The following is a 46,449-nucleotide window of genomic DNA, read 5'->3' as shown; positions in this document are numbered from 1 at the left end:
TTCCGAACCCGGAAGCTAAGCCTTACAGCGCCGATGGTACTGCAGGGGGGACCCTGTGGGAGAGTAGGACGCCGCCGAACAATCATTGATGGAGCCCGGTCTCTCGTCTTCGGACGAGGGACCGGGCTTTTTTTGTTGTTTGCAGCTCCGCGACGTCTGCGAGTCACCTGGCGTTCATGCCGTACCGGCAGCATCCCGAAGCATGCTGATCGAATCGGTGGTGCAGGGGCCCGAAGTGGGCACGTTCGAGACCGAGTTCGCCCGGTTGGTGGGCGGACGGCACTGCGTCGCGGTCAACTCGGGCGCTTCCGCGCTGCAACTGTCCCTGCTCGGCCTGGGGATCGGCTCGGGTGACGAGGTCGTCGTCCCCGCGTTCTCCTACCCGACGGCGGCCAATGCCGTTCGGTCGGTCGGAGCGACCCCGGTCTTCGCCGATATCGAGCGGGACAGCTTCTGCCTGGACGCGGACGCGGTCTCCGCCGCGGTCACTTCGCGGACCGCCGCCGTCATTCCTGTGCACCTCTTCGGACACCCGGCCGCCATGGACCGGCTCTGCGCTGTGGCGCAGCGGCACGGTCTGGCCGTCGTGGAGGACGCCACCGAGGCACCCATGGCCACCGTACGGGGCAGGGCGGTGGGGACGTTCGGGGCCGCCGCCGTCTTCAGCTTCGGTGAGGGAGGGGTGGTGGCGACGGGTGACGACAACCTCGCCCGTGCCCTGCGGATACTGCGTGGCCAGGAGACCGATGTTCGCCTCACCGATGTCGCCGCGGAGGCCGGGCGCGAGGAGTTGCGCCGGCTTCCGGAGTCCACCGAGCGCCGTCGGGCCAACGCGAGCGTTCTGGACAAGAAGCTCAAGGGCGTCGCCGTCCCCTCCGTCGCGGTGGGGGCGCAGCACGTCTACCACCAGTACACGGTGCGGGTGCCGGGCAACGGCCGTCCGGACCGTGACGCTTTCGCGAAGGCACTCGCCGCCCGCGGGGTGCGCAGCACGGTGCACTTCCCGACGCCGGTGAACCGTCTGCGGGCCTACCGCATAGAAGCCGATCTGCCGGAGACCGAGCGCGCCGCCGAGCAGGTCCTGTCGCTGCCGGTGCACCCGGGGCTGAGCCGCCGGGAGTTGGGGCGTGTCATCTCCGCCTGCAACAAGCTCGGCGGCCTCCTCTAGTCTCCGAGTCCTCTGTCCGGCTGGGGGGCAACGGCCGCGGGCCACCGACCGCCCGCACACCGACCGCGCAGCACCGACCGCAGAGCACCGACCGCCCGGACACCGACCGCGCAGCGCCGACCGGCGAGTTCCGGCGACGGCTCACCGGCCGCCACCTGCCCCGCTCAGCTTTCCGTCTTCTCCGGAATGCGCAAGGTGAGAATCGCCATGTCGTCGGACGGCGCGTCCGCGGCGAACCGCTCCACCGCCCTTTGCACCCTGGCGGCCACGGCCCCCGCGGTCAGCCCCGTGCACTGGGCGAGCACATCCGCGAGGCCGTCGTCGCCGAGCATGCGGTAGCCCTCGCGCCGCTCCGTCACACCGTCGGTGACGCACAGCAGGACATCGCCGGGGGAGAGTTCCACGGTCTGCTCGACCAGTTCGAGCTCCTCCATCACGCCGAGCAGCGGCTGCGGTTCCGCGGCCGAGGCCACCGTGCCGTCCGGCCGCAGACGAAGAGGCAGCGGGTGGCCCGCGCAGACGACCTTGAGGATGACGCTGCCGTCGGGCTGCGGCCACATCTCCCCGTAGAGCAGGGTCAGGAAGCGGCTGCGGGAGCCCTCGTCGAGGATGGCCGCGTTGAGCCGCTCCAGTACGGCGGGTGCGCTGAAGCCCTCGCGGGCGAGCAGCCGAAGGGCGTGGCGCGCCAGGCCGGTGACGGCCGCGGCCTCCGGACCCGTACCGCAGACGTCGCCGATGGCGAAGCCCCAGCAGCCGTCACGGATGGGGAACAGGTCGTAGAAGTCGCCGCCGACCTCGTTGCCCTCGCCGGCGGCGCGGTAGATGACCTCGACCTCGACTCCGGGGATCTGCGGCAGCTCCGGCGGCAGCAGGCTGCGCTGGAGGGACTGGCTGATCGCCGTGCGCTCGGAGTACAGGCGGGCGTTGTCCAGCGCCAGGGCGGCTCGGCGGGAGAGGTCCTCGGCGAGTTCCAGGATCTCCTGGCGGAAGCGCTCCTCGGCGGGCTTGCCGAGCGTGAGCATGCCGATCACGCGGTTGCGGGCCACCAGCGGCAGGACCACGGTCTCGCCTCCGACGGCCGCCGCGGTGGCATGGGCGGTGCCGGGCCCGGTGGCCGGGCGTCCGGGCTCACCGAGGCCAAGGGAGCGCAGGGAGACGCGCAGGGCGGCCGCGTGGGCGGCGTCCGCCGGGGCGGTCCACTGGCGTGCGCCGGGGGTGGGTTCGGGCGTGGGCGGCTCGACGCGCTCCAGCAGGGCCTTGAGGCCGTCGATGCGGTCCTCGTCCTCGTGGAGGACGAAGGCCAGTTCGGGCTCGGACTGCTCGGCGATCGTGTAGACGGCGCACCAGCTCGCCAGGGTGGGCACGGTCATCTGTGCCATCAGGGCCAGGGTCTGGTCGCGCTCCAAGGTGCCCGCGAGCAGGTCGGAGGCCTCGACGAGGAAGGACAGCGAGCCGCGGCGCAGCCGCTCCAGCTCGGTCAGGCGGGCGCTCTCGACGGCCAGGGCGATCCGGTCGGCGGCGAATTGGAGCCGCAGGGCTTCTTCGTTGGTGTAGCGGCCCGAGGCCTCCGCGGCCACGCCGAGCGAGCCGGTGAGGCGTCCCTCGACCTTCAGCGGCACGGTGACGACCGAGCGCATGCCCGTGCCGGCGAGGAGGGGGACGGCGCCGGGGGCGACGGTGAGGTCGTCGTGGACGGCGGGCATCCGGGCGCTGCCGTAGCGTCCGGTCCCGGCCTCGACGGGCACCCGGGCGAAACGCTGGCGGGCGGAGGGCAATCCGGTGGAGGCCCGGACCTCCAGTTCCGTCTCGTCGTCGGTCGCGAGCAGGAGGTAGGCGGAGTCGCCGTCGAGCATGTCGCGGGCGCGCTCCACCGTGCGCTGGAGGAGGCCGTCGAGGTCGTCCGGGGCGGGTGAGCCGATGAACACCTCGAACGGGTCGACGCCCTGGCGCCGGCCGTGGCCGTCGCCCGAGGAGGATCCGTCGGCGATCGTGGCGGACGCGGGGCCGCGCGGCGGGCTCTGGAGCACCGCCCGTTCTGCCTCGCGCACCAGCAGGCACACCGACGAGGGCTCTCCGGTGGAGTCGCGCACCCGGAGATGGGTGCCGTAGACGGGCGTGATCTTCCCGTCGGCGCCGCGGACGCCGTAGGAGCCCTCCCAGCGGGACAGGCGCAGCGCCTCGGCCAGGCCGACGCTCGTGCCCGGGGTCTGCGGCCAGGCGGCGAGGTCGGACAGCGGTTTGCCGATGACCTGCTCGGCGGCGTGACCGAAAAGACTCCGGGCGTCCTCGTTCCATGCCCCGATGGCGCCGTGGCGGTCGACCTGCACGACCGCGACCCGGACGTGTTCCTCGGCCATGGGCAGTGCGGCGGGGGCCAGGACGGGACCGGCGAACCGGGTGCCCGCGGGGCGCTCGGGCAGGTCGAGGTGGAACCACACCTGCTTGTGCGTGGGCGTGTACTCAACTCCCCAGCGGGTGGCCAGCGCTGAGCACAGGAGAAGTCCGCGCCCGCCCTCGTGGTCGGGGCTGGGCCCGCGGTGCAGCGACTCCTGCATCGGCACTTCGCGCTCGGGGTAGCGGTCGGCGACCTCGACGCGCACGGCGGTGTCGAAGCGGAGGCAGAGGACGTCGGCGGAGGTGCCCGCGTGCACGACGGCGTTGGTGACGAGTTCGCTGGTGAGCACCACGGCGTCGTCCACGACGTCGGAGAAGCCCCAGCCGTGGAGAGTGTCGCGGACGAAGGCGCGGGCGGTGGCGACGGAGCGCCCTAGCGGGTCGAAGGTGGCGGCTGCCCGCGCGGTGATCACTGGTCTCCTTCGCTGTACCTCGAGCTCGGCCTCGGTCCCTGCCCGGGCCGGCGCCGTGCCCCTGCCGGGAGGGTCGTCGCGATCTGTCCGCGGAGCGTTGTCCGCGGCCGTTGCGGCGGCGTCGCCGCCGATTCCGGCAGCAATGTCCGCGGCCGTCCCTGCGACGGCCCGTTGTCCGCCCGTGCGCGGCCCGCTCAAGGCTGCACCCCTCCCCTGGCCTAGGTGTGCCCGCTGCCCGCACTGGGCAGTCCTGTGCCAGGTTACTTACCCTTACTGCCTCTGCGTGCGCCGGTTGCGGGTGATTTCCTTTCGGGACTTGTCAAGACCATAGGTGATGCTGCGGAACCGTTATGGCGTGGGCGCCTCAGGATGAAACACTGGTCGTGGCCCGAAGCACATGTGGAATCTGTTCGATCCTGTGGGAGGGACACGGTGGAGTCTGGCGCATCGGCGCGGAGCGGCACGGTAGCCGCCACCGCGCGCCGTTCTTCTCAGGGGAGTGCAACGGCGACGCGCAAGGGTGGTTCCCGCACCCGCTCGCGCGGCACGACGCAAGTGGACACCGCCGCCCTCGACAGACTGCTGTCGGCGCTCGTGACCATGCGGGACGGCAATTTCCGCAAGCGGCTCACGGTGACCGGCGACGGTGTGATGGCCGAGATCGCCGCGGTGTTCAACGAGGTCGCGGACCGCAACCAGCACCTGACGGGCGAGCTCGCCCGCGTGCGGCGGGTGGTCGGGCGTGAGGGCAAGCTCACGGAGCGTCTCGAAGTCGGCGCCTGCGAGGGCTCCTGGGCCACGGCGATCGACCATTCCAACGCGCTGGTGGAGGATCTGGTCCGCCCGGTCGCCGAGGTCGGCCGGGTGCTCAGCGCGGTGGCCGAGGGCGATCTCGAGCAGCGGATGGATCTGCGGGCGCAGGGGACGGACGGTCCCGAGCACGCGCTTCGCGGGGAGTTCCTGAAGATCGGGCGCACGGTCAACGGGCTGGTGGACCAGTTGTCCACGTTCACCGACGAGGTCACCCGGGTGGCCAGCGAGGTCGGCACCGAGGGCAAGCTCGGCGGCCAGGCCAAGGTGCGCGGTATGTCCGGAAGCTGGAAGGACCTCACCGACTCCGTCAATACGATGGCGGCGCAGCTGACGGCGCAGGTCCGGGACATCGCGCTGGTCACCACGGCGGTCGCCAAGGGCGATCTGTCCCGCAAGGTCACCGTCCGCGTGGACGGTGAGATGCTGGCGCTGAAGAACACCGTGAACACGATGGTGGACCAGCTGTCGTCGTTCGCGTCCGAGGTCACCCGGGTCGCCCGTGAGGTGGGCACCGAGGGTGAACTCGGCGGCCAGGCCGTGGTGCCGGGCGTGGGCGGCACATGGAAGGACCTCACCGACTCGGTCAACCTCATGGCGGGCAATCTGACCGCGCAGGTGCGTGACATCGCCCAGGTGACGACGGCGGTCGCCAACGGCGATCTGTCGCAGAAGATCACGGTGAGCGCGCGCGGCGAGGTCGCGCAGCTCGCCGACACGGTCAACGCGATGACGGAGACGCTGCGGACGTTCGCCGACGAGGTGACGCGGGTCGCCAGCGAGGTCGGCGCGGAGGGCCAGTTGGGCGGCCAGGCGAAGGTGCCGGGCGCCGCCGGCATCTGGAAGGACCTGACGGACTCGGTCAATACGGCCTTCCGGAATCTGACCGCGCAGGTGCGCGACATCGCCCAGGTGACGACGGCCGTGGCCAACGGCGATCTGTCGCAGAAGGTGACGGTGGACGTCTCCGGCGAGATGGCGGAGCTGAAGAACACCGTGAACACCATGGTGGACCAGCTCTCCTCCTTCGGCGCCGAAGTCACGCGCGTGGCCCGGGAGATCGGCGTCGAGGGCGAGCTCGGCGGCCAGGCGGCGGTGCCGGGGGCCGCGGGGACGTGGAAGGACTTGACGGACTCGGTCAACACGGCCTTCCGGAACCTCACGGGGCAGGTCCGCAATATCGCCCAGGTGACGACGGCGGTCGCCAACGGGGATCTGTCGCAGAAGGTGACGGTGGACGTCTCCGGCGAGATGCTGGAGCTGAAGAACACCGTGAACACCATGGTGGACCAGCTCTCGGCGTTCGCGGCCGAGGTCACCCGCATGGCGAGGGACGTGGGCACCGAGGGACGGCTCGGCGGCCAGGCGGCCGTGCCCGGTGTCTCCGGTGTGTGGAAGGACCTGACGGACTCCGTCAACTTCATGGGCGGCAACCTGACCGACCAGGTCCGAAATATCGCCCAGGTGACGACGGCGGTCGCCAACGGGGACCTGTCCCAGAAGATCACGGTCGACGCCCGGGGCGAGATCCTGGAGCTGAAGAACACCGTCAACACGATGGTCGACCAGCTCTCCGCCTTCGCCGACCAGGTGACCCGGGTGGCCCGAGAGGTGGGCACGGAGGGGCGGCTCGGCGGTCAGGCCAAGGTCCAGGGCGTGGCGGGCGTGTGGCGCGACCTGACCGACTCGGTGAACGGCATGGCGGGCAACCTGACGGCGCAGGTGCGCAATATCGCCCAGGTCGCCACCGCCGTGGCCCGCGGCGATCTGTCGCAGAAGATCGACGTGGACGCCCGGGGCGAGATCCTGGAGCTGAAGAACACGCTCAATACGATGGTCGACCAGCTCTCCGCCTTCGCAGATCAGGTGACCCGGGTCGCCCGCGAGGTGGGCACCGACGGCATCCTCGGCGGCCAGGCGGACGTCAAGGGCGTCTCGGGCACGTGGAAGGACCTCACGCAGTCCGTCAACGAGATGGCGAACAACCTGACCTCGCAGGTGCGCAGCATCGCCGAGGTCACCACGGCGGTCGCCCGCGGCGACATGTCGAAGAAGATCACCGTGGACGCCAAGGGCGAGATCCTCGCGCTGGTGACGACCGTGAACACGATGGTCGACCAGCTCTCCGCGTTCGGTGACGAGGTGACCCGGGTGGCCCGCGAGGTGGGCACCGAGGGCCAGCTCGGCGGTCAGGCCAGGGTGCGTGACGCCTCCGGCATCTGGAAGGACCTCACCGACAACGTCAACCTGATGGCCAACAACCTGACCAGCCAGGTGCGCAATATCTCCCAGGTCGCCACGGCGGTCGCCAACGGCGATCTGACGAAGAAGGTCACCGTCGAGGCGCGCGGTGAGGTCGCGCAGCTCGCCGACACCGTCAATACGATGGTGACGACCCTGTCGTCGTTCGCCGACGAGGTGACCCGGGTGGCGCGCGAGGTGGGCACCGAGGGCATCCTGGGCGGCCAGGCGCGGGTGCCGGGTGTCGCCGGCACGTGGAAGGACCTCACCGAGTCGGTGAACTCGATGGCGTCCAACCTGACCGGGCAGGTCCGCAATATCGCGATGGTCACCACGGCGGTCGCCAAGGGCGATCTGACCAAGAAGATCGACGTGGACGCGCGCGGCGAGATCCTGGAGCTGAAGACCACCATCAACACGATGGTCGACCAGTTGTCCGCGTTCGCCGACGAACTCACGCGGGTGGCGCGCGAGGTGGGCACCGAGGGCATCCTCGGCGGCCAGGCGCGCGTGCCCGGCGTGGTGGGCACCTGGCAGGACCTGACCGACTCCGTGAACGAGCTCGCGGGCAGCCTCACCCGGCAGGTGCGCGCCATCGCCCAGGTCGCCACGGCGGTGACCCGGGGCGACCTCTCCTTGCAGATCAGCGTCGACGCCGCGGGCGAGATGGACGAGCTCAAGGAGAACATCAACCAGATGATCGCCAACCTGCGGGAGACCACGCGGGCGAACCAGGAACAGAACTGGCTCAAGACCGAACTCGCCCGCATCTCCAGCCTGATGCAGGGCCGCCGGGAGCTCAAGGACGTGGCCTCCCTCATCATGAGCGAGCTCACACCGGTGGTCTCCGCCCAGCACGGAGCCTTCTTCCTCGCCGAGCCCGTCGGCGACGCGGACAGCGACGACGCGGTGGAGCTGCGGCTGATCGGCGGCTACGGGTACTCCACCCGCTCGATGCCGACGGGCTACCGGCTCGGCGAGTCGCTGATCGGGCAGGTCGCCCAGGAGAAGCGCACGATCCTCATCCAGTCGGCCCCGCCGGACTATCTGATGATCTCGTCCGGTCTCGGCCAGGCGCCGCCTGTCAATGTGGTGATCCTGCCGGTGCTGTTCGAGGGCCGGTTGCTCGGCGTGATCGAGCTGGCCTCGTTCCAGCCGTTCACCCTGGTGCACCGGGACTTCCTGGACCAGATCGCGGAGATGATCGCGGTCACCGTCAACACCATCGGGGTGAACACCAAGACCGAGGCGCTCCTGCGGCAGTCGCAGGAGCTCACGACACAGCTGAAGGAACGTTCTGACGAGCTGGAAAGCCGCCAGTCCGCCCTGCAGCACTCGAACGCGGAGCTGGAGGAGAAGGCAGAGCTGCTGGCCCGCCAGAACCGCGACATCGAGATCAAGAACAACGAGATCGAGGACGCCCGGCAGGTGCTGGAGGAGCGTGCCGAGCAGCTGGCGCTGTCGATGCGCTACAAGTCGGAGTTCCTGGCGAACATGTCGCACGAGCTGCGCACGCCGCTGAACTCCCTGCTGATCCTCGCCAAGCTCCTCGCCGACAACGCCGAGGGGAATCTGTCCCCGAAGCAGGTCGAGTTCGCCGAGACCATCCACGGGGCCGGCTCCGACCTGCTCCAGCTCATCAACGACATCCTGGACCTGTCGAAGGTCGAGGCCGGGAAGATGGACGTCAGCCCGACCAGGATCGCGCTGGTGCAGCTGGTGGACTACGTCGAGGCGACCTTCCGCCCGCTGACGGCGGAGAAGGGCCTGGACTTCGCCGTGCGGGTCTCGCCGGAGCTGCCGGTGACCCTGCACACCGATGAGCAGCGGCTGTTGCAGGTCCTGCGCAATCTGCTGTCCAACGCGGTGAAGTTCACCGACAACGGCGCGGTGGAGCTGGTGATCCGCCCGGCCGGATCGGATGTGCCCGTGAGCATCCGCGAGCAGATGCTGGAGGTCGGGTCGCTCCAGGACCCCGACCAGGACATGATCGCGTTCTCGGTCACGGACACCGGTATCGGCATTGCCGCCAGCAAGATGAGGGTGATCTTCGAGGCGTTCAAGCAGGCCGACGGCACCACCAGCCGCAAGTACGGCGGCACGGGTCTGGGCCTGTCGATCAGCCGGGAGATCGCCCGCCTGCTCGGCGGTGAGATCCACGCCGACAGCCAGCCGGGACGCGGCAGCACCTTCACCCTGTATCTGCCGCTGGCGAGCGAGGAGTGGCCCTCGTACCCGTCCAACGGGCTGTCCGACGCGGACGTGCACCAGCTGGAGCCGGAACGGGACGGCGGACGCCTGGAGATCGAGGCGTCCGCGACGACCCGCAGCCGCGCCGGATCGGGCCTGGCCCGTATCCGCCGCAACCGCGCCCGCCACGAGCAGTCGGGGCCCTCGGGCGCCGTGCCGGCGCAGCCCACGCAGCAGCCCCCCCGCGAGTCGTGGGTCAACCACCGCGAGGACGAATCCGATCAGGGGAGTTTCAGCGGGGGCTTCCACGGTGAGAAGGTCCTCGTCGTCGACGACGACATCCGCAATGTCTTCGCGCTGACCAGCGTGCTCGAACAGCACGGGCTGACCGTGCTGTACGCCGAGAACGGCAGGGAGGGAATCGAGGTCCTGGAGCAGCACGACGACGTCGCGCTGGTCCTGATGGACATCATGATGCCCGAGATGGACGGTTACTCCACGACGACGGCGATCCGCAGGATGCCGCAGTTCGCCGGTCTGCCGATCATCGCGCTGACCGCCAAGGCGATGAAGGGGGACCGGGAGAAGAGCATCGAGGCGGGAGCGTCGGACCACGTCACGAAGCCGGTGGACACCGACCACCTGCTGACCGTCATGGATCAGTGGCTGAACGCCCGTTGACCGGCAGTGGTCGCGCGGGTGGTGCCGGGCAGGTGCCCGGTGGGAAGTCATTGCCAACCTGCCCCCTGTGGGAACTATCCTCACGTGCGTTGCGTTTTCGGTACGTGCACAGTGACATGGCGGTGACAGGGTGTGGCGAACAACGGGGTGCGGCTACCATGACCGGCACAAGGACGGGCGGCGCACAGGAGTCGTCCCTGGGGGCGGCGGACGGTGCTTCCCCGAGCTCTTCGAGCAGGGGAGTCCCCATTTCGGGACGAGGAGGACGGGCCATGGTTCAGAAGGCCAAGATCCTCCTGGTCGATGACCGGCCGGAGAATCTGCTGGCGCTGGAGGCCATCCTCTCCGCGCTCGATCAGACGCTGGTGCGGGCATCGTCCGGGGAGGAGGCGCTCAAGGCGCTGCTCACGGACGACTTCGCGGTGATCCTGCTCGATGTCCAGATGCCGGGCATGGACGGATTCGAGACGGCCGCCCACATCAAGCGTCGTGAGCGCACCCGCGACATCCCGATCATCTTCCTCACCGCCATCAACCACGGCCCGCACCACACCTTCCGGGGCTACGCCGCCGGTGCCGTCGACTACATCTCCAAGCCGTTCGACCCGTGGGTGCTTCGGGCCAAGGTGTCCGTGTTCGTCGAGCTCTATATGAAGAACTGCCAGCTTCGTGAGCAGGCGTCTTTGCTGAGGCTTCAGCTCGAGGGCGGACACGCGGAGGGGAACGGGCAGGGAGCCAAGGACTCGGCGGGTCTGCTCGCCGAACTGTCCGCGCGTCTGGCCGCCGTCGAGGAGCAGGCCGAGGCGCTGTCGAAGCAACTGGACGAATCCTCCGACACGGCCGCCGTGGCGACGGCCGCTCACCTGGAGCGCAAGCTCACCGGACTGCGGCGGGCGCTGGACGCGCTGGAGCCGGGGACGGGATCCGCGCCGGTTCCTCCGCAGGGCTGAACGGGTTGACAGAACGTCACCGTTGGCACGCCTGGGACACGACACGAACGGGCGTATCCACTGGGACAGGTGTTCTTGCAGGTGCGGGACGGTAACCTCGCACCATGGCCACACGTACGTCCGGAAGCGGTTCGTCCGCGCGCGGTGGCGGGGGTGCGGCGGCCAGGAAGAAGGCACCGGCCAAGAAAGCTCCTGCCAAGAAGACCGCGACCAAGGCACCCGCCAGGAAAGCCGCTGCCAAGAAGCCGCCGCCCAAACCGGCGCCGTCACCGACGAATCCCGTCCTGAAGCTGCTCCGCGGCTGCTGGCTGGCGCTGGCGCACACCGTCGGAGCGGTCTTCCGCGGTATCGGAAAGGGTGCGCGCGGACTGGACCCGGCGCACCGCAAGGACGGCCTGGCGCTGTTCCTGCTGGGGTTGTGCCTCGTCATCGGGGCGGGCACGTGGTCCAACCTCGACGGCCCCGTGGGCGACCTGGTGACGGTGGTCGTCACCGGCGCTTTCGGCCGACTGGACCTGATGTTCCCCGTGGTCCTCGGTGTTGTCGCCGTGCGGCTGATGCGCCATCCGGAGCAGCAGGAGGCCAACGGCCGCATCGTCGTCGGCCTCACGGCCCTGGGTGTGGGGGTCCTCGGCCTGGTGCACATCGGGTGCGGCTCGCCCGGCCGTGGAGCGGGCGCCCGGCTGATGCGCGAGGCGGGCGGGCAGGTCGGCTGGGCGGTGTCGAAACCGCTGCTGTTCACGGTCGGCTCGACCCTGGCCGTTCCCCTGCTCCTGCTCGTCACGCTCTTCGGCCTCCTCGTGGTCACCGCCACTCCGGTCAACGCCGTCCCGCAGCGGTTGCGGCTGCTCGGCTCCAGGCTCGGCCTGGTCGACGCCGAGAAGGCCGCCAAGGACCTGCCCGGCTTCGACGACGGTGAGGCGGACGTCGAGGACGACACCGGGCAGGACGAGGCGCCGTCGCCCGCGCGCCGTCGGTCCCGTCGTCGCGGCAGGGCCGCCGAGGTCCCCGCAGCGGCCGTGGATCAGGACCAGGAGGGCGAAGGGGCGTTCGAGGACGCCGAGGAGGAGTCGGAGCCGCTCAAGCGCCGGCGTCCGCGGCGGCGCCAGGGATCGCTGGCCAAGTCGGGGCCGCCCGACGCCGTGGATGTGGCGGCCGCTGCCGCCGCCGCGCTCGACGGGGCGGTGCTGCACGGCGTGCAGCCGTCCCCGGTCGTCGCCGGACTGCGCGGCAGCATAAGGACCGCCGGCTCCGGGGCACCCGGGACGGGCGCGCCCGAGGCGGAGAAGTCCGGCGTGTCGAAGTCCCGCGTGTCGGATTCCGGGGTGTCGGATTCCGGGGTGTCGAAGTCCCTGGAGAAGTCGGACGCGGGCAGGCCCGTCCAGGAGGCGCTGCGCGAGCCGGTGCGCGACGCGCGCCCGGAGCAGGAGCCGATGAGCGCGGGCCCGACCCGTTCCGAGCAGCTCCAGCTCGCCGGGGACATCACCTATGTGCTGCCGCCGCCGAACCTGCTGACGCGCGGCGGACCCGGCAAGGCCCGCAGCAAGGCCAACGACGACGTGGTGCGGGCGCTCACCGTGGTCTTCTCCGAGTTCAAGGTCGACGCCGCCGTGACCGGCTTCACCCGCGGCCCGACGGTGACCCGCTACGTGGTCGAGCTCGGCCCGGCGGTGAAGGTCGAGCGCATCACGGCCCTGGCCAAGAACATCGCCTACGCGGTGGCGAGCGCCGACGTCCGCATCATCAGCCCGATTCCGGGCAAGTCGGCGGTCGGCATCGAGATCCCCAACACCGACCGAGAGATGGTCAACCTCGGCGATGTGCTCCGCTCGCCGGAGGCCGCCGACGACGACCACCCCATGCTCGTGGCGCTCGGCAAGGACGTCGAGGGCGGCTTCGTCGTGGCCAACCTCGCCCGGATGCCGCACGTCCTCGTGGCGGGTGCCACCGGCGCGGGCAAGTCGTCCTGCATCAACTGCCTCATCACCTCCGTCATGGCCCGCGCCACGCCGGAGGAGGTGCGGATGGTCCTCGTCGACCCCAAACGGGTGGAGCTGACCGCCTACGAGGGCATCCCGCACCTGATCACGCCGATCATCACCAGCCCGAAGAAGGCCGCCGAGGCGCTGCAGTGGGTCGTGCGCGAGATGGACCTGCGCTACGACGACCTGGCGGCGTTCGGCTTCCGACACATCGACGACTTCAACCGCGCGGTGCGGGCGGGCAAGGTCAAGCCGCCCGAGGGCAGCGAGCGCGAGCTGTCCCCGTACCCGTATCTGCTGGTGATCGTGGACGAGCTCGCCGACCTGATGATGGTGGCCCCGCGCGACGTCGAGGACGCGATCGTCCGCATCACCCAGCTCGCGCGAGCGGCCGGAATCCACCTGGTGCTGGCCACCCAGCGCCCGAGCGTGGACGTGGTCACCGGCCTGATCAAGGCCAATGTGCCGTCCCGGCTGGCGTTCGCCACCTCCTCGCTCGCCGACAGCCGGGTCATCCTTGACCAGCCGGGAGCGGAGAAGCTCATCGGCAAGGGTGACGGGCTGTTCCTGCCGATGGGGGCGAGCAAGCCCACCCGGATGCAGGGCGCCTTCGTCACCGAGAGCGAGATCGCCGCCGTCGTCAAGCACTGCAAGGAACAGCTCGGCCCCTCCTACCGGGACGACGTGACACCCGGCGGGGGCAAGAAGAAGGAGATCGACGAGGAGGTCGGCGACGACCTCGACCTGCTCTGCCAGGCGGCGGAGCTGGTGGTGTCCACGCAGTTCGGCTCGACTTCGATGCTTCAGCGCAAGCTGCGTGTAGGTTTCGCCAAGGCGGGCAGGCTCATGGACCTGATGGAGTCGCGCGGCGTCGTCGGACCGAGCGAGGGTTCGAAGGCGCGCGATGTTCTCATCAAGCCCGAGGAGCTCGATTCGGTGCTCGCAGTGCTCCGCGGGGAAAATAGCTCATGAGCGGGCAACCGTTTCCTCATTCCGTACGTCAAGTTGAACAGTTGCAACAGCCCGCCTGGGCCTGTCGGGTAGTCGGGCAATCCTGATGGCGGACAAAACCGGCCCCACCGGTTGCCGTCCGCTTTCCGCCCGGCCCTAGACTGAACCTCCAGCAGGTGGCTACACGCTCGAAAGGCGCCCTCGTGTCCATCGGCAATCCTCCTCCCGGTGATGACCGCACTCCCACCGACGAGCGGCCCACGGTCGGCCGTGTCCTCGCCCAAGCCCGTCGGGAAGCCGGCCTGACGATCGACGAGGTCAGCGGCAGCACGCGCGTTCGCGTGCCGATCGTGCACGCCATCGAACAGGACGACTACTCCCGCTGCGGCGGTGACTTCTACGCCCGCGGGCACATCCGGCTCATCGCCAGGGCCGTCGGCAGCGATCCGGACGCCCTGGTCGCCCAGTACGACGCCGAACACGGCTCTCCCGCGCCCACGCCCGCGTCGCAGATGTTCGAGGCGGAGCGGCTGCGCCCCGAGCGGCGCCGCCCCAACTGGACGGCCGCCATGGTGGCCGCCATCGCCGTGGTCATCGCCTTCGTCGGGTTCAATCTGTTCAGCGGGGGCTCCAAGGACTCCGGCGACCAGGCCGGCCAGCCGTCCGCCCCGGCGTCGGCCAAGCCGTCCACGGGCACCCAGTCCCACCAGGGCCAGCCCGGCGGCCAGCCCAAGAAGCCCGATCCCAAGGACAGCGCGATCGCCGCCGTCCCGGCCGACAAGGTGACCGTGAAGATCACCGCCGAGGAGGACAAGAGCTGGATCTCGGCCGTCAACGGCACCGGCCAGACCCTCTTCCAGAGCGTGCTGGAGAAGGGCGCCTCCAAGACGTTCACCGACGACAAGCAGATCAAGCTGGTCGTGGGCAACGCCGGCGCGGTCAAGATGTTCGTCAACGGCAAGGACCTCGGCCCCGCGGGCGACCAGGGCGAGGTGGTCCGGCTCAACTTCACCCCCGGCGATCCGCAGGCGGGCTGACGCGCCGGAGCGGACGGGCAGGAGGAACGGGGCCGGGCGCACGCCGACCGGCCCCGTCGGCGTTCCGGCGGCCGGGGCCCCGCTTCCGATCTTCAGTTCCGATGATCAGTTCCGATCATCGAGTCGTGGACCGAGCGACGGGTGACGGGCCGGGACAAAGTAGTCTGAGGCCATGCCCGAACGCCGCACAGTCGCCCTCGTCACCCTCGGATGCGCCCGGAACGAGGTGGACTCCGAGGAACTCGCCGGGCGTCTGTCGGCCGACGGCTGGGACCTGGTCGAGGACGCCGCGGACGCCGACGTCGCCGTCGTCAACACCTGCGGTTTCGTCGAGGCGGCCAAGAAGGACTCCGTCGACGCCCTCCTCGAGGCCAACGACCTCAAGGAGACCGGGCGCACCCGGGCCGTCGTCGCGGTCGGCTGCATGGCCGAGCGGTACGGCAAGGAGCTGGCCCAGGCCCTGCCCGAGGCGGACGGCGTGCTCGGCTTCGACGACTACGCCGATATCTCCGACCGGCTGCAGACCATCCTGTCCGGCGGCGTCCACGCCCCCCACGTGCCGCGCGACCGGCGCAAGCTCCTGCCCGTCAGCCCCGCGCGGCGCCAGGACACCAAGGGCGTGGCCCTGCCGGGACACGGCGGCGCGCCCGAGACCGGACCCGAGGACCTGCCGCACGGCGTGGCCCCCGCCTCCGGGCCGCGCACGCTGCGGCGGCGGCTGGACAGCGGCCCGTTCGCCTCGGTGAAACTGGCCTCCGGCTGCGACCGGCGGTGCTCCTTCTGCGCCATCCCGTCCTTCCGCGGCTCCTTCATCTCCCGGCGCCCCTCCGATGTGCTCACCGAGACGCGGTGGCTCGCCGAGCAGGGCGTCCGCGAGATCATGCTCGTCAGTGAGAACAACACCTCCTACGGCAAGGACCTCGGCGACATCCGGCTGCTGGAGACGCTCCTGCCGGAGCTGACCGAGGTCGACGGCATCGAGCGGGTGCGGGTCAGCTACCTTCAGCCCGCCGAGATGCGGCCGGGACTGATCGACGTCCTCACCTCGACGCCGAAGGTCGCCCCCTACTTCGACCTGTCCTTCCAGCACTCCTCGCCGACCGTGCTGCGCGCGATGCGCCGCTTCGGCGACACCGACCGCTTCCTCGAACTGCTGGAGCAGGTGCGGGCCAAGGCGCCGGAGGCGGGTGTGCGGTCGAACTTCATCGTCGGCTTCCCCGGTGAGACCGAGGCCGACGTCGACGAGCTGGAGCGGTTCCTGGTGGGCGCGCGCCTGGACGCGATCGGTGTGTTCGGCTACTCCGACGAGGACGGCACCGAGGCAGCCACCTACGAAGGCAAGCTCGACGAGGACGTGGTCGCCGAGCGGCTCGCCCGTATCTCGAGGCTCGCCGAGGAGCTGAGCGCGCAGCGCGCCGAGGAGCGCCTGGGCAGCACGGTCGAGGTGATGGTGGAGTCCGTCGAGGACGACGAGGTGGTCGGCCGAGCGGCGCACCAGGCCCCCGAGACCGACGGGCAGGTCGTGCTGACCGACGCCGACGGCCTCGTTGCGGGGCAGTTCGTGACGGCCAAGGTGGTCGACACCGAGGGTGTGGACCTCGTGGCCGAACGATGTGGGGCGGACGTATGAGCGGACTGCCCGCCCCCGGCACCCCCTCCCGGCGGCCGGCGCCGGCCGGTCCGGCGGGTCCGGTCCCGCCGATCAACACCCGGCGCACACCCGACCACCTCGGCGACCCGCCGGCGCACGCGGCCAGCGTGTGGAACATCGCCAATGTCCTGACGATGGTGCGGCTCGTCCTGGTGCCGGGCTTCGTGCTCCTGCTGGTCCACGACGGCGGGGACGATCCCGCGTGGCGCTCGTTCGCCTGGGCCGCCTTCAGCATCGCGATGATCACCGACCTTTTCGACGGCGAGCTGGCCCGGCGGCACAACACCGTCACCGACTTTGGCAAGATCGCGGACCCCATCGCCGACAAGGCGATCATGGGCTCCGCGCTGATCTGCCTGTCCGCCCTCGGCGACCTGCCGTGGTGGGTCACCGCGGTGATCCTCTTCCGTGAACTCGGGATCACCCTGATGCGCTTCTGGGTGATCAAGCACGGGGTCATCCCGGCCAGCCGCGGCGGCAAGCTCAAGACGCTGACGCAGGGCGTGGCGGTCGGGATGTACGTCCTGGTCCTCACCGGCCCCCTGGCCTCGCTGAGGGCCTGGGTGATGGCCGCCGCCGTGATCCTCACCGTGGTCACCGGGCTCGACTACGTCCGGCAGGCCGTCGTGCTGCGCCGGGAGGGGTTGCGCAAGGAGCGGGAGGCGCGGGGTGCCCCTCCGGAGACCGGTGGGGCGGCCCCGGAGCGGGGGACGGGGACGGGGCGTTGAGTCCGGCGGCCGAGGTGCTGGCCCTGCTCGAGGAGCGGGGGGCGACGCTGGCCGTCGCCGAGTCGCTCACCGGCGGCCTGGTGGCCGCGGAGCTGACGGGTGTACCGGGGGCCTCGCGCAGCTTCCGAGGGTCGGTCACGGCCTACGCGACCGACGTCAAGGCGTCGCTGCTCGGAGTCGAGCCGGGCTTGCTCCGCGGTCGGGGCGCGGTCGACCCGGACGTCGCCGAACAGATGGCCCGCGGAGTGAGGTCTGCGCTGAGCGCGAACTACGGAATCGCCACGACAGGGGTGGCAGGTCCCGATCCTCAGGACGGGAAGCCGGTCGGAACGGTATATGTAGCGGTGGCCGGACCTCGGGGTTCAGCCGTCGTTTCCCCTGTCGTGGCCGGAGACCGGGCCGCGATTCGCAGGGGCACGGTAGAAGCGGCGCTTGCGCTGCTGTGCGAGACATTGCGGGCAGAGCCGAGCATTTCCGCCATTCGTGGGAGCGGGGCGAGGAACAGTGGGGGAACATCGGATGTTTGCAGCCCTGAGTGAACACGACATTGCTCCCCGCACGCTCGAGGGCGAAGGCGGTACGGTGGGGCAAAGACGTTGCGGAACCGCGGTCCGAGGAGGGAGCCACCGATGATCCTGCTTCGTCGCCTGCTGGGTGACGTGCTGCGTCGGCAGCGCCAGCGTCAGGGCCGCACCCTGCGTGAGGTGTCGGCGTCTGCCCGCGTGTCGCTCGGTTACCTCTCCGAGGTCGAGCGCGGCCAGAAGGAGGCGTCGTCCGAGCTCCTTTCGGCGATCTGCGACGCCCTCGATGTGCGTATGTCGGAAGTCATGCGCGAGGTCAGTGACGACCTGTCCCTGGCAGAGCTGGCTCAGACCGAGCCGGTCCGTCCAGTGCTCGAGCCGGTCACATCGGTGCCCGACGACAGGGTGTCCATCGAGACCAGCAACCAGGCAGTGGATGTGGTCGCGGCCTGATCATGGGCCGCACGGCTGGCTCTACAGCGTGACAACAGAGCTTTTCGAGGTCCCGGACGGCTGAGCCGTCCGGGACCTCCGCGTTGTGCGGGACCTGTTCATGGGGCTGGGACGGGCTTCGTGGCCGCACCGCCCGAGGCCGGTGGGGCGGGGCGGGGGCTGGGGGGCCGGGGCTGGTGGGGTCGACCATCTCCCGGCCGGCGGTGGAATGGTCCGAATAGCCCGCCTGATGTGGGGCAGGGGCTGGGTGGACGGCGCACACGCGGCGCCAAGTGTTCGACCGCCAAGGAGGAGACAGTATGACTGTGGTGAAGAGCGCCCTGTCCGAAGACGCGCGCAAGGTCACCGGAGACGCCCTCCAAGGGGCGCTGGTCGATCTTCTGGACCTCTCGCTCGTGGCGAAGCAGGCGCACTGGAACCTCGTGGGGCCGCGATTCCGCTCGATCCACCTCCAGCTCGACGAGGTCGTCGCGACTGCCCGCACCTACTCGGACACCGTCGCCGAGCGTGCGGCCGCCCTCGGTGTGCCCCCGGACGGGCGTGCGGAGACCGTGGCCAAGACCAGTGGGCTGCCGTCGGCGGCGAACGGATGGATCAAGGACAAGGAAGCGATCAAGTACGTGATCGAGGCCTTCGCGGCGATCATCGGGCGGATGCGGGAGCGCATCGAGGCCACGGAGAAGCCCGACCCGGTCACCCAGGACATCTTCATCGGCCTGACGGCCGAGCTCGAGAAGGCGGCCTGGATGTTCCAGGCCGAGAACCACGCCTGAGGTCAGAAGCCCGCACATCCGCCGACCGCCGACCGCCGGCCGCCGGCGCCGAAGCGGCGCCCGCCCGGCCCGACGACGCGGACGCAGCGAACGCAGCGAACGCGGCCGTCCCCGGACCGAGTGGTCCGGGGACGGCCGCGGCCCTGTGGGGAGAGGCCGGTCGCGTTGCACCCGGATTCCTCGCGGGGCGGCGCTCACGGCAGGGATGCGCGGCTCGGCGCAAACCGTGCCAGGCACTGGCCACCGGCGCGGGGCCCTTGCCCCTTGCTTCTTGCCCCTTGCCTCTCCCTTCTCCACCCGCACGGTCCGGTCCCGCGGGGGCCGGTCCGCTGCTCCCACCGGGTGATAGTCGCGGCCGGATCGGGGAGGGAAGGGCTAGTGATCAACGCGCCGGGGAACTCTTCGGCGACCTCGGGGGTGTGCCGCGCCAACCGTCGAAGGAGGCGGCCATGCGAGGACTGCCGTGCTCCCGGGCTCCGCGAAGGCGGGGACTGCCGGGGGCCCGGGAACTGCTCATACGGGTGGCCGTGGCCATACCTGCGGTGGTGTGGTGGGGCGCCCTGCTGAGGCTTCTCATACGCCCCGAGGACAGCGGGCCGCTGGTGTCCGCCGTGGCGACGGCGGGCTGGAGCCTCGGCGTCATACCCGTCCACTGCACACTGAAGCGCAGGCCGCTGAGGCGGCGGGGCGCTCGGGGCGGCAATGGGGCGCAGGCGGGGGCAGCCGTGGCGGAAGCCGGGGGAGACATCGTCGGGGCCGGGAGAGCCGGGAGAGCCGGGGCAGTCGCCTTGGAAGTCGAGGGAGCCGGCAGCGGTCATGGCCGACCGCCCGGCCATCGCCGTTGGTGTCGCTTGTGATCTTTCGCGCCGTAGCGCGCGGACCCGGGCAACCGCACCGGAGCGAGACCGCCGCAACAGCGCAACCACCCGTATCTCGACGTGTAGGGACGCGCCGGGTCCCCGCTGGGCAGCGTGCCCTGGGTTCCGCCCCCCTTTCGTCGGCCGCCGCCCTGGTTCTTCGCGCGGCAGCGCGTGCCGCTACCAGGGCATGGCGACGCCGCCGTTGGGGCGCAGTATCTGGCCGGTGGTGAAGGACGAGGCGTCGCAGGCGAGGTAGAGCACGGCCGAGGCGATGTCGTCGGGCTCACCGACCCGGCCGAGCGGAGCCATCCGCCGCATCACCTCCTCGAAGGAGTTCTCCGGATCGTCGTCGTGGCGGGTCATCGCGGTCCTGACCCATCCCGGGGCCACAGCGTTCACCCGCACCCCGCTGCCGCCGAGCTCGGTGGCGAGCGTCCTCGTCAGCTGGACCACGGCGGCCTTGGCGACGCTGTAGCAGAGCAGCCCCGCGGTGCCGCTGTCGATGGCGCCCGAGGCCATGTTCACGATGCTGCCGAAGCCCTGCCCGGCCATGACGCGGCCGGCCTCCTGGCAGCCGTGGAGGACGCCTTTGAAGTTGACGGCGAGCACCCGGTCGAGGTCGGCGTCGCGGGTGTCCAGGACACGGCTGCGGTGCATGACCCCGGCGATATTGGCGGCGATGTCGAGTCGGCCGTGCACCTCGACGGTCCTGGCGACGGCGTCGGCCACCTGGGCACGATCGGCCACGTCCACCAGGACCGGCTCGGCCGCCCCGCCCCCGGCCGTGATCTCCTCGGCCGTGGCCTTGGCTCCCTCGCCGTCGATGTCGGCGCATGTGACGGCCGCGCCCGCTACCGCCAGGAGCACGGCGGTGGCCCGGCCGATGCCGTCGGCGGCACCGGTGACCAGGGCGGAGCGGCCGGTGAGGTCGAATGCCTGAAGGGGCATGGCCGTGAGGGTAGGCCTGAGCTGACGGACCGTCAATAACGCTTCCGTGGGCGGGGCGGAGCCGTCAGTAGCGGTTGTTCGGGGTGGGTGTCAGGCGGGTCGGCTCGGGCGCCGGGCCGCTCTGGCAGCGGGGGCACCAGAAGGTGATCCGGGCATCGGCGTGCTCACCCTGGTCGGCGCCGAGGATCCGGGTGCCGCAGCGGCGGCAGGGGCGTCCCGCGCGGCCGTAGACCCAGTTGCGGCGGCCCGGCCGGGTGTCGCCGGTGGTCACATGGCCGACACGGGACCGGTTCGCCTCCAGCAGCCGCTGGGCGAGCACGATCACGCGCTCCAGCCCCGGGACCTCGCCGACGGATGTCCACGGGGTGACTCCGCGAAGGAAGCACAGCTCGGACTTGTACACATTGCCGACCCCGGCGAGATTCCGCTGGTCGAGAAGGGCCTCGCCCATCGTGCGGCCCGGGTCGCACAGGAGTCGGCGCAGCGCCTCGGCCGGATCCCAGTCGGGGCCGAGAAGATCGGGGCCCAGATGGCCGACGGTGTCCTCCTCCTCGTCGGTGCGCAGCAAGTCCAGCACCGGGAGCCGGTAGCCCACGGCGGTCCGCTCGTCGTTCCCGAGGACGGCGCGGATCTGCCACTGGGGGCCGCCCTGCCACCGCTGCCCGCCGGAGTAGACATGCCACGAGCCGTCCATCCGCAGATGGGAGTGCAGCGTCAGGCCGCCCTCGACCCGGGCCAGCAGATGCTTCCCGCGCGAGACCACTTCCTCGACGCGCCGACCGGCGAGCTCCACGGTGGCCAGCTTGGGCACACGAAGGTCGGCCGTGGTCAGCGCCCGACCCGCCAAGGCCTCGTGCAGACGCCGTGCGGTCAGCCAGATCGTGTCGCCCTCGGGCATGCCTGTCCCGTCCCCTCACACCCTCAGCCGCAGGCCGCGAGGGGTCGGGTGGAACCCCGCGGCCTCCAGGGCATGGCCGAGCGGCGAGGTGAGCGCCGACTCCCCGTTGGCCCGCTCCACGGTGATCTTCCCCAGGGCGCCCTCGCGGACGGCCAGGGCGAGGGCGTCGACCGCCGCCTGAAGCCGCTCGGGCGTGGTCTCCCAGGCTATGAGCGATTTGCCGCCCCGCTCGACGTAGAGGATCAGCTCGCCGTCGACGAGGACGACCAGCGCGCCCGCCTTGCGGCCCGGCTTGTGCCCCGCGCCGTTCGGCGGCTCCGGCCAGGGCAGGGCAGCGCCATAGGCGTTGGCCGGGTCGGCCGCGGCGATGACCAGGGCGCCCTGCCGGTTCTTCCCCGCCGATGCCTCGGGTGCCCGCTCGCGTGCGGTGCTGACCGCCCTCAGCCGGTCCACCGCCCCGTCCGTCGCGAACTGGGCCGCTCCCAGCCCCTCCACGACATAGCCGCGCCTGGCCCGTCCGGTGTCCTCGAAGGCCGACAGCACCCGGTAGGCGGCGGAGAAGCCGCCCTGGACGCCCTCGGCCGCGACCGCGCCCCTGGTGACCACGCCGTGCCGGTCGAGCAGGGACTGGGCGAGGGCATGCGCCCGATGGGTGGGGTCGGTGATCCGCCCCTCCTGCCCGCCACCGGGCAGCACGGGCCCGGCCAGCAGCGACCAGCGCCCCGCCGTGGTGGGCGGCCCGGTCCGTGAGGCCGTCACCCGCGGCAGGCCGCCGCGGGTGAGCCCGCCGTACCGCCCGCGAGGCACCGAGCGCGGCGCCCGGTGGGCCGTGGAGCCCGCCGTGCGGCCGGAGCCGAGCAGCGAACGCAGCGGGGCCAGGGTGTCGTTCGTCAGGTGTCCCGCCCAGACGAGCTCCCACAGGGCGGCCGCCAGCGTCGGGTCGTCCACGCTCTCGCCGCTCGCCGCGGCCCGGTCCGCCAGCTGCCGGAAGAAGAGGCCGTATCCACCGGACAGGGCCTCCAGCAGGGCCCGGTGGACAGCGGAGAGCTCCAGCGGCTGCGCCTCGGGCAGTAGAAGGGGCGCGGTGTCGGCCGGATACAGCGACACCCAGCCGTCCTTGCCCGGCAGCGCGCCCGCTCCCGCCCAGACCACCTCGCCCGCCGCGGTGAGCTCGTCGAGCATCGAGGGGCGGTAGCCGGACACCCGGGAGGGCAGCACCAGCTTCTCCAGCGCCGAGGCGGGCACGGCCGCCCCCTGGAGCTGCTCGACCGCCCGCATCAATCCGTCGATCCCGCGCAGGCTGTGGGTGCCCATGTGCTGCCACTGCGGCAGGAAGGAGGCCAGCGCCGTGGGCGGCACGGGCTCCACCTCCTGCCGCAGCGCGGCCAGCGAACGCCGCCGCAGTCGGCGCAGCACTTCTGAGTCGCACCACTCATGGCCGACCCCGCCGGGCCGGAACTCGCCCTGCACCACCCGCCCGCCCGCCGCCAGGCGCTGGAGCGCCCCGGTGACCACGGCCGTGCCGAGGCCGAAGCGGGCCGCGGCCTCGGGCGCCGCGAACGGGCCATGGGTGCGGGCGTGGCGTGCCAGCAGATCGCCCAGCGGGTCCTTGACCGGCTCGGTGAACGCCTCGGGAACGCCCACGGGCAGGGCGGTGCCCAGCGCGTCCCGCAGCCGCCCGGCGTCCTCGATCGCGGCCCACCGCTCCTCGCCCGCGATCCGCACCCGGATGGCGCGGCGGGCCCGGCTCAGCTCCTCGGCCCACGCGGGCTCTCCACCGCGCTCCGCCATCTCCAGCGGGGTGAGCGGGCCGAGCATGCGCAGCAGGTCGGCAACACCTTCGACGTCCTTGGCCTTGCGCTCGTCGGTGAGCCGCTGGAGCTCGCGTTCCAGCTCGGTGAGCACATCGGCGTCCAGCAGCTCACGCAGCTCCGCCTGGCCCAGCAGCTCGGCCAGCAGCCTGGAGTCGAGCGAGAGCGCCTGCGCCCGCCGCTCGGCCAGGGGGGAGTCGCCCTCGTAGAGGAACTGCGCGACATATCCGAACAGGAGTGACCTGGCGAACGGCGACGGCTCGGGCGTCGTCACCTCGACCAGCCGGACCTTGCGCGATTCGATGTCGCCCATCAGCTCGGCCAGCCCCGGCACGTCGAAGACGTCCTGAAGGCACTCGCGCACGGCCTCCAGCACGATGGGGAAGGAGCCGAACTCCGAGGCCACCTGGAGCAGTTGCGACGCCCGCTGCCGCTGCTGCCACAGCGGGGTTCGCCTGCCGGGATTCCGGCGCGGCAGCAGCAGCGCCCTGGCCGCGCACTCGCGGAACCGCGCCGCGAACAGGGCCGAGCCGCCGACCTGGTCGGTCACCAGCTGCTCGACCTCGCCGGCCTCGAACGCCACCGCGTCCGCGCCGACCGGGGGAGTGTCCGGATCGATCTCCTCGTGCGCCACCGCCTGCCCGGGCACGGGCGGCGGCGAGTCCAGGAAGTCCAGCCCCATCAGATCCGCGTCCGGAAGGCGCAGCACGATCCCGTCGTCGGCGTGCATGACCTGGGCGTCCATGCCGTAGCGCTCGCTGAGGCGGGCACCGAGGGCCAGCGCCCACGGCGCGTGCACCTGGGCGCCGAACGGGGAGTGGATCACCACCCGCCAGTCGCCCAGCTCGTCCCGGAAGCGCTCGACCACGATCGTACGGTCGTCCGGCACATGCCCGCAGGCCCGGTGCTGCTCGTCGAGATACGCCAGGACGTTGTCCGCCGCCCACTCGTCGAGACCCGCCCGCGACAGCCGCTCACGGGCGGACTCGGGCGCAATCCGCCCGATCTCGCGCAGGAAGGCGCCCACCGCGCGGCCGAGCTCCAGCGGGCGGCCGAGCTGGTCGCCCTTCCAGAACGGCAGCCTTCCGGGGACGCCGGGCGCCGGGCTGACCAGCACGCGGTCCCGGGTGATGTCCTCGATCCGCCACGAGGTCGTGCCGAGGGTGAACACATCGCCGACCCGCGACTCGTAGACCATCTCCTCGTCGAGCTCGCCGACCCGGCCGCCGCCCTTCTTCGGGTCGGCGCCGGCCAGGAACACGCCGAACAGGCCGCGGTCGGGAATCGTGCCGCCCGAGGTGACGGCGAGCCGCTGCGCCCCCGGGCGCCCGTTCACCGTGCCCGCCACGCGGTCCCACACCACTCGGGGCCGCAGCTCCGCGAAGGCGTCCGACGGATACCGCCCGGCGAGCATGTCCAGGACCGCCTCGAACGCCGACTGCGGCAGCGAGGCGAAGGGAGCCGCCCGGCGCACCAGCGCCAGCATCTCCTCCACGTCCCAGGAATCCATCGCGGTCATCGCCACGATCTGCTGGGCGAGCACGTCCAGCGGATTGCTGGGCACCCGGAGGGCCTCGATACCGCCGGAGCGCATCCGCTCGGTGACCACGGCGGCCTGGACGAGATCGCCCCGGTACTTGGGGAAGACCACGCCCGTGGAAACGGCCCCCACCTGGTGGCCCGCGCGCCCGACCCGCTGCAGCCCGGAGGCCACCGACGGCGGCGACTCCACCTGCACCACCAGGTCCACCGCGCCCATGTCGATGCCCAGCTCCAGGCTGGAGGTGGCCACCACGGCGGGCAGCCGACCCGCCTTGAGGTCCTCCTCGACCAGCGCGCGCTGCTCCTTCGACACCGATCCGTGGTGGGCGCGGGCGAGCAGCGGCGGCGCCCCCTTGGCGGCGCCCGCCTCGGCCATGATCTGAGCCGGTGAGTGCGCCTCCGGCAGCGGCTCCCCGGTGGCGCGCTCGTAGGAGATCTCATTGAGCCTGTTGCACAGCCGCTCGGCGAGGCGGCGGCTGTTGGCGAAGACGATGGTCGAGCGGTGCGCCTGCACCAGATCGGCGATGCGCTCCTCCACATGAGGCCAGATCGAGGCCTGCTGCTCCGGCCCGGCCGCGGCGCCGCTGTGCTCCGAGGCGGGTGAGCCGCCGAGCTCTCCCATGTCCTGGACCGGCACGACCACCGAGAGGTCGAACTCCTTGCCCGACGGCGGCTGGACCACGCTCACCTTGCGCTGCGGCGACAGGAAGCGGGCCACCTCGTCCACCGGCCGGACGGTCGCGGACAGCCCGATCCGGCGCGCGGGCCGGTCCAGCAGCTGGTCGAGCCGCTCGAGGGTCAGCGCCAGGTGCGCCCCCCGCTTGGTGCCCGCCACCGCGTGCACCTCGTCGAGGATCACGGTCTCGACACCGCTGAGCGCCTCGCGCGCCGACGAGGTGAGCATGAGGAAGAGGGACTCGGGGGTGGTGATGAGGATGTCCGGCGGCTTGGTGGCCAGCGCGCGCCGCTCGGCGGCCGGGGTGTCGCCGGACCTGATGCCGACCCGCACCTCCGGCTCGGGCCGGCCGACGCGGACGGCGGCGTGCTTGATGCCGGTGAGCGGGCTGCGCAGATTCCGCTCGACATCGACGGCGAGGGCCTTGAGCGGGGAGACGTAGAGCACCCGGCACCGCTTGCGGGCCTCGGCGGGCGGAGGCGTCGACGTCAGCTGGTCGAGCGCGGCCAGGAACGCGGCGAGCGTCTTCCCGGAGCCCGTGGGAGCGACCACCAGCACGTCGCAGTCCTCGCCGATGGCCTTCCAGGCCCCCGCCTGCGCGGCCGTGGGCGCGTGGAAGGCCCCCGCGAACCACTCACGCGTGGCGGGGGAGAACGCGGCCAGGGCTTCGGACGCGGTCGGCTCGGACGAGGGCTGGTGCGCCATGTCTCCATCCTGCCTGGCACCACTGACAAACGGGTGCGGCCTCCGGTTCGGGCCCGGGCGGACCAATACATCCGGGCATTTCATTGCACTTACGCATAAGGTGACTGCGGAGAGTGATCGGATGATCGCACACAACGACCGCGGGAGGTGCGGTGGACCGGACGCGGACGGGCCCCCGAGCGCCCGCGGTGCGCAATCTGGCGCTGTGCGCACTCCTCCTGTCCGCCCTGGGCGGCGGTGTCACGGACTCCGCCCCCCGCCGCACGTATCTCAGCTATGTCGTGGTGGCCGCACGGCCGGACGCCGTGGGCGCGGCGACCGCGGCGGCGGCCGTGCGCGCGGCAGGCGGTGTCACCGGCCCCGTCCACCCGCGCATCGGCGTCGTCGTCGCCTACTCCACCGACCGGCGCTTCGCCGCGCGAGTGCGCCGGACCCCCGGCATCGGCGCCGCCGGAGCCACCCGCACCGCCCCGTTCCCGGTGCCCCCGGTGTCTCCCCCCGGCGGCCCGGTGCCGCTGCCCATGGCCGGAGCGGGGAAGGACGGCGCCCCGGCGCCCGCCCCGCGCGCCTCCGCGCCCCGGGCACGCGGCGGCCCGCCCGTCGACGTACCGCCGATCGTCCCCGACCCGCGCGAGCAGCCCTCCTGGAACCTTTCCATGATCGGCGGTGACCGGTCCGTTGACGCAGCCGGACCCGAGGCCCTGCGCCGCACCGTCGTCGCCGTCCTCGACTCGGGTGTCGACGACACCCATCCCGACCTGCGGGCGGCCGTCGACCCGGCCCGCTCGGCCTCGTGCGCTTCCGGCCACGCCGACCCCTCTCCCGGAGCGTGGCGGCCGCTGTCGTTCCTGCCCGACAACGGCCACGGCACCCACATCGCCGGCACCATCGCCGCCACCCGCGACGGCCACGGCATCACGGGCATCGCCACGGGCGCGCGGATCGCGGCGGTGCGGCTGCTGGACACGGCGGGCCAGTACTACGCGGAGAACATCGTCTGCGGCTTCATGTGGGCCGCCGACCACGGCGCCCGGGTGATCAACAACAGCTACTTCTCCGACCCCTGGAAGTACAACTGCCCCGGCGACCGCGACCAGGCCGCCGTCACCAGCGCCGTGGCCCGCGCCGTCTCCTACGCCCAGCGGCGCGGCGCCCTGGTGGTCGCCTCCGCGGGCAACGACGGCCAGGACCTCGACGCATCCCGGGTCGACCGCCGCAGCCCCAACGACCACGCGGCGGGCGCCAAGCCGCCCACGCGCCACCTCGGCGCGGACTGCATCCGCCTGCCGGGGGAACTCCCCGGCGTCGTCGGCGTCACCGCCGTCGACCGCAGCGGGGCACTGGCCGCCTACTCCAACTACGGCGCCGGACGCGGCTGGCTGGCCGCCCCCGGCGGCGACCCCGACGCGGGCCCCGAGGGACAGATCGTCTCGACCTGGCCGGGCGGCCGCTACGCCGCGCTCTCCGGCACCTCGATGGCCGCCGCCCACGTCAGCGCCGCCGCCGCGGTGGAGGCTGCGGACCACCCCGGTGCGAACGCCGACCTGCTGCACACCCTGCTCACCCGCGCCGCCGTCCCCCGCGACTGCCCCTCGGCCGTGGGCAGGGGCGGCGGCTGCCCGGGCGACGCGTACTACGGTCGCGGTCTGCTGGCCCTGCCCGCCCCGGAGACGGGCACGGAGTCGGGCACGGCCACGGAGACCGCTACGGAGTCGGGCACGGTCACTGGCACGGAGTCGGGCGCGGAGGCCGCTACGGAGACGGACACGGGCACGGGCACCGGCACGGGCACGGAGTCGGACACGACTGGAACGGAGTCGGGCACGGCCACGGGCACAGAGTCCGGCACGGTCACGGGCGCGGAGACGGGCACTGGCGCGGAGACCGGCACGGGCACGCGCACGGAGACGGGCACGCGCACCGGCACGGCGGGCTGAGCGCTCCGGACCCAGGAGCACCGGGACGGCAGAATGGGGGGATGGGAGCGGGGGAGAGCGCACACTACTGGCAGCATCCCGGGGTGCCCGGGGTGGACCTGCTGCGGGCGCGGTTCGTCCGGCACGCGTTCACCCGGCACACCCATGACACCTATGTGATCGCGGCCGTCACCCGGGGCGTCGAGGAGTTCCACTACCGGGGCACGGTCGAGCGCGCGGGACCGGGCACGGTGGCGATGGTCAACCCCGACGGCCCGCACACCGGCCACGCCGGGGTCCCCGAGGGCTGGAGCTACCACGTGCTGTACCCGGCCGTGGACGTCGTCGGGCGGATAGCCGAGGAGGTCTCCTCCGCGCGCGGCACCCCCTCCTTCCGTGACGCCGTGGTGGCCGACCCCCGCAACGCCGCACTGGTCACCGCCGTGCACCGCGCCGCCGAACGGGACGACGCCCTCGCCGCCGACAGCCTGCTGCGCATCGTCGTCGCCCGGCTCCTGCGCACCCACGCCGAACCCCTGCCCGCCCGGCCCACACCGGGCGCCGGGGCCCGCGCCGCCGCCCGGGCCCGCGAGATCCTCGAGGAGCGCATGGCGGACCCGCCCAGCCTGGAACAGCTCGCCGCGGAGGTGGGCACGGCCCCGTTCTCCCTTCTGAGGGCGTTCCGCGACGCGTACGGGCTGCCGCCGCACGCCTGGCTGACCGGCGCCAGGGTGCGCCGGACCCGCGCTCTGCTGGACGCGGGCATCACCCCCGCGCAGGCCGCCGCCGAGGTCGGCTTCCACGACCAGCCGCACCTGAACCGGCACTTCACCCGCATCGTCGGCGTCCCCCCGGGGATCTACCGGCAGGGGCGCAAGAACGTACAAGACCTCTCCGAAGAGCCTCGCCTACGGTGAGGACGTGACCCCTCCATCGGCCCAGGACCCTTCCCGCCTGCCTCCTTCCCACGTCGCCGACGACGGCAGCCGCGCCGTCGTCCGCGACGCGCTCGGTGTCGGCATCGCCGTGGGCGCCTCGGGCTTCGCGTTCGGCGTGACGGCGGTCGGCGCGGGACTCGGCCCCGCCCAGGCGTGCGCGATGAGCCTGCTCGTCTTCACCGGCGCCTCCCAGTTCGCCCTCGTCGGCGCGCTCGGCTCGGGCGGCAACCCGCTCGCCGCCGTCGCCGGGGCATTCTTCCTCGGCGTCCGCAACGCCTTCTACGGGCTGCGCCTGTCCGAACTGCTGGGACTGCCCCGCTGGGTCCGGCCGCTCGCCGCCCAGATGGTCATCGACGAGACCACCGCCGTGGCGCTGCCGCAGCCGGACCGGCGCCGCGCCCGCATCGGATTCCTCGTCACCGGGCTGACCCTGTACGTGCTGTGGAACCTCACCACCCTGCTCGGCGCCCTCGGTGCGGGGGCCCTGGGCGACCCCAGGAGGCTCGGTCTCGACGCCGCCGGTCCCGCGGTGTTCCTCGCCCTGCTCGCGCCGATGCTGCACGGCACCCGTGAACGGCTGGTCGCGGGCTCCGCGGTCGTCATCGGCCTCGGCCTTCTCCCGGTGCTGCCCGCCGGCGTGCCGGTCCTGGCCGCGGGGCTGGCCGCGCCCATCGTCCTCGCCCTGTACGGGCTGCGGGGCCGCGGTGCGCGGGCCGACGGGGCGCCGGTCCGCGACGCACAGGATGAGCGGGGCGGCCAGGAGAAGCCGGAGGCACGCGAGAACGCCCGCGAGAAGCCGGACGCACGGGAGAACGCACCTGATGGGCCGGACGCACGGGAGAACGTACCCGATGGGCCGGACGCACGGGAGAACGCACCCGATGGGCCGGACGCACGGGAGAAGGAGGCCCACCGATGACCACCTGGCTCGCCATCCTCGGCACTGCCCTGAGCTGCTACCTGGTCAAGCTACTCGGCCTCTCGGTCCCCGCCGGGGTGCTGGAGCGGCCGCTGGTGCGCCGGCTCGCCGCCCTGGTGCCGATCGCCCTGCTCGCGGCGCTCACCGGCATCCAGACGTTCGGCGACGGCCGGGCGCTGACCCTCGACGCCCGTGCCGCCGGAGTCGCGGCCGCCGCCGCGGCCCTGCTCCTGCGGGCGCCCTTCCTCGTCGTCGTGGCGGCCGCCGTGGTGGTCACCGCCCTGGTGCGCGCTCTGGGCTGAGACCGGGCTCGCGCCCGTACGCCCGCAGGGTGCGCAGCGCCTCGATCGTCACTATCGGCCGCCACTCCAGACGGGTGCCCGGAGCCCACTCCCGCCAGCGGATCGGCCAACCGCCGTCGTCCTCCTGGGCGGCGGCGAGCGCGTCGAGGGCCCGTTCCATCTCCGCGTCCGAGAACCACCGCCGGGCGAGCGAGTCGGGAGTGCGGGCGTAGTCGTACGCGAAGTGGTGCTCGCCCGGCGCATAGCCGGGAGAGACGGGCAGCACCGAGGCACGGCGGGGCTCGAGCACGACCAGCTGGCGCTCGCGCACGATCCTGCCCAGGCGGGCGGCGGCGCGCTCGGCACGGGCCCGGTCCGGGACCCCGTCGAGGAACGCCACCGCCGCCTCGGCCTCGTACGGGTGCGTGCGGTCGAGCGACTCCACGGCCCGCCAGCAGAACTCGGTGGCGCGGAACAGCCACGCGTGCCACACCTCGTTGCGGTGCAGGGTGCCCACGACTGCCCCGGTGGCCAGCAGTTCGCTCGGCGGGTCGTCGGGCACCCGCAGATAGGGCGGGTGCGGGTAGTCGCGCAAGGAGGGCAGGACGGCGGGCAGCGCGCCGTCGTGGTTGGTGACCGTGGTCAGCCACCGGCAGATCCGTTCCGCGTGCTGCCCGCCGCACAGCCCCAGCTCGTCCAGCAGGCGCAGCGCCGTCATCGTGGGCAGCGGCTGGCTGGACGGACCGCGCACATCGGGTTCGAGGGCGTGCCCGTACCCGCCGTCCTCGTTGGCATAGGCGGACAGCGCGGTCTCCACGGGGCCGGGGTCCGCGCCGCGGAAGAGATGGGCGAATCGTCTCTGCTCCAGGACACGGCCCGTCAGCCAGATGAAGCGTTCGGCACGGGAGAGGGGGTCGGCGGAAGGGGCGGCGAGTGGGTCCGCCGCGGCAGTGGGGGATTCAGCCATACCGGGCACAGTAGGCGCGGCGGGCCGCCCGCGGCGCGGTCCCGGCGGCACTGCACCCGGCCGTGGGAACGCTCGCCCGCCGAGGCGGGATACTGGAGCGCATGAGGTTGACGGAGTTCTGGCGGCGGATGCGCGCTCACTTCGGGGAGGCGTACGCCGACTCGTTCGCCCGCGACCATGTCATGTCCCAGCTCGGCGGGCGCACCGTGATGGAGGCGCTCGACGCGGGGTGGGACGCGAAGGATGTCTGGCGCGCGGTGTGCGCGGCCATGGACGTGCCCGCGTCGAAGCGCTGAATGAAAGCTGTCGCACGGAAGCGCTGAACGAAAGCTGTCGCACGGAAGCTCTCGTCAAGGAAGCCGCCTGCTCGACGGGTGCGCCGAACGGCGTGGCTCGACGGCGGTGTTGGGCGGCAACGGCGCCCGGCCGTGCCGGACGGGTGGCGCCAGGGGTTAGCCGCGGCGCACGCGGTAGGCCAGACTGACCGCGTGCCGAGCAGTGATCAGATACCGCAGACGTCGGGCGAGCCATCGGACGGGACACCGGGTGGCGACGCCGAGGGAGACGCCGCCGACGGCGAGGCCGCCGAGGGAGACACCGCCGAGGGAGACACCGCCGGTCGCGACGGCGACCGCGACGGTTCTCCCGGCCGTGGCGGTGAACGCGACCGCGACCGGATGCCGCGGTGGCTTCCGCGCGCCATGCTCCTGGCGTTCGCGCTGTTCGGCGCGTTCCGCTTCGTCAGCTGGGCCTTCCATCAACTGCTGGGCCTGCTGATGTCGGTGCTGATCGCGTTCTTCCTGGCGCTCGCGGTGGAGCCGGCGGTGGACCGCATGGCCGCGCGCGGGATGCGCCGGGGACTGGCGACGGGCGTTGTCTTCCTCGGCCTGCTGCTGTTCGCCGCGGGGTTCACCGCCGCGCTCGGCTCCTTGCTGATCGACCAGATCCGCACGATGGTGGAGAACCTGCCCGACTACATCAACTCCGTGATCCTGTGGATCAACAGCACCTTCGACCAGAAGCTGTCCCCGGGCAAGGTGCAGGAGAACGTCCTGCACTCGAGCTGGCTGCGCAGGTATCTGCAGGAGGGCGCCTTCAGTGTGTGGGGGCTGTCCGCCACCGTGCTCAGCGCGGTGTTCAAGGGGCTGACCATCACCTTGTTCGCCTACTACTTCGCCGCCGAGGGGCCGAGGCTGCGCCGGGCGGTGTGCTCGGTCCTGCCCCCTGCACGCCAGGCCGAGGTGCTGCGGGCGTGGGAGATCGCCGTCGCCAAGACCGGCGGATACCTCTACTCGCGCGCGCTCATGGCGATCGTCTCGGCGGTCGCCCACTACATCCTCTTCGAGTTCGTGGGGGTCCCCTACGCGCCCGCGCTGGCGGTCTGGGTGGGCCTGGTCTCGCAGTTCATCCCCACGGTGGGCACCTACATGGCCGGGGCGCTGCCCATGCTGCTGGCGTTCACCGTCGATCCGTGGGACGCGCTGTGGGTGCTCGTCTTCGTGGTGATCTACCAGCAGTTCGAGAACTACCTGCTCCAGCCCCGCATCACGGCGAGGACCGTGGACATCCACCCGGCGGTCGCGTTCGGCTCCGTGATCGCCGGAACGGCGCTGATGGGCGCGGTCGGCGCGCTCATCGCCATCCCGGCGACGGCGACCCTCCAGAGCTTCTTGGGCGCGTACATCAAACGTTACGAAGTGACGGATCCTCGGGCCCAGCAGCGGATCCGGCGGCGGTCGGGCGCCTCGGCGGCGGCCGTGGTGCGCCGGATGTTCCGCCGCTGACTCTTCCCGCCGCCGGCCGTCGCCGCTGTCTGTTCGGCCGGTGACCGTTTCGCCGCTGCCTGTCCGGCCGCTGTCCGTTCCGCCGTTGCTTGTTCTGCCGTCGCTTTGTTCTGCCGCTGACCTGGCATTTCCCCTTCCGGTCCAGGGCACGGTGCGCCCCGGACCGACAATCGAACATCCATTCCCATAGGATGGTGGGCGGTGAGTTGTCCACAGGTCGGGTACGAGCCGGGGCGCGATGTCAGTGGGACCGGCTAGCGTCGTGGACGTGAAGCGCTCGACACAGACCCCCAGGGTGGAACCGATGGCAGGAACCGACCGCGAGAAGGCGCTGGACGCCGCGCTCGCACAGATTGAACGGCAGTTCGGCAAGGGTGCCGTCATGCGCCTCGGAGACGGCGCGCGCGAGCCGGTGGAGGTCATCCCGACGGGGTCGACCGCCCTCGACGTCGCCCTCGGCATCGGCGGGCTCCCGCGCGGCCGGGTCGTCGAGATCTACGGTCCGGAGTCCTCCGGCAAGACGACCATGACCCTGCACGCGGTGGCGAACGCGCAGAAGATGGGCGGCGCGGTGGCGTTCGTGGACGCCGAGCACGCGCTCGACCCGGAGTACGCCAAGAAGCTCGGAGTCGACACCGACTCGCTCATCATCTCCCAGCCGGACACGGGTGAGCAGGCGCTCGAGATCGTCGACATGCTCGTGCGCTCCGGCGCGCTCGACCTCATCGTCATCGACTCCGTGGCCGCGCTGGTGCCGCGGGCGGAGATCGAGGGCGAGATGGGCGACTCCCACGTCGGCCTCCAGGCCCGCCTGATGAGCCAGGCCCTGCGCAAGATCGCCGGCGCGCTGAACCAGTCGAAGACCACCGCGATCTTCATCAACCAGCTCCGCGAGAAGATCGGCGTGATGTTCGGCTCGCCCGAGACCACGACCGGTGGCCGCGCGCTGAAGTTCTACGCCTCCGTGCGTCTGGACATCCGCCGCATCGAGACCCTCAAGGACGGCACCGAGGCCGTCGGCAACCGCACGCGCGTCAAGGTCGTCAAGAACAAGATGGCCCCGCCCTTCAAGCAGGCCGAGTTCGACATCCTCTACGGCCACGGCATCAGCCGCGAGGGCGGCCTGATCGACATGGGCGTGGAGCACGGCTTCATCCGCAAGTCGGGCGCCTGGTACACGTACGAGGGCGACCAGCTCGGCCAGGGCAAGGAGAACGCCCGTAACTTCCTTCGGGACAACCCCGACCTCGCCGACGAGGTCGAGAAGCGGATCAAGGAGAAGCTGGGCATCGGCCCGAAGCTCGACGCCCCGGCGGCCGCGGCCGAGCCCGCCGCCAAGGCGGCAGAGGAGCCCGCGGCCCCGGCGAAGGCCGTCGCTGCCACGGCCAAGGGCGCGAAGGCGGCGAAGGCGACCGCGACCGTCAAGAGCTGAGGCGGGAGTGCGGGAGGAGACGGGCGCCCTCTCCGGTAGTGGCGGTCCCGGCACCGGGAGCGAGGGGCCGCCGAAACGGGGGCGGAGAGGGCGCCGCAGGACCGACGGGGAGGAGCCGACGCCTCCCCGCGATCCCGAGGAGGCGGCACGCGCGCTGTGCCTGCGCCTGCTGACGGGCACTCCGCGCACTCGTGGGCAACTCGCCGAAGCCATGCGCCGCAGGGACATCCCCGAGGACGTGGCCGAGCATGTCCTGGCCAGATTCGAGGATGTGGGGCTCATCGACGACAGCGCCTTCGCCAACGCCTGGGTCGAGTCCCGGCACCACAGCCGCGGCCTGGCCCGGCGCGCCCTCGCGCGCGAGCTGCGCACGCGGGGAGTGGACGGCGAGCTGGTGGACGAGGCGGTCGGGCAGCTCGACGCCGCACAGGAGGAGGCCACGGCCCGCGAGTTGGTGGAGCGCAAACTCCGCGCGACGCGCGGCCTCGAGCGCGAGAAACGCATCCGCCGCCTCGCCGGATTGCTCGCCCGCAAGGGCTACAGCGAGGGCCTCGCCCTGAGCGTGGTCCGCGCGGCGCTGGAGGAGGAAGGCGAAGACGCGGAGGCGCTGGAGCAGTACCTCCCCGAGTGAACACCCCTGGACGGGTGGCCCGGGGATCCGTTTCACGAGTGACGAGGCCGCCCTCCCCGCGGCGACCCGCGCGGGGTGGCCGGAAGACCTCGCGAGTGTCCCCGAGGCGGATACGGGACGGGCAGATACGAGGGCGGGCAGCTATGAGTGCGGGCAGCGCCGGTCCAGGCGATCCGGGAGATCCGGTCATGAGTGACCCGGACACCTCGCGAGTGTCCCGGAGGCGGATACGGGGACGGGCAGATGCGGGGGCGGGCAGCGCCGGTCCAGGCGATCCGGGAGATCCGGTCACGAGTGACCCGGACACCTCGCGAGTGCCGAGAGACCGGTAGGGGACGGGCAGATGCGGTCCGGGTGACCGGCAGGATCCGCTCGTGAGTGACGAGCAGGCCCATCTCCCCGGTGATCGCCCCACCGGTGCGGGTGGCGCGGACGTGAGGTCCGGGGACCGGAGGTCCCCTCGACGGGCGGGGGGGGGGACCGGGCGGCCCGTGCGCGGGTGACCGAGCGACCCGCTCATGAGTGACCCAGGCCCCTCGGGCCGGGTGCCGTTCGGGGGTTGTCGGTTTTCTTGACCCTGACTCTGCGGCGCCCTAGCCTCACAGTGAGTGAGGGGCAGCCTCGCCGAACACGCAAGGCCGAACACGTCTCCAGCAGTGTCCGGAACAGAAGCCGAGCAGGCCACGACCGACCATTTCCGAACCGCCCTCCCGTCCGGTCCGCCACAGGATCCGGTGCGCCTGCAGTCGGCACCCGGTTCACACGCAGGGGTGGCGTCTTCCCTTTTCGGGTTCACCCGTACGGGTAATCGGTCCTGGTCCTCGCGGTGACGCGGCACCGCGTCCCGTCTGTCCTGCTCCGGTGTCGGCCGAGGGCTGCCGTGGCGCGCGGGAGAACGGGAGTTGGGGCCATGGAGCTCGCGCTGGGGACCGGGTCGGGTCTGTCCATTCTCGCGACCATCGCCGCCGTGCTCATGTGGCGGCTTCGTTCGACGGCCCGTCAGGAGGCCGAGGCCATCAAGGCCGTGGCCCACGAGGACGCCCGCCGGGCCACGGAGGAGGCGGAGGAGGAGATCCGGGCGCTCAAGAACGAGGTGCGTGAGCTGCGCGCCGATCTCGAACGGCGCGAGCAGCGGCTGGCCGACCGCGAGGAGCGCATCGATGCCGAGGCGGACCGGATCCAGCTCGCCAGGCGCGAACTCGCCTCGGCCGAGCGGGTCGTGGAGGCCAAGCGGGCAGAGCTGCGGGACGTGGCGGACGACCGCCGCCGGATCCTGGAGCGCGCCGCCGGGCTGACCGCCGCCGCGGCCAGGGCCGAGCTGGTCAAGACCCTGGAGAACCAGGCCAAGCGCGAGGCCGCCGTGCTGGTCAGGGACATCGAGAACGCCGCCCGTGAGCGCGGGGAGGAGCGGGCCCGCAGGATCGTGGCGTCCGCGATCCAGCGCGTGGCCGGCGAGCAGACCGCCGAGTCCGTCGTCTCCGTGCTCCACCTGCCCAGCGACGACATGAAGGGCCGGATCATCGGCCGTGAGGGGCGCAACATCAGGGCCTTCGAGTCGGTCACCGGGGTGAACCTGATCATCGACGACACCCCCGAGGCCGTCCTGCTGTCCTGCTTCGACCCCGTGCGCCGGGAGGTCGGCCGGCTCACCCTGGACTCCCTGGTCGCCGACGGCCGCATCCACCCCCACCGGATCGAGGAGGTCTACGAGCGCAGCAATGCCGAGGTCGAGCAACTGTGCCAGCGGGCGGCGGAGGAGGCGCTCGTGGATGTCGGGATCACCGATGTGCACCCGGAACTCGTACGGCTGCTGGGCCGCCTGCGCTACCGCACCTCCTACGGCCAGAACGTGCTCGGCCATCTCGTCGAGTCGGCGCACATCGCCGCGATGATCGCCTGCGAACTCGGCCTGGACCCGGCGCCGGTCAAACGCGGCACGATGCTGCACGACATCGGCAAGGCCCTCACTCATGAGGTCGAGGGCAGCCATGCCCATATCGGCGCGGACGTCGCCCGCCGCTACGGCGAGGACGAGGACGTCGTGCACGCCATCGAGGCGCACCACAACGAGGTGGAGGCGCGCACCGTCGAGGCCGTGCTGACCCAGGCCGCCGACGCCATCTCAGGAGGGCGGCCCGGTGCCCGGCGCGAATCGCTGGAGGCGTACGTCAAGCGCCTGGAACGCCTGGAGCGCATCGCCGCCTCCCACGAGGGTGTGGGCAAGGTCTTCGCCATGCAGGCGGGCCGCGAGATCCGGGTGATGGTGCGCCCGGACGAGGTGGACGACCTCCAGGCGCAGGTGATCGCGCGTGATGTGGCCAAGCAGGTCGAGCAGGAGCTGACCTATCCGGGCCAGATCCGGATCACCGTGGTGCGGGAGAGCCGCGCCACGGAGTACGCGCGCTGACGACCCTGCGAGCGCACCGACGCGACTCGAATGCCTGTCCGATAACAGGCCGGGCGGCCCAGGCGCCACCCTTCAGCCGGTACCCACCCGGTCCTGGGACTGCTCCGCCTCGGTCTCCGCCTCCGCTTCCGGCGAGCCGCCCCGCGCCAGTTCGGCGCTCGCGTGCAGCTCCGCCGGACGGAAGCCGTTCATCACCGCCGCCAGATGCCCGTCGGGGCGCACCAGCAGGACGGTGTGGGCCGTCGAGCCCGGATAGGTCTCGGCGACCAGCAGCTCCGCCGGGACGGGCAGGGCGGCGGTGGCCGCGGACAGGGCGGGCATCAGTCCGGCGGACAGCCAGTGCCTGCTGTCCCACACCCCCGTCCCCGGTGCCACCAGCACGACCAGCAGATCGCGCCCGAGCCGCTCCCGCAGCCGGGTGCGGGAACCGTCGAGCGCGGTGACCGGCACATCGTCGACCTGCCCGCCCACCGGAGTGTCGGTGGTGGCCGAGGACGAGGGGGCCGAGAGCCTGGAGCGGCGGTAGACCGACGGGCCGCCGAGCAGCCCCGTCCCCACATTCCCGTCGCTCAGCAGGGAGCCGTGCTTGCGCGCCGGCCCCGACAGCAGGGAGCGGCGCGCCGACCGCAGCGCCCCCGAGGAGCGCAGCAGCGGCAGCGCCTGGTCGGCGGCCCGCAGCCGGGCGCCGACCGCGCCGCGCCGCTCGGCCTGGTAGCTGTCGAGCAGGGTGTCCGAGGCGTGGCGGTGCCAGGCGGCGGCGAGCTTCCAGGCGAGGTTGTCGACGTCGCGAAGGCCCTCGTCGACGGACTGCACACCCAGCGCCCCGAGCTGGTGCGCCGCGTCCCCGGCCAGGAACGCCCGTCCGACGCGCCATCGCTGCGCCAGCCGCTGGTGCACCCCGTACTCGGCGGAGGCGAGCAGATCGTACCGGGGGACGCTCCCGCACCAGCCGGCGAGTGTGTCGCGGATCTTGGTGATCAGCGCGTCCGGGGTCAGCAGGTCGCCGTGAGAGGCCATCGCCGCCGTGCTGGAGACGGGAGGCAGCCGCCAGTCGACGCGCCACACCCCGTCCGGCAGCGGGCGGGCGGTCACCTCGCTGTCACCGCGCCACGGCGGCTCCCAGTGCAGCAGCGCCTCGCCCGGGAAGGGGAGTTCGGCCCGGACGGTGGCGACGGCGTAGCGGTCCACCGCGGTGCGGCCGGGGAAGCGGACGCCGAGGAGCTTGCGGACGATGGACCGCGTTCCGTCGCAGCCGACGAGGTGGCTGCCCCGCCACCAGGTGGTCGCGTCGCCGCGGGTGTGCACGGTCACCCCGTCGTCGTCCTGTTCGACGGCGTCGACGTGGGAGCCGGTGGCCAGCTGGATGAGTCCGGAGGCGGCGGCCGCGTCGGCGAGTCCGCGCAGGAGGAGGTTCTGCCGCAGATGCAGCGGGGAGGGCTGACGGCCCATCACCCCGTCGGCGTAGCCGTCGTCCTGGCCGGCGGCGGGGCGGTATCCGGCAGCCGGGCGAGGCCCGGTGGGGCGGGCCCCGTCGGCGGGGCGCGGCCCGGGAGCGATCCCCTCGTGGTCGCCGAAGCGGTCACCGCCGCCGAACTCCACCCGCAGGAGTTCCCGCCGCCGCCGCATCGTGCGCCACACGGTCCATGACGCCCCGTCGGAGCAAGCGCTCTTGTAGCCGAGCCGGGTCAGCAGGGCCGCGGTGTCGGGGCGCAGCACCACCGTGCGGGGGTTCTCGCGTGGCCGCCCCTCGCCCTGCTCGATCACCACGCTCGGCACGTCCTGCCGGGCGAGGGCGAGCGCCAGGGCCAGGCCGACGGGCCCCCCGCCGACCACGATCACAGGGTCCACGCGGCCACCCCTGCTCGCGTGGAGTCCGCTCGCGTCATGGACCCGACGGGCGTCCGAGCCCGCGTGAGGGCCCAGGGCGGCTTGCCTGGGCGCGTACCTGCCCGACCTTCGATCACAAACCGTATGCAACCCACTGCGGCTTGCCGCGTCAAGCCGGGGCGGACGCGTGGGCGCGCGCCGGAGCGGACACACGTGCGCCCCGCCGGCCGTTCGGGCCGCCGGGGCGCATGTGCGAAGGAGCCCGGGTCAGAGGGCCTTCGGGTCTTCCGGCCGCCCGTCGCGCGGCTCGAACTCGACGGTGTGCCCCGGGTCGGCCATCAGGGTCGCGGGGGTGTCGAGCGGGGGAGGGGTGCCCTTCTTGCTGCGGCGGGTGCGCCGCTCGATCCAGGTGGCCAGCGAGGAGAGCGTCAGGCACATCACGATGTAGATCGAGCCGAAGACGATCACCATCGGGATGAAGGCGTAGACACCGCCGACCGGAGGGGTCTGCTCGGCGAACGACTTGCCCACGAAGAGCAGTTCGTGGAAGAGGATGATGAAGCCGAGCGAGGTGTCCTTGAGCGTCACCACGAGCTGGCTGATGATCGACGGCAGCATGGAGCGGACGGCCTGCGGGATCAGGACGTGCACCATGAGCTGCGTCTTGCGCAGCCCGATCGCGTACCCGGCCTCGCTCTGGCCCTTGGAGACGGCCTTGATGCCCGCCCTGAAGATCTCCGCCTGGACCGAGCCGTTGTAGAGGGTCAGCCCGATCACCACGGCCCACATGGGGCTGGTGGTGAAGATCGCGTAGTACAGCAGGAAGATCATGATCAGCAGCGGCATGGCGCGGAAGAACTCCACGACCAGCGAGGAGACCACCCGTACGGGCCGGTGGTCCGACAGCCGCCCCGAGGCCAGGACCGCTCCGAGGGCGAGTGAGAACAGCGCCGCCAGAGCGAAGGTCTTCAAGGTCGTCAGGAGGCCGTCGACGATGCGCTGCTGGGTGTTGGAGTACTCGTAGTCGTCCCACAGCCCGGCCTGGAACTGGCCGGTGTCGTTGAACTTGTAGACCACGAAGGCGAGCAGCGCGGCGATGCCGATGACGGAGACGACGCCGTAGACGCGGAAGCGCAGCCGGGTCCTGGGGCCTGGGACGTCGTACAGGACGCTGGAACTCATCGGGGCACCGCCAGCTTGTGCTCCAGCAGCCGGAACAGGCCGCTGACCGCGAAGGTGATGATCAGGTAGCACAGCGCGATCCAGAAGAAGATCACGTAGATGTTGTAGCCCGCCGCCGAGTTGAGGGTCTTCATCACCGAGCCGAGCTCGACCACGTTGAACCCGGAGGCGATGGCCGAGTTCTTGGCGAGCGCGATGATCAGGCTGCCGATGGGCGGGATGGCCGTGCGCACGGCCTGCGGGAGGACGACGTTGCCCAGCGTCTGGGTGAAGGTCATCCCGACGCTGCGCGCCGCCTCGGCCTGGCCGACCGGCACCGTGTTGATGCCCGAGCGGACGGCCTCGCAGATGAACGCCGAGGTGTAGCAGCCCAGCGCCATGACGGCGAGCCAGAACGAGTCCCAGCCCTTGAGGCCGAGCGCGGGAAGTCCGAGGGTGACGACGAGGAAGAGCAGCACCAGCGGGGTGTTGCGCAGCAGGGTCACCCAGGTGGCCCCGAAGATCCGCAGCGCGGGGACCGGAGAGACGCGGAACGCTGCTATGAGCGTGCCCAGCACGAGGGCGAGCAGCGTACTGAGTCCCGTCAGTTCGACGGTCCCCCAGAACCCCTCGCGGAATGCCGCGAAGTTGTCCAGCAGTACGTTCAAGTCAAGTCTCCGAGGTTGCGCGTGGCGGCGAGGTCCGGGTGGTGCGGGCCGTGCGAGGCCGGGTGGTGCGGGCGGGGAGGGGACTGCCCCGCCCGCACCACCGTCGGCGCTCGCGACCGGTCAGGCGCCGGTCACGGCCGACGTCCCGTCAGTAGCGGACGATCTGCGGCGGCGTCGGGGCGGCCGCGCCGGACAGGCCCAGGGTGGCGTCGTAGGCCTTCTTCCAGTCGCCGCTCTTCTCGTGGGCCTCGAGCGCCTTGTTGACCGCCTCGCGCAGGACCTTGTCGCCCTTCTTCAGGCCGACGCCGTAGGGCTCCTCGGAGAACGGGTTGCCGACGACCTTGAGAGCGCCGGCGTTCTGGGCGGCGTAGCCCTTGAGGATCGCGTCGTCGGTGGTGACGGCGTCGACGGTGCCATTGACGAGGTCCTGCACGCACAGCTGGTAGCCCTGCTGCGCCTTGGCCTCCTTGACGCCGTACTTCTTGTCCTTGATGCGCTCCAGGGAGGTGGAGCCGGTGGCCGAGCAGACCTTCTTGCCCTTGAGGTCCTCGGGGCCCTTGGCGGAGCTGTCCTTCTTGACCAGGAGGTCCTGGCCGGCGACGTAGTACGGGCCGCCGAAGTCGATCTGCTTCTTGCGCTCGTCGTTGATGGTGTACGTGCCCACGTACAGGTCGACGCCGCCGCTGGAGATCTGGGTCTCGCGGGCCTCGGAGGGGACCGTCTTGAAGACGATGTGGTCCTTGTCGAAGCCCAGGTCCGCCGCGATCATCCTGGCGATCTCGATGTCGAAGCCGGTGCGCTCCTTGGTGCCGGGGTTCTCGAAGCCGAGGCCGGGCTGGTCGGCCTTGGTGCCGATCGTGATCTTCTTGCCCTTGATCTTCTCCCAGACGGGCGAGCCCTTGAGGTCGGCGGCCGTGTTCACCTTGTAGGCGGGCGCCTTGGGGGCGTTGCTGCCGCCGGGCTTCTTGGAGCTGCCCGCGTCGTCCGGGCTGCCTTCCTTGCCGCACGCGGCGGTGGCCAGGAGGGTGAGGGCCGCACAGGCGACGAGGGCGGTCTTCTGGAGCTTCATGACACTTCCTTGCGGTTCGCCGCCCTCACGGGCGGTCATTGAGGCGCTTCGGAGGGTGAACGGTAGTGAAGGCTTGAGGGTGCTGGCGCGCTCAGTGGTGATTCAGTGATGGAGGATCTTCGACAGGAAGTCCTTCGCACGGTCGCTCTTCGGCGCCGTGAAGAACTGGTCGGGCCTGGCCTGCTCGACGATCCGCCCGTCGGCCATGAACAGCACGCGGTTGGCGGCGGAGCGGGCGAAACCCATCTCATGGGTGACCACGACCATGGTCATTCCGTCGCGTGCCAACTGCTGCATGACCTCGAGCACTTCATTGATCATCTCGGGGTCGAGCGCGGACGTCGGCTCGTCGAAGAGCATGACCTTCGGGTCCATCGCCAGGGCGCGGGCGATGGCGACCCGCTGCTGCTGTCCGCCGGAGAGCTGCGCGGGGTACTTGTCGGCCTGGCTCCCCACGCCCACGCGGTCGAGGAGCTGACGCGCCTTCTCCTCCGCCTTGGCCTTGGCGGCCTTGCGCACCTTGATCTGGCCGAGTGTCACGTTCTCCAGGACGGTCTTGTGCGCGAAGAGGTTGAACGACTGGAAGACCATGCCCACGTCCGCGCGCAGACGGGCCAGTTCACGGCCCTCGGCGGGCAGAGGTTCGCCGTCGATGCGGATGGTGCCGCTGTCCACGGTCTCGAGGCGGTTGATGGTTCGGCAGAGGGTGGACTTGCCCGATCCGGACGGCCCGATGACCACGACGACCTCGCCCCGGGCGATGGTCAGGTCGATGTCCTGGAGCACGTGCAGAGCGCCGAAGTGCTTGTTCACGTTCTCCAGTACGACCAGGTCGTCCCCGCCGGGGGCGGAGTCCTTGGTCACATCAACCTCGCTCATGGACGGGATGCTCCCTCAAAGGTTCGCGGCACCGCGGATCAGCAGCGTGCTTGTGCATGTCATGCGTCGGGCGCTTCGGTTGGCAGAGACCATATGAGCCCCAAACTCGGGCGTCAGTACATCTGAGCGGAAGTTGAGCATAACGATCCGGACACTCAGCGCTACCGCTCATGTGTGGTTTGTGCTCGGCGGGCGCGGGCCGGTGGACGACGGGCGGCAGCGGCGCGGAGCCGCTCATTGGGATAACGTCGGTAGGCGGTCCCGGGGTGCCCCGTACCGGCTGCGTAACAGTCCGCTCAGCTGGGGGGCGTACCGCTTGACTCGGCACCGCGCCATCGGCGTGACTGCTCGCACCCACCGGGATCGACCTGGGAGGAACACGACAGAATCGAGGGGAGCCACCGTGCGACTGCTACTCGTCGAGGACGACGACCACGTCGCCGCCGCCCTCTCCGCGGTCCTCGGCAAGCACGGCTTCCAGGTCACCCACGCCCGCAGCGGCGAGGAGGCACTGCGCGCGCTCCTGCCGGACAGCGGGGAGCCGTTCGGTGTGGTGCTGCTCGACCTCGGCCTGCCCGACCAGGACGGCTTCGAGGTGTGCAGCCGCATCCGCCGCCGTACCGCCGTGCCGGTCATCATGGTCACCGCCAGGGCCGACATCCGCTCCCGGATCCACGGCCTCAACCTCGGCGCCGACGACTACGTGGTCAAGCCCTACGACACCGGGGAGCTGCTGGCCCGCATCCACGCGGTCAGCCGCAGGTCCGAGACCGTGGCGGAGGCCGCGGGCGGCGACGAGCCCGCCGGCTCCGATTCGGCCCTGGGCCCGATCGCCCTGGACCTGTCCACCCGCAGGGTCACCGTGGACGGCAAGGGCGTCGCGCTGACCCGCAAGGAGTTCGACCTGCTGGCGCTGCTCGCCCAGCGCCCCGGCGTCGTCTTCCGCCGCGAGCAGATCATCAGCGAGGTGTGGCGCACGAGCTGGGAGGGGACAGGGCGGACCCTCGAGGTGCATGTGGCGTCGTTGCGCTCCAAGCTCGGCCTGCCGACCCTGATCGAGACCGTGCGCGGGGTCGGATACCGGCTCGTCGTCCCCGAGGTGTGACCGTCGTTGCGCACCCGGCTCCTCGCGATCCTGCTGTCCCTCCTGGCAGGTGTGCTGCTCGCCCTCGGCCTGCCGCTCGCCATCAGCCAGGCGAGGGCGCAGCAGCAGCATGTCGTGGTCGACCGCATCGACGACACCGCCCGCTTCGCCGCGCTCGCCGAGAACCTCACCAGGGACCCCAGGGACGCCAGGGCCATAGCCAGGACCGAGCAGCCCGACCGGAGCCTGACGCTCAAGGCCGAGTTGGCCCGCTACTACGACCTCTACGGCATCAAGGTCGGCGTCTTCGCCCGTGACGGCTCGGTCAACGCCGTCTCCCCGACCAGCTGGATCGTGCCCTGGAACGACCGGGACGTGCAGCGGGCGTTCGACGAGGCCCTGGACGGCAGACGCAGCCACGACCCCCAGCAGGTCTGGCCCTGGCAGGACCACCGCCTCGTCGTGGCCTCGCCGGTGGTGCAGGACGGCGATGTGATCGCGGTGGTGCTCACCGACTCCCCGACGGGCCCCATGCGCTCGCGGATCCTGCACGCGTGGGCGCTCGTCGCGGCGGGGGAGACCGTCGCGATGCTGCTCGCCGTGCTGGGAGCGGTCCGTCTGACCGAGTGGGTGCTGCGGCCGGTGCGGGTGCTGGACCGGGTCACCCATGACATCGCCACCGGGCGTCTGGCCTCCCGTGTCGCCGCGGCCGGCGGCCCACCGGAGCTCCAGCGGCTCGCGGGCTCGTTCAACGAGATGGCCGACAATGTGGAGAGCGTCCTGGAACAGCAGAGGGCCTTCGTCGCCGACGCCTCCCACCAGCTGCGCAACCCGCTCTCGGCGCTCCTGCTGAGGATCGAGGCGCTGGGCATGGAACTGCCCGGGGGCCACGAGGAGGAACTCGACAGCGTCCGCGAGGAGGGCAAGCGGCTCGCACGTGTCCTGGAGGATCTGCTCGGCCTCGCCCTGGCCGAGCACGCCACGCCCGATCTGCACAGCACGGACATCGCGGGCCTGGCCGCGGAAAGGGTCGAGGCCTGGCGTGTGATCGCGGAACGGGACGGCGTGGACCTGCGCTTCGAGGGCCCCTCGGCGGCCACCGGCTGGGCCGATCCGGTGGCCCTGTCCAGCGCCCTGGACGCCGTGGTCGACAACGCCCTGAAGTTCACCCCCGAGGGCGGCCGGGTGCTGGTGAGCGTGGCCCGGCGTGACGGCGCGGTGACGGCCACGGTCGCGGACGAGGGGCCCGGACTGAGCGAGGAGGAACTCGCCCGCGTCGGCGACCGGTTCTGGCGCAGCAACCGGCACCAGAATGTGAACGGCTCGGGCCTCGGCCTGTCCATCGCCCGCACGCTCCTGACCGCGGGCGGCGGCGAGATCTCGTTCGCGGCGAACGCCCCGAGGGGGCTCGTGGTGACGCTCTCACTGCCCCGGGAGGAGCCGACGGACACGTGGTGAGCGCCGCCCGACAAGGGGTTGCCACCGCCGGACCGCGAAGAACGTTCACCCGGCTGGGTGTTCACACGGAGGGCGCCGTCACTGCGCGGCCCCGCACTCGCGGGGCTCCGGCGGCCTCAGATCCCCCAACTGCTCGGGGTCCAGGGGCTTGAGGTTCTTGCGGTAGAAGCGGTCCCAGTCCCCGTTGGCCACTTCCTTCTTGAGCGCGTCGCAGACCGCGCGTTTGAGCGCCGGGTCGTCCTTCGGCAGGCCGATGCCGTAGGCCTCGGTGGTGAACGGGTCGCCCAGCAGGCGCAGATCGCGCGGGTGCTCGCGCCGGTAGCCGGCGAGGATCACATCGTCCGTGCTGACCGCGTCGACCGCGCCCGCGAGCAGGGCCTCGATGCACTTGCCGTACTGGTTGCGCAGCGTCACATTCGGCTTGGGGGAGAGCAGGGGCAACTGGGCCGCCGGGGTTGACTTGTCGACCGTGCAGACCGTCTTGCCGCCCAGGTCCTCCTTGCCGTCTATCGAGGTGTCCTTCTTGCGCACCAGGAAGTCCTGGCCCGCGATGTAGTACGGGCCGGCGAAGTCCACCTGCCTCTTGCGCTCGTCGGTGATGCTGTAGCTGGCCACTATCAGGTCCACCTTGCCCTGGCTCAGCCG

The 46,449-nt window shown here is 71.7% G+C and carries 32 protein-coding genes and 1 rRNA gene (1 of these 33 running past the window's edge); 22 read left to right on the top strand and 11 right to left on the bottom strand.

Translation table 11 applies throughout. The features are described 5' to 3' along the window. Together rrf and IEY86_RS19765 are read left to right on the top strand one after the other, a co-directional pair. Positions 1-80, top strand: a 5S ribosomal RNA gene (gene rrf / locus IEY86_RS19770); the annotation flags it as partial. A gap of 122 nt (positions 81-202) precedes the next feature. Continuing rightward, positions 203-1,168, top strand: coding sequence for a DegT/DnrJ/EryC1/StrS family aminotransferase (locus IEY86_RS19765; protein WP_189133080.1), 966 nt, complete (start codon positions 203-205; stop codon positions 1,166-1,168). Between the two features lie 164 nt (positions 1,169-1,332). On the opposite strand, the gene IEY86_RS19760 is transcribed toward IEY86_RS19765, so the two are convergent. Next, positions 1,333-3,975, bottom strand: coding sequence for a SpoIIE family protein phosphatase (locus IEY86_RS19760; RefSeq protein WP_189133079.1), 2,643 nt, complete (start codon positions 3,973-3,975; stop codon positions 1,333-1,335). Positions 3,976-4,530: 555 nt separating this feature from the next. Between IEY86_RS19760 and IEY86_RS19755 the strand changes: the two genes are divergently transcribed. From IEY86_RS19755 to IEY86_RS19715, 9 genes are all read left to right on the top strand, one after another. Next, a complete protein-coding gene (locus tag IEY86_RS19755) occupies positions 4,531-9,897 on the top strand; it encodes a HAMP domain-containing protein (RefSeq protein WP_189133078.1) in 5,367 nt (1,788 codons plus the stop codon). A 272-nt stretch (positions 9,898-10,169) separates the two neighbouring features. Continuing rightward, positions 10,170-10,847, top strand: a complete 678-nt coding sequence (locus tag IEY86_RS19750) for a response regulator (RefSeq protein WP_189133077.1) — start codon at positions 10,170-10,172, stop codon at positions 10,845-10,847. A gap of 104 nt (positions 10,848-10,951) precedes the next feature. Next, positions 10,952-13,801, top strand: coding sequence for a DNA translocase FtsK (locus IEY86_RS19745; protein ID WP_189133076.1), 2,850 nt, complete (start codon positions 10,952-10,954; stop codon positions 13,799-13,801). 182 nt (positions 13,802-13,983) lie between these two features. Then, entirely contained in the window at positions 13,984-14,817 is an 834-nt protein-coding gene (locus tag IEY86_RS19740) for a helix-turn-helix domain-containing protein (RefSeq protein WP_189133075.1), read from the top strand. Positions 14,818-14,989: 172 nt separating this feature from the next. Then, positions 14,990-16,447, top strand: a complete 1,458-nt coding sequence (rimO, locus tag IEY86_RS19735) for a 30S ribosomal protein S12 methylthiotransferase RimO (protein ID WP_189133074.1) — start codon at positions 14,990-14,992, stop codon at positions 16,445-16,447. Then, the gene (gene pgsA, locus IEY86_RS19730; protein ID WP_189133073.1) at positions 16,444-17,196 is read left to right on the top strand and encodes a CDP-diacylglycerol--glycerol-3-phosphate 3-phosphatidyltransferase; all 753 of its coding nucleotides are present in this window, start codon (positions 16,444-16,446) and stop codon (positions 17,194-17,196) included. The genes rimO and pgsA overlap by 4 nt, the downstream gene beginning before the upstream one ends. Continuing rightward, positions 17,193-17,735: a CinA family protein gene (locus tag IEY86_RS19725; protein WP_189133072.1), complete on the top strand. Its 543-nt coding sequence runs from the start codon at positions 17,193-17,195 to the stop codon at positions 17,733-17,735. Before pgsA ends, IEY86_RS19725 begins: the two co-directional genes overlap by 4 nt. Before the next feature lie 90 nt (positions 17,736-17,825). Further along, positions 17,826-18,170, top strand: a complete 345-nt coding sequence (locus IEY86_RS19720) for a helix-turn-helix domain-containing protein (RefSeq protein WP_189133071.1) — start codon at positions 17,826-17,828, stop codon at positions 18,168-18,170. Positions 18,171-18,469: 299 nt separating this feature from the next. Continuing rightward, positions 18,470-18,943, top strand: a complete 474-nt coding sequence (locus IEY86_RS19715; protein WP_189133070.1) for a Dps family protein — start codon at positions 18,470-18,472, stop codon at positions 18,941-18,943. A 1,037-nt stretch (positions 18,944-19,980) separates the two neighbouring features. Here the strand turns inward: IEY86_RS19715 and IEY86_RS19710 are convergent. From IEY86_RS19710 to IEY86_RS19700, 3 genes are all read right to left on the bottom strand, one after another. Further along, positions 19,981-20,751 carry an SDR family NAD(P)-dependent oxidoreductase gene (locus IEY86_RS19710; protein WP_189133069.1) on the bottom strand — a complete coding sequence of 257 codons (771 nt, stop codon included), beginning with the start codon at positions 20,749-20,751 and terminating at the stop codon, positions 19,981-19,983. 64 nt (positions 20,752-20,815) lie between these two features. Next, a complete protein-coding gene (locus IEY86_RS19705) occupies positions 20,816-21,649 on the bottom strand; it encodes a DNA-formamidopyrimidine glycosylase family protein (RefSeq protein ID WP_189133068.1) in 834 nt (277 codons plus the stop codon). A 15-nt stretch (positions 21,650-21,664) separates the two neighbouring features. After that, a complete protein-coding gene (locus IEY86_RS19700) occupies positions 21,665-26,383 on the bottom strand; it encodes an Lhr family ATP-dependent helicase (protein ID WP_189133067.1) in 4,719 nt (1,572 codons plus the stop codon). A gap of 152 nt (positions 26,384-26,535) precedes the next feature. On the opposite strand from IEY86_RS19700, the gene IEY86_RS19695 reads away from it, so the two are divergent. The 4 genes from IEY86_RS19695 to IEY86_RS19680 are packed head-to-tail and all read left to right on the top strand — an operon-like array spanning position 26,536 to position 30,458. Then, entirely contained in the window at positions 26,536-28,320 is a 1,785-nt protein-coding gene (locus tag IEY86_RS19695; protein WP_189133066.1) for a S8 family peptidase, read from the top strand. Positions 28,321-28,361: 41 nt separating this feature from the next. After that, on the top strand, positions 28,362-29,216 hold the full coding sequence (locus tag IEY86_RS19690; RefSeq protein WP_189133065.1) for an AraC family transcriptional regulator: 855 nt from the start codon (positions 28,362-28,364) through the stop codon (positions 29,214-29,216). Positions 29,217-29,253: 37 nt separating this feature from the next. After that, the gene (locus IEY86_RS19685) at positions 29,254-30,156 is read left to right on the top strand and encodes an AzlC family ABC transporter permease (protein WP_229698593.1); all 903 of its coding nucleotides are present in this window, start codon (positions 29,254-29,256) and stop codon (positions 30,154-30,156) included. Then, entirely contained in the window at positions 30,153-30,458 is a 306-nt protein-coding gene (locus IEY86_RS19680) for an AzlD domain-containing protein (protein ID WP_189133064.1), read from the top strand. Before IEY86_RS19685 ends, IEY86_RS19680 begins: the two co-directional genes overlap by 4 nt. Here the strand turns inward: IEY86_RS19680 and IEY86_RS19675 are convergent. Further along, the gene (locus tag IEY86_RS19675) at positions 30,430-31,404 is read right to left on the bottom strand and encodes a hypothetical protein (RefSeq protein ID WP_189133063.1); all 975 of its coding nucleotides are present in this window, start codon (positions 31,402-31,404) and stop codon (positions 30,430-30,432) included. The two genes, IEY86_RS19680 and IEY86_RS19675, sit on opposite strands and share 29 nt — an antisense overlap. Positions 31,405-31,505: 101 nt before the next feature. On the opposite strand from IEY86_RS19675, the gene IEY86_RS19670 reads away from it, so the two are divergent. The 5 genes from IEY86_RS19670 to rny all read left to right on the top strand — a co-directional run bounded on the left by IEY86_RS19670 (position 31,506) and on the right by rny (position 37,658). Then, a complete protein-coding gene (locus tag IEY86_RS19670) occupies positions 31,506-31,700 on the top strand; it encodes a DUF3046 domain-containing protein (RefSeq protein WP_189133062.1) in 195 nt (64 codons plus the stop codon). A gap of 192 nt (positions 31,701-31,892) precedes the next feature. Next, complete coding sequence (locus tag IEY86_RS19665; protein ID WP_229698583.1) at positions 31,893-33,188, top strand: AI-2E family transporter; 1,296 nt, start codon at positions 31,893-31,895, stop codon at positions 33,186-33,188. A gap of 238 nt (positions 33,189-33,426) precedes the next feature. Next, the gene (gene recA, locus IEY86_RS19660) at positions 33,427-34,620 is read left to right on the top strand and encodes a recombinase RecA (protein WP_373287057.1); all 1,194 of its coding nucleotides are present in this window, start codon (positions 33,427-33,429) and stop codon (positions 34,618-34,620) included. Between the two features lie 7 nt (positions 34,621-34,627). Then, positions 34,628-35,251 (top strand): recombination regulator RecX, encoded by a 624-nt coding sequence (gene recX / locus IEY86_RS19655; RefSeq protein WP_229698582.1) that lies wholly within the window; start codon positions 34,628-34,630, stop codon positions 35,249-35,251. A 910-nt stretch (positions 35,252-36,161) separates the two neighbouring features. Continuing rightward, the gene (rny, locus tag IEY86_RS19650) at positions 36,162-37,658 is read left to right on the top strand and encodes a ribonuclease Y (protein ID WP_189133060.1); all 1,497 of its coding nucleotides are present in this window, start codon (positions 36,162-36,164) and stop codon (positions 37,656-37,658) included. A 72-nt stretch (positions 37,659-37,730) separates the two neighbouring features. On the opposite strand, the gene IEY86_RS19645 is transcribed toward rny, so the two are convergent. The 5 genes from IEY86_RS19645 to IEY86_RS19625 all read right to left on the bottom strand — a co-directional run bounded on the left by IEY86_RS19645 (position 37,731) and on the right by IEY86_RS19625 (position 43,262). Beyond that, entirely contained in the window at positions 37,731-39,506 is a 1,776-nt protein-coding gene (locus IEY86_RS19645) for an FAD-dependent monooxygenase (protein WP_189133059.1), read from the bottom strand. 246 nt (positions 39,507-39,752) lie between these two features. After that, positions 39,753-40,667: an amino acid ABC transporter permease gene (locus tag IEY86_RS19640; protein ID WP_189133058.1), complete on the bottom strand. Its 915-nt coding sequence runs from the start codon at positions 40,665-40,667 to the stop codon at positions 39,753-39,755. Next, on the bottom strand, positions 40,664-41,314 hold the full coding sequence (locus IEY86_RS19635) for an amino acid ABC transporter permease (RefSeq protein WP_189133057.1): 651 nt from the start codon (positions 41,312-41,314) through the stop codon (positions 40,664-40,666). The genes IEY86_RS19640 and IEY86_RS19635 overlap by 4 nt, the downstream gene beginning before the upstream one ends. Positions 41,315-41,462: 148 nt before the next feature. Beyond that, positions 41,463-42,383 carry a glutamate ABC transporter substrate-binding protein gene (locus IEY86_RS19630; protein ID WP_189133056.1) on the bottom strand — a complete coding sequence of 307 codons (921 nt, stop codon included), beginning with the start codon at positions 42,381-42,383 and terminating at the stop codon, positions 41,463-41,465. Between the two features lie 102 nt (positions 42,384-42,485). Further along, positions 42,486-43,262, bottom strand: coding sequence for an amino acid ABC transporter ATP-binding protein (locus IEY86_RS19625; RefSeq protein ID WP_189133055.1), 777 nt, complete (start codon positions 43,260-43,262; stop codon positions 42,486-42,488). A gap of 403 nt (positions 43,263-43,665) precedes the next feature. Here IEY86_RS19625 and IEY86_RS19620 point away from each other — a divergent pair, with 403 nt between their 5' ends. Both IEY86_RS19620 and IEY86_RS19615 read left to right on the top strand, forming a co-directional pair. Next, positions 43,666-44,367: a response regulator transcription factor gene (locus tag IEY86_RS19620; protein ID WP_189133054.1), complete on the top strand. Its 702-nt coding sequence runs from the start codon at positions 43,666-43,668 to the stop codon at positions 44,365-44,367. Between the two features lie 6 nt (positions 44,368-44,373). After that, entirely contained in the window at positions 44,374-45,804 is a 1,431-nt protein-coding gene (locus IEY86_RS19615) for a sensor histidine kinase (protein WP_189133053.1), read from the top strand. 78 nt (positions 45,805-45,882) lie between these two features. On the opposite strand, the gene IEY86_RS19610 is transcribed toward IEY86_RS19615, so the two are convergent. Further along, on the bottom strand, positions 45,883-46,449 hold the final stretch of the coding sequence (locus IEY86_RS19610) for a bifunctional serine/threonine-protein kinase/glutamate ABC transporter substrate-binding protein (RefSeq protein ID WP_189133052.1). It continues 1,317 nt past the right edge of the window; 567 of the gene's 1,884 nt are visible here — the last part of the coding sequence; its start codon lies off the right edge, out of view; its stop codon occupies positions 45,883-45,885.

The organism is Wenjunlia tyrosinilytica (genome assembly GCF_014646055.1).
In the GTDB taxonomy this organism is placed as follows: domain Bacteria; phylum Actinomycetota; class Actinomycetes; order Streptomycetales; family Streptomycetaceae; genus Wenjunlia; species Wenjunlia tyrosinilytica.
The sequence above is the reverse complement of the archived record's forward strand: the minus strand, read 5'-3'. Positions and strand labels throughout refer to the sequence as shown.

Coding starts and splice junctions, on each gene's coding strand:
- recA (WP_373287057.1), top strand. CDS start 33,427: ATGTCAGTGGGACCGGCTAGCGTCGTGGACGTGAAGCGCTCGACACAG.
- IEY86_RS19715 (WP_189133070.1), top strand. CDS start 18,470: ATGACTGTGGTGAAGAGCGCCCTGTCCGAAGACGCGCGCAAGGTCACC.
- rimO (WP_189133074.1), top strand. CDS start 14,990: ATGCCCGAACGCCGCACAGTCGCCCTCGTCACCCTCGGATGCGCCCGG.
- IEY86_RS19700 (WP_189133067.1), bottom strand. CDS start 26,383: ATGGCGCACCAGCCCTCGTCCGAGCCGACCGCGTCCGAAGCCCTGGCC.
- rny (WP_189133060.1), top strand. CDS start 36,162: ATGGAGCTCGCGCTGGGGACCGGGTCGGGTCTGTCCATTCTCGCGACC.
- IEY86_RS19630 (WP_189133056.1), bottom strand. CDS start 42,383: ATGAAGCTCCAGAAGACCGCCCTCGTCGCCTGTGCGGCCCTCACCCTC.
- IEY86_RS19690 (WP_189133065.1), top strand. CDS start 28,362: ATGGGAGCGGGGGAGAGCGCACACTACTGGCAGCATCCCGGGGTGCCC.
- IEY86_RS19705 (WP_189133068.1), bottom strand. CDS start 21,649: ATGCCCGAGGGCGACACGATCTGGCTGACCGCACGGCGTCTGCACGAG.
- IEY86_RS19675 (WP_189133063.1), bottom strand. CDS start 31,404: ATGGCTGAATCCCCCACTGCCGCGGCGGACCCACTCGCCGCCCCTTCC.
- IEY86_RS19745 (WP_189133076.1), top strand. CDS start 10,952: ATGGCCACACGTACGTCCGGAAGCGGTTCGTCCGCGCGCGGTGGCGGG.
- IEY86_RS19680 (WP_189133064.1), top strand. CDS start 30,153: ATGACCACCTGGCTCGCCATCCTCGGCACTGCCCTGAGCTGCTACCTG.
- IEY86_RS19640 (WP_189133058.1), bottom strand. CDS start 40,667: ATGAGTTCCAGCGTCCTGTACGACGTCCCAGGCCCCAGGACCCGGCTG.
- IEY86_RS19710 (WP_189133069.1), bottom strand. CDS start 20,751: ATGCCCCTTCAGGCATTCGACCTCACCGGCCGCTCCGCCCTGGTCACC.
- IEY86_RS19625 (WP_189133055.1), bottom strand. CDS start 43,262: ATGAGCGAGGTTGATGTGACCAAGGACTCCGCCCCCGGCGGGGACGAC.
- pgsA (WP_189133073.1), top strand. CDS start 16,444: ATGAGCGGACTGCCCGCCCCCGGCACCCCCTCCCGGCGGCCGGCGCCG.
- IEY86_RS19750 (WP_189133077.1), top strand. CDS start 10,170: ATGGTTCAGAAGGCCAAGATCCTCCTGGTCGATGACCGGCCGGAGAAT.
- IEY86_RS19765 (WP_189133080.1), top strand. CDS start 203: ATGCTGATCGAATCGGTGGTGCAGGGGCCCGAAGTGGGCACGTTCGAG.
- IEY86_RS19670 (WP_189133062.1), top strand. CDS start 31,506: ATGAGGTTGACGGAGTTCTGGCGGCGGATGCGCGCTCACTTCGGGGAG.
- IEY86_RS19720 (WP_189133071.1), top strand. CDS start 17,826: ATGATCCTGCTTCGTCGCCTGCTGGGTGACGTGCTGCGTCGGCAGCGC.